Origin of the sequence: Paraburkholderia sp. SUR17 (assembly GCF_029536165.1) — a bacterium.
Classification (GTDB): Bacteria; Pseudomonadota; Gammaproteobacteria; order Burkholderiales; family Burkholderiaceae; genus Paraburkholderia; species Paraburkholderia kururiensis.
In genome coordinates this window covers 113,663-171,333 of the sequence record NZ_CP120509.1, presented here as the reverse complement: position 1 = coordinate 171,333, position 57,671 = coordinate 113,663, and the positions used below count along the sequence as shown (strand labels likewise).

The window sequence follows — 57,671 nt, the reverse complement described above, 5'->3', positions numbered from 1 at the left end:
GGGGAGCCCAACACGTGACATCTGCACGACGCACGAACGGTACGGCCGGCACCGTCACCACGATTGCGCAGCTCGCCGAAGCGGCGGGCTTCGAGGTGCAATGGTCCGACGCGCATGGTCATTCGCAACGCGTGCCCGAACCGACGCTGGCGGTGCTGCTCGAACGCATCGGCTTGCCGTGCTCGAACGCCGCGCAGATTCGCCAGAGTGCCGCCGCGCTCGAAGCGGAGAACGCGGGACGCAAGCTGCCGCCGCTCATCTCCGTGGACTGCGACCGCGCCGTCGCGCTGCCCGTGGCCGGCGTGAAGTCGGGCAGCCATTACCGCATCGAACTGGAAAGCGGCGCCGTGATCGACGGACGGTTCACGGCGCCGCGAGGCGAGGCGCCGTTGCTCGCGCCCATCGGCGAGCCGGGGTATCACAGCCTGCTGCTCAACGACACGCGCATCACGCTCGCCGTGGCGCCGCAGCGCTGCCACACGGTGGCCGACGCCTGGCGCGCGCTGCACGGCGAGGTCGCGCATGCGCCGCCGCTCTGGGGCATCGCGGCGCAGCTTTATGGCTTGCGCCGCGCGGACGATGGCGGCGTAGGCGACTACACGGCGCTCGCGACGCTTGCGATAGAGAGCGCGAAGCGCGGCGCGCAGGCGCTCGCCATCAGCCCCACTCACGCGATGTTCAGCGCCGAGCCGCAGCGCTTCAGCCCTTACGCGCCGTCGTCGCGGTTGTGGCTCAACGTGGCGCACATCGACCCCGCCGCGGTGTTCGGCACAGAGGCGGCGCAAGCGGCCATCGCCAGGGTGCATGCTGCGGACGAACGCGCCGCGCTCGAAGCGCTGCCGCTCATCGACTGGCCGCCCGCGGTACGCAACAAGCTGCGCGTGCTGCGCGCGCTGTTCGAGCGGTTCTGTACTGAAGAGCGCACGCACGGTTCGCCGCGCGCCCGCGAATTCGAGGACTTCTGCACGCAAGGCGGACGGGCGCTCGAAGATCACGCGCGGTTCGAAGCGCTGCACGCGGCGCAGCTTGCGGCCCATGAACGCAACGGCAACGGCAGCGGCAACCGCAGCAGCGGCCCGCACCACTGGCGCGACTGGCCCGAAGCGTTGCGCAATCCGCGTGCGCCCGAAGTGGACGCCTTCGCGAGCGAGCATCGCAGCGAAGTGGACTTCCATCTCTTCCTGCAATGGCTCGCGGCAAAGGGCCTCTCGCACGCGCAGCACGCGGCGCGCGACGCAGGCATGGCCATCGGTCTGATCGCGGACCTCGCCGTGGGATGCGACAGCGCCGGCAGCCACGCGTGGTCGTGGCCTGAGGACATGCTGCAAGGCGTCTCCGTGGGCGCGCCGCCCGACCTCTTCAACCAGGCCGGGCAGTCGTGGGGGCTCACCACGTTCTCGCCGCGCGCCATGCGCACGCAGGGCTTTCGCGCCTTCATCGACATGCTGCGCGCCGCGTTCGCTCACGCGGGTGGCGTGCGCATCGACCATATCCTCGGGTTGCGCAGGCTGTGGCTCGTGCCCGAGGGCGATAGCGCGCGCAACGGGGCCTACCTGCGCTATCCGCTCGGCGACCTGCTGCGGCTCATCGCGCTCGAATCGTGGCGGCATCGCGCCGTCGTGATCGGCGAAGACCTGGGCACGGTGCCGCCGGGCTTTCGCGAGCGGCTCGCCGAACGCGGGCTCTCCGGCATCCGCGTGCTGTGGTTCGAGCGCGACGGTTCTCGCTTCATGTCGCCCGCGCAGTGGGATGCCAACGGCGTGGCCACCACCACGACGCACGATCTGCCCACCGTGTGCGGCTGGTGGAGCGGAACGGACATCGACTGGCGGCACCGCATCGGACAAACCGCGCCGCGGCCCGATGGTCGCGACCCCGTGCAACTCGCGCGCGAGGAACGTGCGGCGGACCGCGACGCACTCTGGTCCGCGTTCCAGCACGCGGGCGTCGCCGCCCCGGACGTGCCCGCGCCGCCCGTGGGCGAGGCGCCGCTCGACGAAGCGCTCGCGTTCGTGGCCGCCACGCGCTGCCCGCTCGTCACGTATCCGCTTGAAGACCTGCTCGCGCTCGCGGACCAGCCCAACCTGCCCGGCTCCATCGACGAGCATCCAAACTGGCGCCGGCGCCTCGCCGTGCCCGTCGACGAAATGTTCGACGACGAGACGTTCTCCGACCGCCTGCTCGCCGTCGACCGCGCCCGTGCCGCGAGCCGCGAGGCGACGCCGGCATCGTCAGCCGTGTCAGCCACACCCGCACCACCCGCGCCGTCGGCGCCCTCCCCTGACCGATCATGACTGTCCCACGCGCCACCCTTCGCCTCCAGTTCCATGCCGGCTTCACCTTCGACGACGCCGGGAAGCACCTCGATTACTTCGCCGCGCTGGGCGTGAGCCACCTCTACGCGTCGCCCATCACGACCGCGCGGCCCGGCTCGCTGCACGGCTACGACACCGTGGACTACAGCCAGGTCAGCGAAGAGCTGGGCGGCGAAGCCGGGCTGAAGCGCCTCGTCGCGAAGCTGCGCGAGCGCGGCATGGGGCTCGTCATCGACATCGTGCCGAACCACATGGGCATTGGCGGCAGCCACAACGCGTGGTGGCTCGACGTGCTCGAGTGGGGGCGGCATAGCGCCTACGCGCGTTACTTCGACATCGACTGGCATTCGCCGGACCCGGCGCTGCGCGGCAAGGTGCTGATGCCGTGCCTGGGCGCGCCCTACGGCGTGGAGCTGGAGGCCGGACGCATTGCGTTGCGCTTCGATGCCGACAGCGGCCGGTTTCACGCGGTGTACGGGGACAACCTGTGCCCCATCTGCCCGGTGGACTACGCGTCGATCCTTCAAGCCGCTACGGACAACGCCGAACTGACCGCGCTCGCGCAAGCGTTCGATGGACTCACCACGCAGCCCGACGATCATCCGCGGGCCGCGGCCGGGCGCGAAGCGCTGCGCACGTTCGCGGCGCAACACGGTGCCGCTGCGTTCGAGCCTGCGCTCGAAGCGTTCGCGGCCACGGCGGTGGCGTCGCGCGAGCGGCTGCATCGATTGCTCGAACGCCAGTATTTCCGGCTCGCGTGGTGGCGCACGGCGTCTGACGAAGTGAACTGGCGGCGCTTCTTCGACATCAGCACGCTCGCCGCCGTGCGCGTGGAGCGGCCGGAAGTGTTCGAAGCCGTGCACGCGCTCGTGTTCCGGCTCTACGAACAGGGGCTGATAGACGGTGTGCGCATCGACCACGTGGACGGGCTCGCCGAGCCGCGCGAATACTGCCAGCGCCTGCGGCAGCGGCTGGTCGATCTGCGCGGCAACCATCCGTACATCGTGGTGGAAAAGATTCTCGGGCGCGGCGAGCGGCTGCGCGACGACTGGCCCGTGGACGGCACGACGGGCTACGACTTCATGAACGACGTCGGCTCGCTGCTCCACGATCCGGACGGCGCCGCGCCGCTCGCGGCGACCTGGGCGGAACTGACGGGCGCGTCGCCCTCGTTCGCCGACGAGGCCATCGCCGCGCGGCGGCAGATACTCGCCGAGCACCTCTCGGCTGAACTGGACCGCGCCACGCGCGCGCTGCACCGCATCGCACGCGACCATCCGACCACGCGCGACTTCACGTTCGCCGCGATTCGCCGCGTGGTCGCCGCGCTCGCGGTGCATTTCCCCGTCTATCGCATCTACCCCCAAAGCGGCCTGCGCACCAACGCCGACAACGAGTGGTTCGCGAAAGCGCGCGAAGGGGCGAAACGTATGCTCTCGCGCGGCGACCACGAGGTGCTGGCGCGTGTGGACGAGTGGCTCGGGGGGAATGCGCGGGAAGCGGAGCGCGATGGACGTGATGGACGCGATGGGCGCGGTCATCGGCCGGCTGCGGCTGCGGGCTCGTCCCAGTCTCACGTGCAGACGCAACCGCCGGCCCAGTCACCCGCTCCAGCGGTCGAGCAAAAACCGCGGCCCGCGGCGCCGCCCGTCCCCACGGTCGCGACGCTCAGTCATGCGCTCTCCTCGCAGCGCACCGCGCTCACGTTGTTCTCGCAACTCACCGCGCCGCTCGCCGCGAAGGCGATCGAAGACACAGCGGGTTATCGCTACGGCCGGCTGCTTTCGCGCAACGAAGTGGGCGCGGATGCGGGCGACTTCTCCATCACGGTCGAGCAGTTTCATGCCGCCAATCAGGAGCGACGCCGCCGTTTTCCGCACGCGATGCTGGCCACCTCCACGCACGATCACAAGCGCGGCGAAGACGTGCGTGCGCGGCTCGCGGTGCTGAGCGAACTCGCGCCCGAATGGGGCGCTGCGCTGCGCCGCTGGTCAACGGTCAACGCGCCGCTGCGACGGTTTGTCGAAAGCGGCGCGGTATCTGCGGCCCCGGCGCCCGATACAGCCGGCAACGTCCCCGATCCGCAGCATTGGGTGCCCGGACCCGCGGCGGAAGCCATGCTCTATCAAACGCTGGTGGGCTGCTGGCCGCCAGGGCTCGCAGCCGACGACGAAAACGGCATTCGCGAACTCGCCGAGCGCACGGCGCAGTGGCAATTGAAGGCGCTGCGCGAAGCGAAGCAGCGCACCAGCTGGTACGCGCCCGACGAAGCCTTCGAACGCGCCTGCCGCGACTTCCTGTTCGACATTCTTGCGCCCCAGCGGCGCGACGGCTTCCTGCGCGAGCTGTGCGATTTCGTGGAACGCATCGCGCCGGCCGGCGCCGTGAACAGCCTGCAACAGACCGTGCTGCAACTCACGTCGCCAGGCGTGCCTGACCTCTATCAGGGCACCGAACTGTGGGACTTCAGTCTCGTCGACCCCGACAATCGCCGCCCTGTGGACTTTGCGGCGCGCGCCGCCGCGCTCGCGACCACGCCACCCTCGGAACAACTGCACGCGTGGCGCAACGGACACGTGAAACTCGGCGTCGTGCAGCGGCTGCTCGCATTGCGCGCGCAGATGCCGGAGGTGCTCGGCACCGGCGTCTATCTGCCGCTCACGGTGCGCGGCACGCATGCGAAGCGCGCCATCGCGTTCGTGCGTCAGCACGGCAACGGCTATGTGGTGGTGATCTGCACGCGCCTCGCGGCGCCGCTGCTGGATGGCGGCGCGGGGCTGCCGCTGGTGGAGCCGGCGAAGTGGGAAGACACGGCCGTCGACATGCCCGCGGGGCTCGCGTCGCGCACGCTGATGGATCTGCTGAGCCCGGCTGCGCAGAAGGTGAACGGCGACGGCCTGCTCTATCTGCGCGATGCGCTGGCGGCCATGCCAGTAGCGGTGCTGCTGGAAGACGGTGTGCCGGGTGCCTGAGGCTGGGCGTTTGAGGCGGGGCGTTTGAGGCTGGAGGCTAGCGGCCCGGTAACGCGGCCGTGCCAAGCGCCGAGGCAACCGGACTCAGCCGCCCAGATCTTCGAGGTCTTTCGGGTACACGCGCACGAGCACGATGCGCGGACCCTTCATCTTCTTGACCACCACGTCGAAGCGATCGAACGACACGCGCTGACCTTCGGCAGGCAGATCGTTGAGCGCCTGGATCACGAGGCCGCCCACCGATTCGGCGCGACCTTCGTCGATGTCGATGCCGAGCGCGCGCTCCAGCGACACCACCGGCAAGCTGCCCTTGCCCATCAGCGTGCCGTCGTCCATGCGAGTCCAGTCGGCGTCGCTCTGGCGGAACTCGTCGTGAATCTGGCCCACGAGCGCGCCCAGCAGATTGTCTAGCGTGATGAAGCCCATCGGCCGGCCGCGCTTGTTGCCCACCAGCGCGAAGTGCGGCACGCCCTTGCGGAAGCGTCGGAACAGTTCGAGCGCGGGCATCTGCGGTTTAACGTACTGCACGGGGCGCGCGTAACGGCGCAGGCTTTCGTTTCCGTGCGCCGCGCCGCTTTCCTGGGCGAGCAACAGGTCCTTCAGATGCACGACACCGGCCACGTGCTCGCCGGACCCGTCTTCGAACAGCGGATAGCGGCTGAAACGATGCTGCGCGATCACCTGCAGGTTTTCCTGCCACGGTCGGTCCAGCCGCAGGCTCACCAGTTCGTGTGCGGGCCGCATGAGGTCCGACACGGTCATGGTGGAAAAGTCGAGCGAATGCGCGATGGTGTTCCACTCGTCGGCGCTGTAGGCATTCGTGGCCGCCGAGGCCAGCGCCGCTGCCGGTCCTCCTGGCTCCGCTGCCGCCTTCGCCGCGTGGCCCGCTGCGCGCGTGCGGCGGCTGCGCAGGATCAGCTTGAGTTCTTCGGTGGAGTACTGGGCGTCGGTGTTGTGCGTCTGCGCAAGGCCGGCCATGCGCAGCACACCGTTCGCGCTCGTATTGAGCAGCCAGATGGCCGGATACATGACCCAGTAGAAGCCGTAAAGCGGCGCGGCCACCCACAGCGCGATCTTTTCGGCCTCGCGAATGGCGAGCGACTTCGGCGCAAGCTCGCCCACCACGATGTGCAGGAACGAAATGCACGAGAAGGCGAAGAACAGCGAAATGCCGTGAATCAACTGCGCGGACGTCACGCCGGCCAGCTCGAAGACCGGCGTGAGCAGTTCCGCAAACGCGGGCTCGCCGATCCAGCCGAGACCCAGCGACGCGAGCGTGATACCAAGTTGGCAGGCGGACAGATAGGCATCGAGCCGGCCGTGCACGCGCGCGAGCAGCTTGCCGCGCATGCCGTAGCGCTTCTCCAGCGTCTGGACGCGCGTTTGTCTCAGCTTGACGAGTCCGAACTCGGCGGCCACGAAGAAACCATTGAGCGCCACGAGCAGCAGCGCACCAACAAGGGCGATAACCTGGATCAAGACAACGGGCTCCAACAACAAAAGTCGTCAGTATAGGGCCCGAAAGTGGGATGTAAGCGAGCGGACGGCATCGGGCGGCGACTGGGGTGCCGCCCGCGACGCGTTCATCCGGCCATGAGCGGCACGTGCAGCGCGAGCGTCGCGGTCTTGTCAACCTCCGGCATGGCCTGCTCGAAGGCGCCGCCATGCGCTTCGGCCACGCGTCGGCAGAGCGACAACACCCACGCAATGCGGCCGGCTTCGCGCGGCTCCTGCGCCTGACGGCGCGCGAACGCTTCGAGCAGATGCGGCAGCGATTCGTCGGTAAGCGTCTGCGGCGACGGCGAGTACGCCACGTTGAAATGCGCGGAACCCCCAATGGCCGCAGCCGCGAGCAGCACAGTGCCGCCGCGCGCGCTCGCTTCCGTGGCGAACGTGAGCATCAGCCACAACGCCTGCGCAATCCGCTCGCGGTCGCCGGTCACCTGTTCGGAGGTGAGCGGCGTATCGACCACGATCGTTACGCCACGTGCGTCGGCAAGACCGGCGCGCACTTCGTCCACGGCCGCATCCACCAGCGCGCGCAACCCGAACGGTTCGCGTTCGATGGCGAGCTTCCTGGTTTCGCTGCGCGTGGTGTCGACCACATCCTCCAGCAGCTTCACCTGCTGCTCGATGCCGGTGCGAATGCCGGTGAGCGCGCGTTGCGCAGTGGCGTCGGCGGCGTCGATCTTGCGCTCCAGCACATACGCCCAGCTGTGCACGGCATTCAACGGACTGCGCATGTCGTGCGACACCACCGAGAGCACGTGGTCGCGCATGAAAAGAGCGGTTTCGGCACACAGACGTGCCACGCGTTCGGCACGGGAGAGGGACGTTGCCACGATCGGAATTCCTTGAACGAAGCTCGTAGGAGTCTGGGAAAACAGGGATAAAGAGCGACTGAATTATAGGCGCCGCCAAAGGTGTTCCGGCGCCGCACGAAACGTGCCCGACCATCTTTCCCGGCGCCGCGCCAACCCGGGCTTCGCGAGGTGCGAAAAGCGTGAAGGCAAGGCAATACGCCTACAATGTCGACTTTTCCTTTATCGCGACCAGGAGTTACTCATGTCGAACGTCACGACCGCATCCGGCCTTCAATACGAGGACCTGACCGAAGGCACCGGCGCCGAGGCGCAGGCCGGCCAGACGGTCACCGTGCATTACACCGGCTGGCTCACCGACGGCCAGAAGTTCGACTCCAGCAAAGACCGCAACGACCCGTTCGCATTCGTGCTGGGCGGCGGCATGGTCATCAAGGGCTGGGACGAAGGCGTGCAGGGCATGAAGGTGGGCGGCGTGCGCAAGCTCACGATTCCGCCGCAACTCGGCTACGGCGTGCGCGGCGCGGGCGGCGTGATTCCGCCGAACGCGACGCTCGTGTTCGAAGTGGAACTGCTCGCTGTCTGAGTGAGCGAGAAACACCGATGACGTGAAGGCACGCTCCCACGCCCCTTCCGTCACCCGGTTTGCCGCGATGCCGCATCCTCATACGCCACTGCTCGCTCCCAGCGTCTCGCTGCGCCGTTACGGCGACATCGAGGCGTCGGACGTGCACGACTTTCATCAGGTCGTGCTCGGGCTAGACGGCACGATGGTGATGGCGGTGGACGGCGTGGCGCAGCAGATCGACGCGCACTCGGCATGGCTGGTTCCGGCCGGCGCGCGCCACGACTACGCGGGCATCGGCGAGAACCGGCAACTCGTGCTGGACCTGCCTGCGGCCTCCGTTGCGGTGCCCGAGCGGCTCTTCGCGCAGGCACGACCGCTCGCGCTGGATGGCGTGCTCGTGCGGCTTGTTCGGGACATTGCGGTGGGCACATCAGGCACGACGGGCACGGCAGGCGAAGCGCAATGGCCGGATTCGCCCGATTTGCCGACGCGCCGTTTCAGTTGGGATGCCGCCACGCGGCTGTGTGCGGGCATCGTTGCCCAGGCGGGCCTGGCGCGCGAGGCCACGGCGGTGCAATCGGCGGGCCTCGACTTTGCCCGCATCGACCGCTGGTTGCGGACGCACTTGTCCGAACCGCTGCGTATCGCCGACCTCGCCGCGCACTGCGGCTTCGGCATGCGCCGCTTTCATCAACTCTTCAACGAAGCGTTCGGCGAGACGCCGCATCGCTACCTTCAGCGGCTGCGGCTCGATACGGCGGTGACGCTGCTTGCCGATCCACGACGTGCCCTCACCGACATCGCGCTCGAAGTGGGTTTCGCAGACCAGAGCGCCTTCACGCACGCCTTCTCACGACGCTTCGGCGTAGCGCCCGGGCAGTGGCGCATGCAGCGCCACTGAGCAGGCAGTTCGGTTTGATGTGCTGCCGGCGCGTTGCCAACATGTAGCCATCGTATAGCGCCGGCTCATCGAGATCGAGCCGGCACCGTGCAGCCCGTTACTTCGAATCCAGACCGCGCGCCAGGTCGTGGCGAATATCGTCCGAATTTTCGAGGCCCACCGCGAGGCGGATCAGGCCTTCGGTGATGCCCGCCGCGGCGCGCGCTTCCGGCGTGACGCGGCCATGCGTGGTCGTGGCGGGATGCGTGATGGTGGTCCGCGTGTCGCCCAGGTTGCCGGTGATCGAGCAGATCTTCGTGTTGTCGATCACGCGCCAGGCGTTGGCCCGCTGCGCTTCGGGCGTGTCGCCCTTCAACTCGAACGAGACGATCGCGCCACCCGCCTTCTGCTGGCGCTTCGCGAGCGCATATTGCGGATGCGATTCGAGACCCGGATAGAACACGCGCTTCACCGCAGGATGCGACTCCAGCCAGCGCGCGATCTCCAGCGCGTTCGCCGACTGCTTCTCGACGCGCAGCGACAGCGTTTCCATGCCCTTGAGCAGCACCCACGCGTTGAAGGCCGAAAGCGTGGGCCCCGCGCTGCGCACGAACGGAAACACCTTTTCCATGATGAATTTGCGCGAACCCACGAGTGCACCGCCCAGCACGCGCCCCTGACCGTCCAGGAACTTGGTGGCCGAATGCATCACCACGTCCGCGCCCAGTTTCAGCGGCTGTTGCAGCGCGGGACTACAGAAACAGTTGTCCACCACGAAGAGCGCGTTGGCCGCTTTCGCGATCTTGCCGACTGCTTCGATGTCCGCAATTTCCGTGAGCGGGTTCGACGGCGTTTCGAGGAAGAACATCTTCGTTTCGGGGCGCACGGCGTTCTTCCAGGCGTCGAGATCTTTGGGATCCACGAAGGTGGTCGCAATGCCGAAGCGGCTGAAGATCTGCGAGAACATGCCGAGCGTGGAACCGAACAGGCTTTGCGAGCTGACGATATGGTCGCCCGCCTGCAGCGCCGACATCACTACCGAGAGAATCGCCGCCATGCCCGACGCCGTGGCGATGCACGCCTCGCCGCCCTCGAGCGCCGCGAGCCGGTCCTGGAACATCGAGACGGTGGGGTTGGTGAAGCGCGAGTACGTGTACGCGTCTTCGGCGTTCTTGAAGCGCTCGGCAGCCTCCGCGGCGCTCGAAAAACAGAAGCTCGACGTGAGGAAGATGGCTTCCGAATGCTCGTTGAAGTCGCTGCGCAGCGTGCCCGAACGCACGGCGAGCGTGTCGAAGTTGAGGGTATCGTCCATGCTGGTTCTGTTTCCGTTTCAAGGCCGATGCGCGGTCGTGCTTATGCGGTCTTCCATGCGGCGGCATGGAAACACGTGGCATCGGCGGACAACAAAAAAGCCCGCTTTGCGTCGGCATAAGCGGGCTTCATGCAATTGGCGAGGTGCCTGTGTGGCTGTGGCTTCAACCTTGAGCGGCTTCAAGCGTCGGGGCGATGGCGGCACCGGTCGCTTTAGCTGTTTCGGGTTGCCCCGCGTCCGCAAGCTGAGATCAAATCGACGCAAGCCGCCATGCTATCACGACTGACCGCGGTTCATCACCGCGGCCGTCGTCAGCGCTGCCGGGCGCTTATTCCACCGAAAGCTGCAGATGCAATTGCGAGCGCGCGACGCCGCCTTCGATAGCGTCGCTTGCCGCATCGCGGTCCGACTGCGCGTCCGGTGCCAGCCGTGCACGCTCGATACGGTCCAGGTACTCCGTGGTCACGTCGCCCGTGATGTAGTCGCCGTCGAAGCACGATGCCTCGAAGCCCTTCAGCGCCGGGTTGATGTCGCGCACGGCCTGCTTGAGGTCTTCCACGTCCTGATAGACGAGAACGTCCGCGCCGATCAAGCGCGCCACTTCTTCGTCCGAGCGGCCGTGGGCCACGAGTTCGCCGCGCGTCGGCATGTCGATGCCGTAGACGTTCGGGAACTTCACAGGCGGCGCAGCCGATGCGAACACCACCTTGTTGGCGCCCGCATCGCGCGCCATCTGCACGATTTCATGCGAGGTAGTGCCGCGCACGATGGAGTCGTCCACGATCAGCACGTTCCTGCCCTTGAACTCGATGCCCATGGCGTTGAGCTTCTGGCGCACCGACTTCTTGCGCACCGCCTGGCCCGGCATGATGAAGGTACGGCCCACGTAACGGTTCTTGAAGAAGCCTTCGCGATATTCGACGCCGAGCTTCGCCGCCACCTGCATGGCAGCGGGGCGCGACGAATCGGGAATCGGCATGACCACGTCGATCTTCACGTCGGACGGCAACACGCGCAGGATTTTCGCCGCGAGGTAGTCGCCCATGCGCAGGCGGGCGTTGTAGACTGGCACGCCGTCGAGCACCGAATCCGGCCGCGCCAGGTACACGAGTTCGAAAATGCAGGGGTTGAGGCTCGGGTTGGTGGCGCATTGCTGCGCGTGGAAGTTGCCTTCGATGTCGATGAAGATCGCTTCACCCGGCGCCACGTCACGCACGAATTCGAAGCCGATGCCTTCCAGCGCCACAGATTCCGAAGCCACCATCCATTCGGTACCCTCGGGCGTCTCCATCTTGCCGATGCACAGCGGGCGGATGCCGAACGGGTCGCGGAAGGCGAGCAAACCGTAGTCCGCGATCAGCGACACGATCGCATACGAGCCGCGCACGCGCCGGTGCACGCCGGCAACAGCCTTGAAAAGCGCCGCGGGGTCGAGTTGCAGACCGGAACTCGAAAGCTGCACCTCGTGCGCAAGCACGTTGAGCAGCACTTCCGTGTCCGAATTGGTGTTGATGTGGCGGCGATCGACGCGGAACATCTCGTCTTTCAACTGCTGCCAGTTCGTGAGGTTGCCGTTGTGCGCAAGGATGATGCCGAACGGCGCGTTCACGTAGAACGGTTGCGCCTCTTCCTCGCTCGATGCGGACCCCGCCGTGGGATAGCGCACCTGGCCGATGCCCCAGGTGCCGGGCAGGCTGCGCATGTTGCGGGTGCGGAACACGTCGCGCACCATGCCGTTGGCCTTGTGCATATGGAACGTGCTGCCGTTCGCGGTGGCGATGCCGGCTGCGTCCTGGCCGCGATGCTGCAAAAGCAGCAGGCTGTCATAGATGAGCTGGTTGACGGGAGATCGGGAAACTACGCCTACGATGCCGCACATGGCATGTCCTTCAAAAGATTCGAAATCGGTAGCGGCGCGGGCGTTGAGTACCCGGTGATACGCCGCGGCGTTGCACGCCTGTCGGGCCGCCCGCCTCGACTTGCCGCTCCGTCACACGCGGACGTAAGTGGCAAGCGCCTCGGGCAGCAGCGGTTTCAGTTCACGCACGCCCTGCTCGGCGTAGGGCCGCAGCAGCGCGTTGCGCCAGAAAGCTTGTTTGGGCAGTTCGGTCAAGCCTGCAAGGGCGACCAGAATCAGCACCAGCACGACCCCGCGTGCGAGGCCGAACAACAACCCGAGCGACCGGTCCACGCCGGAAAGGCCCGTGGCCTGCACGAGCCGGCTGAGCACTGCGCTCGCCACGCCCGCTACGAGGATGACGCCGACCACGATGACCGCGAATGCGATCAACCACTGGGTCAGCGCGCCACCCGGCCAGTTAGCCGGAATCCACGGCACCACCAGACCGACGAACCGGCACGCCACCAGGAACGCGACGATCCAGCCCACGAGCCCGAATACCTCGGACAAAAACCCGCGCCACGTGCCCCGCAGGGCTGACAGCACAATAACCGCCATTACAGCGTAGTCGAAGGCGGTGAACATCGGCGGCTTATCGGTGGCTTACTGCGCGGACTGGCCGCTACTGCCGTTCGCGCCCGAGCCGAGGCCCGCCTCGCGCACCTTCGCTATTGCCGCCGACGCCGCCGCGCGGTCCGCAAACGGACCGGCGCGCAAGAGCGTGCGCATCGAACCGTCTGCCTGCTTGCGACGCTCCGTATATGCGGGAACTCCGGCCGCTTTCAACTTCGCGGCCCAATTCCGGGCGCTGGCGTCGTCCGGGAACACGCCCAGTTGCACCGCAAACCGCGCGCCGGGCGGAGAAGCCGGGGAGCCGGTGTCTTTTCCTGCGTCTGTGCTGGGTTCGGCCTTGGCTGTGTGGGCGCTGCTGTTGGCCTGGCTGTTTGCCGCGTTATTGGCCGCGTTGTTCGTCGCGCTGTTTGCGACCTGTGCGGCGTTGCTGTGAGTCTTGGACTGGGTGGTTGCTGAAGGCGCGACCTGGGCGCTCGGCGCGTTGCTGGCTGTGCTGCTGGTCACCGCGGCCGGGGACTTCGTATTCGCAGCCGTTTTACCGCCTGCCGCCGGTGAAGAGGCCACCGCCACATTCGGGCTTGCCGACGTCAGCCCCGACGCACCGGGCGCAACATCAGGCGCTGGCGGGTTGTCAGGCGCGACGCCCGCCTGGGTGTCCTGCGCCGCCGTGCTGGCCTTGGCGACCGGACGGTTGGGGATGTCGATGGAGATGTCGTCGGTGACGGGCTTGGGGTGCGAGTCGAGCACCATGGGCAACACGACGATTGCCGCGACCACGAGCGCGATGGCGCCTACCAGGCGCCGGCGTGCCCGCTGCTTCTCCGGCAAGCTGGGGTCGAGCAGCATGGCATCGGCGTCCGCAGCCGGACGTTCGGTGCGGCGCGAGCGCCGCTCGACGCGCGCATTTCGGCCGCCCCGCGTCGCACTGGAGTCTGCGCCGCGCCGGCTCGGTGCGTCGTCTTTCTTGCCGAACGAGAAAATTCCCATGAATGGCTGGTCCGCTGGGCCCGGGAGCCGCCTGTCAGTGTTGCTGTGACTTGCGCCAGGCCATTACGCCGGCGACGGTCACGAAACTTCCGAAAACCAAGATTCTATCATTTTCGGTTGCCCGTTTTAGCGCGTCTTGAAACGCTGCCGCAGGCGATTCGAAGCGCGTGACGCTGCTGTCCGGGCCGTCCGTCACGCCGGCGTCCCGCAACACGTGCTCGAGCTCCTCGGCCTTCGCGGCGCGCGGCAGCGGCAAATCCGTCACGCACCAGTGGTCGATTTCGCCCTTCAGATGCCGCACCACGCCCGAGATGTCCTTGTCGCGCATCGATCCGAACACGGCGTAGGTGTACGGGAAGTAGCCCATGCTGCCGAGGTTCTGCGCCAGCACGGCCGCGGCGTGCGGGTTGTGTCCCACGTCGAAGATGATGGACGGCTTGCCCGGCAGCACCTGGAAGCGGCCCGGCAACTCGACGTTGGCAAGACCCAGGCGTATGTCCTGTGCCGAAACCGGCAAGCGGTCGCGCAGTGCTTCGAGACCCGCGAGCGCCGCAGACGTATTGATCAGCTGGTTTGCGCCGCGCAGCGCCGGGTACGCGAGTGCGGCGCGCCGCATGGCGCGGCCGGCGTAGGTCCATTGCTGACGCTCGCTGCCCGGCTGGCCTTCGTAGCGGAAATCGCGGCCGAAGAGCCACAGATCGGCGCCAATTTCTTCGGCATATTCGATGAGCGTCTGCGGCGGCACCGGGTCGGCACAAATGGCCGGCTTGCCCGCGCGGAAAATACCGGCCTTTTCGAGCGCGATCTTTTCGCGCGTGTCGCCGAGGTATTCGGTGTGGTCAAGGTCGATGCTCGTGATGATGGCGCAGTCGGTGTCCAGAATGTTCACCGCGTCGAGCCGGCCGCCCAGACCCACCTCGAAGATCACCGCATCGAGGTCACGCGCTGCGAACAGATGCATGATCGCGAGCGTCGTGAATTCGAAATAGGTGAGCGAAACGGGCTCCGGCAGCGAGCAGCGCGCGGCCTCGACGGCTTCGAAATGCGGGAGCAGTTCCTCGCCTGTCGCGATCTGGCCGTTGACGCGCGCGCGTTCGTTGAACGCAAGCAGATGCGGCGACGTGTGGCAGCCCACGCTATAGCCGGCCTTCAGCAGGATCGTTTCGAGGATCGCGCACGTCGAGCCTTTGCCGTTCGTGCCGCCAACCGTGATGATCGGACACGCGAACGAGAGCTGCAGTGCGTCTTTAACCTTGCCGATCCGCGTGAGTCCCATGTCGATGCCGACCGGGTGCGCGGATTCGAGATGCGTGAGCCACGCATCGAGAGTGGGGAATGTCGTCATATGCGCTGCGATTATCGCGGAAATGACAGCGCGCCGCTTGCTTTCGCTTGCGGCGCGCAGGGGCAAATCTTGTCGTTTCGAACGGCGACGACGCCGCAGACCGTGAGGTGGCGGCGCGGGCGCGCCGCCCGGTATCAGGCGACGGCGTCGGCCGGCTGGCGACTCAGCAGCGCAATCAGTCGCGCCAGTTCTTCGCGCAGCTTGCGACGGTCCACGATCATGTCGATGGCGCCCTTTTGCAGCAGGAACTCGGCGCGCTGGAAGCCTTCCGGCAGCTTTTCACGCACGGTCTGCTCGATCACGCGCGGCCCGGCGAAGCCGATCAGCGCCTTCGGCTCGGCAATCACGACGTCGCCGAGGAACGCGAAGCTCGCCGATACGCCGCCCATCGTCGGGTCCGTCAGCACGGAGATGAACGGCAGCTTGGCCTCAGCGAGCTTCGTGAGCATCGCGGTGGTCTTGGCCATCTGCATCAGCGAAAGCAGGCTTTCCTGCATACGCGCGCCGCCCGAAGCCGTGAAGCAGATGAACGGCACTTGCTGTTCGATGGCGTTCTGCGCGCCGCGCACGAAACGCTCGCCCACCACGGAGCCCATCGAGCCGCCCATGAACGAGAACTCGAAGCACGACACCACCACCGGCAGCGTATGGATGGCGCCGCCCATGACGACCATCGCGTCGGTCTCGTCGGTTTCGTCCATCGCCTCTTTCAGGCGGTCGGGGTACTTGCGGCTGTCTTTGAACTTCAGCGCATCGACCGGCACGATCTCCTGGCCGATCTCGTAGCGGCCTTCCGGATCGAGCAGGCCGTCGAGCCGCGCCCGCGCGCCGATGCGCATGTGGTGGTCGCACTTCGGGCAGACGTGCAGGTTGGCCTCCACGTCGTTGCGATACAGCACCGCCTCGCACGACGGACACTTGATCCAGAGGCCTTCCGGAATCCCCTTGCGGTTCTTCGGGTCGGTCTGCTTGATTTTGGGCGGCAGCAGTTTATCCAGCCAGCTCATACTGATTCCTTCGTAAGCCTTCTTCGGGCAGCGCCGCTGCCGGGCGAGCCGGCGGCAGCGTGTTGAAAGTAAAGGCGAATTTTACCGTGCAGCCGCGCTGACGCTGTCGATAGCCTCTCGCACTTCGGTAATGAAGCGCGTCAGGGCGCCGACAGCCGCCGAGGGCGCGGCCTGCTCCAGCAATTGCACGATACGGCTGCCGATCACGACGGCGTCCGCCACTTCAGCCACCGCGCGCGCCGTTTGGGCGTCCCGGATGCCGAAGCCGACGCCCACCGGCAGGGGTACGTGCGACTTGATGGCCGCGATTTTACCTTCGATGGTGGAAACGTCCAGATGCCCGGCGCCGGTCACGCCCTTCAACGACACGTAATAGACGTAGCCGCTTGCGATCTGGCCGACTTCGGCGATGCGCTCGTCGGTGGAAGTGGGTGCGATCAGGAAGATCGGATCGATACCCGAAGATTTCATCTTTTCGGCGAAATTAGCCGATTCTTCCGGAGGATAGTCGACGATCAGCACACCATCCACACCGGCTTCCTTCGCTGCGGCAGCAAACGTATCCACGCCCATGCGCTCCACCGGATTGGCATAGCCCATCAGAACGACCGGCGTGGTGCCGTTCTTTTCGCGAAAGCGCTTCACGTCGGCCAGCACGTGACGCAGCGTCACGCCCTTGGCGAGCGCGCGTTCCGACGACTGCTGGATCACCGGGCCATCGGCCATCGGGTCCGAAAACGGCACGCCGAGTTCAATCACGTCAGCGCCGCCTGCGGCGAGCGCGTGCATGAATTCCACGGTGCGGTTCGGATCAGGGTCACCGGCCGTGATAAACGGAATCAGCCCTTTGCGGCGCTGCGCGGTCAGTGCATCGAACGTCTTCTGGATACGGGACATGGAATTTTTCTCTGGAAAAGGGTTACGGCGCACTTCGCGAGTGGCGGCGCCCGGCTTCTTCAGACAGGCGACCGAACTGGTCGGCCCGCCCGCTTCTGCCGGCGCTCAGGCTCACGGTTCGGACTCCGCTTCGGTGGCCCGCGCAGCGTTTGCTGCGCCTTCGCTGTCGGCAGCGCGGTTCTCAGCAGCCGCCACAGCCGCAGTCACGCCGCGAACGGTTGCAGGCGTTGCCACGCTTACGCGCTCGCGCGCAATCGCGCAGTAACTTTCGTTGATTTCATAGCCGACGAACTCGCGGCCGTGGCGCGCGCAGGCCACGGCCGTCGTGCCGCTGCCCATGAACGGGTCCAGCACGCGGCCGCCGGGCGGGCAGCTGGCAAGCACCATGCGCTCGACAATTTCCAGAGGCTTCTGGGTGGGATGGTCCACGCGCTCGGCGTGCTGCCGATGCAGACGTGAAACCGACCAGACATCCTTTGGATTGTAGCCAAGCTCCAGCCACTTGCTGCCCTCGAACAGCTTGCGCGAGCGGGCCTTCTTGGTCGCGGCGTCGTAGGGAATGCGAACGGGATCGAGATCGAAGTAATAGTCCCGCGAAACCGCGAAATAACCGATGTTGTCGTGTACCGACGTGAAGCGGCGCGTCGTTCCGCCCATGCTCGGCACGCGCCGGTCCCAGATGATCTCGTTGACCATCGTGAGCTTCGTCTTCAGAAAGCAGAAGATTTCGGGCGCGTACTGCCACGTGCAGAAGATGTACAGCGAGCCCGTGGGCTTGAGCTTGGGCACGGCAAGCTCGAGCCACTGGCGCGTCCAGATGAGAAATTCCTCGCCGGAACGCATGTCGGAGTCGTTGCCGTAGTCTTTGCCGAGGCCGTAAGGCGGGTCGGCCACGATCAGGTCGATCGAGGCGTCCGGCAACGCCGCCGCTTCGGTCAGAAAATCGCGGTTCAGGAGACGAATGCCCGAAGGCACCTTACCGGCAGGTGCAGCCGCCACGTCCGCCCCGCCGCCTGCCGCCGAAGCGGAGGCCAGCACGGCATCATGCGGCGGCAAGCCGGCCGTGCCCGCCTGATCAGCAGGCGCGGCCGGCTCGAACTCCGGTTGCGGCGCTTCGAACTCGTCGCGCATCGCGGCGGCGCTCAGAACTTGATGCCCGATCGCTCAGCGACCGTGTGCATGTCCTTGTCGCCGCGGCCCGACAGGTTGACCAGCAGGATCTTGTCCTTCGGCAACGTCGGCGCCAGCTTGGCAGCGTAGGCCAGCGCATGGCTCGATTCGAGCGCCGGAATGATGCCCTCGATGCGGCAGCAGTCGTGGAAAGCCTTGAGCGCTTCTTCGTCCGTGATCGGCACGTATTGCGCGCGGCCGCTGTCCTTGAGCCATGCGTGCTCGGGACCCACGCCCGGATAGTCGAGACCCGCCGAGATCGAATGCGTCTCGATGATCTGGCCGTTCTCGTCCTGCAGCAGGTACGTGCGGTTGCCGTGCAGCACGCCGGGCGAGCCGCCCATCAGAGAAGCCGCGTGGCGGCCGGTTTCGATGCCGTCGCCGGCCGCTTCCACGCCGATCAGTTGCACGGTGTTGTCGTCGATGTACGGATAGAAAATGCCCATCGCGTTCGACCCGCCGCCCACACACGCGATCACCGTGTCCGGCTGCCGGCCCGTCATCTCGGGCATCTGCACCTTGCATTCGTCGCCGATCACGCGCTGGAAGTCGCGCACCATCATCGGATACGGATGCGGGCCCGCCACCGTGCCGATGATGTAGAACGTGTTCTCCACGTTCGTCACCCAGTCGCGCATGGCTTCGTTGAGCGCGTCCTTCAGCGTGCGCGAACCAGACTCCACGGGCACCACGGTCGCACCGAGCAGCTTCATGCGATAGACGTTGGCAGCCTGCCGGTGCACGTCTTCGGAGCCCATGTAGACCACGCACTCCATGCCGAAGCGCGCCGCGATGGTGGCCGTGGCCACGCCGTGCTGGCCGGCACCGGTTTCGGCGATCACGCGCGGTTTGCCCATGCGTCGCGCGAGCAGCGCCTGGCCGATCACGTTGTTCACCTTGTGGGCGCCGGTATGGTTCAGGTCCTCGCGCTTGAGGTACACCTGCGCGCCGCCGAGCAGTTCGCTCCAGCGCTGGGCGTGATAAATGGGAGACGGACGTCCGACGAAGTGCTTCAGTTCGCGGCGGTATTCGGCCACGAAGTCGGGGTCGTCCTTGTATTTCGCGTAGGCTTCGCGCAGCTCGGAAAGTGCGTGAATCAGCGTTTCGGCGACGAACACGCCGCCATATTGGCCGAAATGGCCTCGTTCATCGGGCAAGTTGTACATGAGTCACTCTGAAGTGAGGAGTGCGGCAGCCGGCGCTCGTTGGGCCGGACGGTGCCTCACCACCTGAAATCATCCCGCGTCCGCTTCGCGCACCGCGCGTACGAACGCCGCCATTCGGACGTGGTCTTTCACGCCCTTTGCGCCCGGCACTTCGATGCCACTGGAGACATCGACGGCATACGGACGCACCTGGCGGATCGCCTCACCGACGTTTTGCGCGTTCAACCCACCACTCAAAACGGCCCGACGCGCGAGCTCTGCTGGGATAAGTGACCAATCGAAAACCTTCCCGCCGCCACCGTAGCCCTCGACGAGCGCGTCGAACAGCAAACCGTTGGCTGATGAATAGTTAAGCGCCAATTTTAGCAAATCGGCCTGACGAGTATCGGCCGCGACCCGCAGAGCCCGCAACCAGGGCAAACCGGCAACGCCGGCCAGCGTCTCGCATTGCTCAGGCGTTTCGTCGCCGTGGAATTGCAGCAGGGTGAGCGGCACGTTGCTCGCCACCTCGCCGATCCATTCGGGCGTGGCATTGACGAAGAGCCCAACCACCGAGAGAAACGGCGGCACGTCGCGCATCATCTCCACCGCCTGCGCGATGCTGACGTAACGCGGGCTCTTCGGATAGAACACGAGGCCGATGGCGTCCGCGCCCAGTTCGACGGCCTGCTCCACATCTTCTGGCTTCGAGAGGCCGCACAGCTTCACCCGCGTGCGATGTCGCGGGGCGTGCTGGTCCTGGGGCTCGCGGCCTTCGGCGGAGGGGGCGGCTGGGTTCGTCATGATTGGTGACTCGTCTGCTGGTCGGGTTGAGCGTGAGACGCGAGAGCGGCAGGCGCCTCGTCGTGCGCCCACACGGCGCTCCAGGGCACGCTGCCGGTGTGCGCGCCGGGCACCTCGAATTGCTCGGGATAGCCCACACGCGCCAGATAAAGCCCTTCCGGCATGAACGTGGGCGCGGCGCGGTTGCGGTCGCGGCTATCGAGAACCTGGGCGAGCCACGCCACAGGATAACGTCCGCGTCCCACCGCGACGAGGCACCCCATCAGGTTGCGCACCATGTGATGCAGAAACGCGTTCGCGCGAAAGCGAAAGTGGATGAAGTCGCCCTGGGGACGAATGTCGATCTGATACAGATGCTTCACCGGCGTCTTCGCCTGGCACTCCGAAGACCGGAACGCCGAAAAATCGTGCTCGCCGATCAGGCACGCAGCGGCCTCGCGCATCGCATCGACGTCGAGCGGCGTATGGATCCATCCGGCCCGGCCCGCGAACATCGGCGAACGCACGGGGTGCACGTACAGCACGTAATAGTAGGTGCGCTCGAAGGCCGAAAAGCGCGCGTGAAATGCCTCTGGCATAGGCTTGGCCCACTGCACGGCGACCGTCGACGGCAAGAACGCGTTCGTGCCGCGCACCCACGAAAACGACGCGCGATCCAGCTCCGTATCGAAGTGCACGACCTGACCCAGGCCGTGGACGCCCGTATCCGTGCGTCCTGCCACCACGGTCTGCAACGGCGTCTGCGCGAACTCGCGCAAGGCGCGTTCGAGTTCGTCCTGCACCGTCCGTCCGTGCGGCTGCGATTGCCAGCCGCAAAACGCGGCGCCGTCGTACTGGATTCCCAGGGCAATGCGCATACGGCGAGCGTCAGGACAACGGTGCGAGGGTGGACAGCAACGCGCGCGCTTCGTCCCGCGTGCCGGCGTCGTTCGATTCGATCACCTCGTTGATGAGCGTACGTGCGCCCGAGAGGTCGCCCAGCTGGATGTACTCCGACGCAAGCTCCAGCTTGTTGCGCGCGATCTTCGCCAGTTGCTCCGGCGTGAAAGCGGGCAGCGGCTGCGCGGGGCTGGGCGGCAGTTCGAGGTCGAAATCGAGCTTCAGCGCACCGAATCGTGCCGCGCCGAGGCCGGCCACCGCCGCAGCGCCGGCCGTGCCTGCGGCGATTTCGCTCGCCACCGTTGCCGGAGCCGACACCGCTTCCGGAACGGCCTGCTGCGCCGTTGCCTCCGGCGACGCGACCGGCTGCAGCGAGAGCGATTCTGGTGCTGCGCCAGCGGGCGCGGACGGTTCCGCCGCCGGCATGGCGCCCGCGTTGGCGCCCCGAGTCAGCGCCTCGGCCAAACCTGCGTATGCGATTGGACGTGAAACGGGCGGCGGCACGAAAGGCGCAGCGGCCGGTTCTCCAACCGATGGCTGTTCGACGCGAGGCGGCAACGGCATATCGAGACTGCCCAGTGCCGCGACGGCTTCGTGCGGGAACTCGGATGTGGGGTGCGTGGTTTGAGTGGGCGCTTCGGGTTCGACTGACGCAGCGGGGATGCCCTCGGCTCGTGCGGCTGACGGCTCCTCGTGAAGCTCGGCTGCGGCGCTCTGATCCTGCTGCGATTCCGTCTGAATCAGGCTTGCGTCTTCGGGCTGCGCAAAGGGTGGGAGGCCGTCCGTCGCGCCATGCCGGGGTTCCAGATCCCGCAGCGGCAGCGCCTCGGCGCCCAGTTCGGCGGCAGCGGCCAGGCTGGCGGCGCGGGTCGCGTCGTCGGCCGTTTCGGGTTCGAATGCGTGGGACTGTGCAGCCGGTCCGCTCTCGCCCTCCGGCTCGTACGGCGCATGCTCGGGCGTCCCGACGGGCTCGAAATGCGTCGGCGGCAACGCGTCGGCGCCCAGTTCCGCGGCGGCGGCGAGGCTGGCCGCTCCCGTTACGTGGTCGAACGTCTCCGGGCCGTCAGGGCCGGTTCCCTGCGCTTCGGGCCCGGCGGCGGGTTCCTGCGATGCGGCAGGATCGAACGCGGCTTCGTGCGGGTGGGCTGTTACGTCTTCGTCGTGAGTGTCCCGGCTTTCGGCATGATCGCCATGCTCGCTCGCGGAAGACAGCGCCGAATCCGACGACGCCCCGCCCGGCATGAGCGTTGGCACGAGTTCCGGAACAATGTCGTCGCGCGCGGCTGCCGCAGCTTCCTCGTTCTGCCGGGCCATGTGCGCGGCGGCGTCGGCTGCGAGAAGGCCTGCGCCCGTCGCTGCTGTCTGCCGCGCCCGAGCCCGGTCGCCATCGTGCGGTTGCGGCGTGTCTTGCGCCGAAGCTGAAGTCGACGGCGCGCCTTCGGCGGCGCCCGCCGTGCTTGCCTTACGCTTGCGCCGGGTAACGGCAAAACCGACGATCAATGCCACCACAGCGGCGCCCAGACCGGCTGCCACGGCAGGCTCGACAGGCGGCAACTGGAACTGTCCGCCACCGGCCCGCGATCCCGTTGCTGGCGCCGATATAGCCGGCGCACTGCTGGAGGGCGCTTTCGCCGCCCCCTGCGACGCCCCACCGACTGGCGCTTGCGCCGTCGCACCCGACGCGGCTGCACCCGTGCTCGGTGCAGCGGACTTCCCGGCCCCGATGCCATGCTTCTGCAACTCCATCAGCACGCGATTCTTCAGCGCGAGCAATTGCTGGAGGCTGGAAAGCGGCACGCGAGGCTGCGAAGCCGGTTGCGCCGCAGCCGAAGTGGCCGGCTGAGCGGGCGTTGCGCTCGACGCGGAAGGAGTACTAGCCGGCGCGGCGCCCGCCGGTTCACTTGCCGGGGGCTGGATGGCACCGCTCCAGACGTGTGTGCCGCTCGCAGTGGCGGCCGGCAGGGCCTGGCTCGGCGTGGCCGCAGCGGACGTTGCAGGCGTGGACGAAGCAGAAGGGGAAGCCGAAGTCGTTGCGGGCACCGATGTCCCAGCCGCTGCGGTATTGGCGCTAGCAGCAGCGGCACTACCGCCCGTCGCTACGGCGGCCGATGCGGTTGCGGCCACCGCACTCGCCGACGCGGCCGTGCCCGCCATGGTGGCGTGCGGCAATGCATTGGGCGCTTGTCCTTGCGCATGGGACGCAGACGACGAAGCTGCCGCCGCGCTCGCCGCAGTCACCGTCGCCGCGGAAGCGGCCGGTGCAGCGGACGCCGCCACGCCACTGGCGGCCGGCGCGCCCGTCGCATCGAGCGTCGGCACATTGAGCACGGCGCCCAACTTCAGCCGGTTCGAATCGTGGCCCATGAACGCGCCCGGATTCGCGTCGAACAGGGCGCGTGTCGCACGGGCAAGCGTGGCGCGATCGTGCGATTGCGTGACGTCGATCGCCACGTCGTTGAGCGACTGCCCAGGGCGTACGGTGTACTGACTGGCGGTGCCGGCACCGGCCGCGCTCGCGACATTCGCGGTGCTGGGCGCGCTAGCGGCGGCGTTTGCGGCACCGGAAGCTCCAGCGGTCGCAGCAGGCGCGGCTTGCGAGAGGCCAGGCGCCAGGAACGCCACGGCGATTGCCGCAGCAAGGCTGCGCAACGGGCCGTAAGCCTTCCGGGACCGAACCGCACGAGCGGGTTCAACGGAATCGAATCGAACGATCATTGGAATCGTTTGCGCGTCGTCGCGCGGATTGTGTTGGGGATGGAGACAGGATTCGCGGCGCACAATAAAAAAGCGCCGCGACTGGCGCGACGCTTCTTGAAAGTTGGCTACGCGTCGTAAGCGCGTAGTTTACTTTACTTGTCGAGCAGGATGCGAAGCATGCGGCGCAGCGGTTCGGCCGCCCCCCACAGCAACTGGTCGCCCACCGTGAACGCCGACAGGTATTCGCCGCCCATCGCGAGCTTACGCAGGCGGCCCACCGGCACCGTCAGCGTGCCCGTCACCACCGCGGGCGACAGGTCGCGCATCGACGCTTCACGCTCGTTCGGCACCACCTTCACCCAGTCGTTGCCGGAAGCGAGGATGCTGTTGACCTCGTCGAGCGGCACGTCCTTACGCAGCTTGATGGTGAGCGCCTGCGAGTGGCAGCGCATGGCGCCGATGCGCACGCACAGTCCGTCCACGGGAATGGAGCCCGGCTGGCCCATGGCCGGCTTGCCCAGAATCTTGTTGGTCTCGGCGCCGCCCTTCCATTCTTCGCGCGACATGCCGTTGCCGAGGTCCTTGTCGATCCACGGAATCAGCGAGCCTGCGAGCGGCACGCCGAAGTGGTCCACCGGCATGCGGTCGCTGTTCATGGCAGCCAGCACACGGCGGTCGATATCGAGAATGGCCGACGACGGGTTCGCCAGATCTTCCTTCGCCGCGCCGTACAGCGTGCCCATTTGCTGGAGCAGCTCGCGCATGTTCTGCGCGCCCGCGCCGGAGGCCGCCTGGTACGTCATCGCGGTCATCCAGTCCACGAGGTTCTCGCGGAACAGGCCGCCCAACGCCATCAGCATGAGGCTCACCGTGCAGTTGCCGCCGATGAAGTTCTTCTGGCCCTTGACGAGCGCGTCTTTGATGACGTCGAGGTTGACCGGGTCGAGGATGATGACCGCATCGTCCTTCATGCGCAGCGACGAAGCCGCGTCGATCCAGTAGCCGTTCCAGCCCGCGGCGCGCAGCTTCGGGAACACGTCGTTCGTGTAGTCGCCGCCCTGGCAGGTGATGATGATGTCGCACTTCTTGAGGTCGTCGATGCTCGACGCGTCTTTGAGCTTCGTCTCGTTTTTCGCGAACGACGGCGCGTCGCCGCCTGCGTTGCTGGTGCTGAAAAACACCGGTTCGATGAGGTCGAAATCACGCTCTTCCTGCATGCGTTGCATGAGGACGCTGCCGACCATTCCGCGCCAACCTACGAGACCTACGTTCATGACTTACCCTTGAAATGGACACTTCCCCGCTATCTTGCCCGGCGTGACCGCGCGGGGAAGACGGGCGGGCACGACGGACGATCAGCGCTTCGTGATCGTTTTCGGGGTAATCGTTTTGATGGTGGTGATGGAGAACGACATGGCGAACGAAACTGCACGGGCCGTTTTGCCGTGGAGCTTCGAAATCGAAATGATCTGGGGGATCGTCGCCATCGCAACAGTCTACACGAAAACCAGAAAATTCAAGCGGATACGGTCCACTTTGCCGCACTTAAAACAAGTTGTGGCACCGATAGACACGGGCGCACAAGACGGGGCCAAAGCGGCCCCACCTTGCGAGCAACGTTGCCTTCGCGGCGCCGTCGGATTAAAGCGCCGCCAGCACAGCGTCACCCATCGCCGCCGTGCCGACCTGGGTGCAACCCGGCGTGACGATATCTGCCGTGCGATAACCCTGCTCCAGCACCTTCTTGACCGCGCTTTCGATACGGTCAGCCTGCTCCGCGCGATTCAGCGAGTAGCGCAGCATCATGGCGGCCGAAAGAATCGTGGCGAGCGGATTGGCCACGCCCTTGCCGGCGATGTCAGGTGCCGAGCCGTGCGACGGTTCGTACAACCCCTTGTTCTTCGCATCGAGCGACGCCGAAGGCAGCATGCCGATGGAGCCCGTCAGCATGGCGGCTTCGTCCGAGAGAATGTCGCCGAACATGTTGCCGGTGACGATCACGTCGAACGCCTTCGGACCCTTCACGAGCTGCATGGCCGCGTTGTCCACGTACATGTGCGAAAGCTCCACGTCCGGATATTCCTTCGCGACGTCGATCATCACGTCCTTCCACAGCTGCGAGGTCTCCAGCACGTTCGCCTTGTCGACCGACGTAAGCTTTTTCGCCCGCTTTTGCGCCGCCTGGAACGCGACGTGCGCGATGCGGCGCACTTCGGGTTCCGAATAACGCATCGTGTCGAAGCCTTCGCGCGCGCCGGCAAACGGACCGTCCGGCGCCTCGCGCACGCCGCGCGGCGAGCCGAAGTAAATGTCGCCGTTGAGTTCACGCACGATCAGGATGTCGAGGCCCGAGACGATTTCCGGCTTCAGCGACGACGCGCCCGTCAACTGCGGATAGCAGATGGCCGGACGGAAGTTGGCAAACAGCTGCAAATGCTTGCGCAGCCCGAGAATGGCCTGCTCGGGGCGCAGCGCGCGCTCCAGCGAGTCGTACTTCCAGTCACCCACCGCGCCGAACAGGATCGCATCGGCTTGCTTCGCCAGCGCGAGCGTCGAGTCGGGCAGCGGGTGGCCCTTGGCCTCGTAGCCCGCGCCGCCCACGGGCGCTTCTTCCAGTTCGAACTTTTCGCCAAGGGCGTTCAGTACCTTGACGGCTTCCTTGACGATCTCGGGGCCAATGCCGTCGCCGGGCAACACTGCGATCTTCATCCGATGTTTCCTTGCTGTTCTCTGTTTTGACTCTTGCGCTTCGGCGGCTGGTCTCAGCCGACGATCCGATGATTCAGCCACGGCTGCTTCGCAAGACGCTCCGCTTCGAACTGGCGAATCTCGTCCGAGTGGCGCAGCGTAAGACCGATGTCGTCGAAGCCGTTCAGCAGACAGTACTTGCGGAACGCGGCCACTTCGAACGGATATTCGCGGGCATCCGGCGTGCGCACGATCTGCTTGTCCAGATCGACGGTGAGCTGGTAGCCGTTGAACGCATACGTGTCGTTGAACAGATGATCGACCTGCTGCTCGGTCAGCACGATGGGCAGCAGACCGTTCTTGAAGCAGTTGTTGTAGAAGATGTCCGCGAAGCTGGGCGCGATGATGGCGCGAAAGCCGTACTGCTGAAGCGCCCACGGCGCGTGTTCGCGCGAGCTGCCGCAGCCGAAGTTCTTGCGCGCGAGCAGGATGGACGCGCCCTGGTAGCGCGGCTGGTTCAGCACGAAGTCCGGGTTCAGCGGACGCTTCGAGTTGTCCTGGCCCGGCTCGCCGTGATCCAGGTAGCGCCATTCGTCGAACGCGTTCGGACCGAACCCCGTGCGCTTGATCGACTTGAGAAACTGCTTCGGGATGATCGCGTCCGTATCCACGTTCTCGCGATCGAGCGGCGCCACGACGCCGGTGTGCACAACGAATTTATCCATGATCCGTCACCCTGAATGAGTCGAGGGTTTTAACCCAGCTTGCGAATGTCGACGAAGTGCCCTTCGATCGCGGCGGCAGCAGCCATCGCGGGGCTCACGAGGTGCGTGCGTCCGCCCGCGCCCTGACGGCCTTCGAAGTTGCGATTCGAGGTGGACGCGCAACGCTCGCCCGGCTCCAGCCGGTCCGCGTTCATCGCGAGACACATCGAGCAGCCCGGCTCGCGCCATTCGAAGCCGGCATCGGTGAACACCTTGTCGAGACCTTCGCGCTCGGCCTGCGCCTTCACGAGACCCGAGCCCGGCACGACCATCGCGAGCCGGATGTTCGGCGCCACGCGGCGACCCAGCTTCTTCACCACGTACGCCGCAGCGCGCAGGTCTTCGATGCGCGCGTTCGTGCACGAGCCGATGAAAATCTTGTCCGGCTTGATCGCATCGATGGGCGTATTGGGTTCGAGCGCCATGTACTGCAGCGCGCGCTCCATGGCGTCGCGCTTCACCGGATCTTTTTCGCGCTCGGGGTCCGGCACGCGGCTGTCGATGGACGTCACCATTTCCGGCGACGTGCCCCACGTAACCTGCGGCACGATTTCGGCAGCGCCCAGCTCGACCACGCGGTCGAACTGCGCGCCTTCGTCCGAGCGGAAATTGCGCCAGTACGCCACGGCCTGATCCCACTCGACGCCTTGCGGCGAAAACGGACGGTCCTTCAGATATTCGATCGTGGTGTCGTCCACGGCGACCATGCCGGCGCGTGCGCCCGCTTCGATCGCCATGTTGCAGACCGTCATACGGCCTTCCATGCTGAGCGAACGGATGGTGGACCCGCCGAACTCGATCGCGTAGCCGGTGCCGCCGGCCGTGCCGATCTTGCCGATGATCGCGAGCACGATGTCTTTCGCGGTGCAGCCGCGCGGCAGCGGGCCTTCCACCTTCACGAGCATGTTCTTGCTCTTCTTTTGCAGGAGCGTTTGCGTGGCGAGCACGTGCTCCACTTCCGACGTGCCGATGCCGTGCGCCAGCGCGCCGAACGCGCCGTGCGTGGACGTGTGCGAGTCGCCGCAGACGATCGTCATGCCCGGCAGCGTCGCGCCCTGCTCGGGACCGACGATGTGCACGATGCCCTGGCGCTTGTCCGTCATCTTGAATTGCGTGATGCCGAAGGCGTCGCAATTGCTGTCGAGCGTGTCGACCTGGAGCTTCGAGACCGGATCTGCGATGCCGTGGCTGCGGTCCGTGGTGGGCACGTTGTGGTCCGAGACGGCCAGGTTGGCGCTGATGCGCCAAACCGGACGGGTAGCGATCTTGAGACCTTCGAACGCCTGCGGACTCGTCACTTCGTGCAGCAGGTGACGGTCGATGTAGAGGAGCGTCGTGCCGTCTTCTTCCGTGCGGACGACATGGGAGTCCCACAATTTGTCGTAGAGAGTCTTGGCCATGATATGCGGGGGAAAAGTGACTGCGGGCAATGCGATACGTGTCGAGCGATTATGCCACGCAGTCACCCGCGCTGCCGGCTTGGCGCAGAAAAAACCGATAAAAAACAGTGAGTTGGCTGGTAGTTTCAATACCTGTATCGATGTTACCCGGAACGCTGAAGGTCCGCGTTCAGTCCGCTGCGTCGCCGGGCGAGCCGGGTTCGTCGGGACGGTACTGGAACAGATCGCCGGGCTGGCATTTCAGGATTTCGCAGATGCGCTCCAGCGTATCGAAGCGGATGCCCTTCACCTTGCCCGATTTCAGCAGCGACAGATTGGGTTCCGGAATGCCGATCAACTGGGCCAACTCGCGAGACTTCATCTTGCGTTCCGCAAGCAGCACGTCGAGTCTTACAACGATAGTCATGGCGCCTCAGACAAAGCTTTGGTTTTCTTCCGCGATGCGGGTGGCTTCCACCAACGTCCACGCAACGAACACTGACCCATCCCGCCCGGGCCGAGGAGACCCGTCCCTCCGAAAACTACTGGTACGTCGGAGGCGACCTGGGCATGAGCTGCGAGAAGCTCACGACCAACCGGGCGGGCTGGTCGGGCAAGTCGTCCGGCAACGCCGCGCGCGGCAGCTATCAGTTCTCGCGCTATTTCGCGGTGGAAGGGGGGTGTCCAGTCTCGGGCAAGTCGAAGCGACCTCGGGCGGCCGGAAGGACAAGTTCACACTAGGCGCGGTGTCGGCCAACCGGGTCGGCTATCTGCCGGTGACCGATCGCTTCTCGGTTCTCGACATCATCGGCGCAGGCTGGGAAGTGGGCCGGCGACGCGGCGACGTGGAGTCGCGCAACGCGTCGGCGGGTTTTCTCAATGCGGGGTTGGGCGCCGCCTACGACGTTTCGCCGAACTGGCGCGTGCGCGTGCAGTACGTGAACTACAGCAAGCTGAGCTGGAAGGGCAGCGATGAAGCGTCCGTCAGGAGCGACATGATCACCACCGGCGTGGACTATCGCTTCCGCTGATCGAATGCGGGCATGCCGGGCATGGGGCGCCTTTTGAAGGCGCGCTGCACTGCATCGGCATGTCCGCGACTGACTGCCCTGGTGCCGCTAGATATGCGAGACACCGTCCGGCCACTGGTCGAATACGAGCGCTACAGAACGCATGCGAATTGCCGGCTCGGCAAGCCCCTGCTGTGGGCCCGCAGTGCCACCTCGTGCCATGCGCCCAAATGAAAACGCCCCGAGGGCGCAAACCCATCGAGGCGTCTATTGGAGGCTCCTGCTGGAGCACGGTGTGTTCAGTGCGTGCGATGCGACTTGCTACGCCTCGCACGCCAGCGCTATCAACGCTGCGCGATCGGCTTCGCCTCACGCGGCGTGTCGCCGATGAACAGCTGGCGCGGACGGCCGATCTTCTGCTCAGGGTCGGCGATCATTTCGTTCCACTGCGCAATCCAGCCCACCGTGCGTGCCATCGCGAAGATGCAGGTGAACATCGAGGTCGGAATGCCCAGCGCGCGCTGCACGATGCCCGAGTAGAAGTCCACGTTCGGGTACAGCTTGCGCGACACGAAGTATTCGTCTTCCAGCGCGATCTTTTCCAGCTGCATCGCGAGCTTGAAAAGCGGATCGTCGTGCAGGCCCAGTTCTTCCAGCACTTCGTGGCACGTCTCGCGCATCAGCTTCGCGCGCGGGTCGTAGTTCTTGTAGACGCGGTGGCCAAAGCCCATCAGCTTCACGCCCGAGTTCTTGTCCTTCACCTGGCGGATGAATTCGGGAATGTTGTCCGGCGAGCCGATCTCTTCGAGCATGTTGAGCGCCGCTTCGTTGGCGCCGCCGTGTGCCGGGCCCCACAGACAGGCGATACCGGCCGCGATACACGCAAACGGGTTCGCGCCCGACGAACCGGCCAGACGCACCGTCGAGGTCGAGGCGTTCTGCTCGTGGTCCGCGTGCAGGATCAGGATGCGGTCGAGCGCGCGCACCAGCACGTCGTTGACCTTGTACTCCTCGCACGGGTTCGAGAACATCATGCGCATGAAGTTGGCGCTGTACGACAGTTCGTTGCGCGGATACACGAACGGCTGGCCGATGCTGTACTTGTAGGCCATCGCGACGAGCGTGGGCAGTTTCGCGATCATGCGGATCGCCGACACTTCGCGGTGATGCGGGTTATTGATGTCGAGCGAGTCGTGGTAGAAGGCCGAGAGTGCGCCCACCGCAGCCACGAGAATCGACATCGGGTGCGCGTCGCGACGGAAGCCACGGAAGAAGAACTGCATCTGCTCGTGGACCATCGTGTGGTTCGTGACGGTCTTCACGAACTCGTCCTTCTGGGCCTGGTTGGGCAGTTCGCCCTTCAGCAGCAGGTAGCAGGTTTCGAGGAAGTCGGCGTTTTGCGCGAGGTTGTCGATCGGGTAGCCGCGGTACAGCAGTTCGCCCTTGTCCCCGTCGATGTACGTGATCGCCGAATTGCATGCCGCCGTCGACATGAAGCCCGGGTCGTACGTGAACTTGCCGGTCTGACCGTACAGTTTGCGGATGTCGATTACGTCCGGGCCCATCGTGCCCTTGTAAATCGGCATTTCGACGCTCGGCGAGTTATCGCTGAACGATAGCGTGGCTTTAACATCTGACGGGGTCATAGCTCATCCTCAATCGAAGTGTAGAAACTGGATTTCGATATATGTTGCACGCCTGGAGCAAGCCCGTGAGGCCCGGCTCGCCTGCGGTTCAGACCGCGCGCAGCCGCTCCAGCACCCGTTTAACGTCCGGGTCGGCAAGGTCGCCTTCCGGTTCCTTGCGTGCAAGCAGCAAGTCCATCAGGTCGTTATCGCTCAGCTCGAAAAGGCGCGTGAGCGCGCCGACATCGGCATCGCTGAGGTCATGCTCGTAGCGGCCGAAAAAGCGCTCGAAAATCAGGTCGTTTTCGAGCAGGCCGCGCCGCGCGCGCCAGCGAAGGCGCGCGCGGCGAAGAGGATCGGACTGGTGAGAAGGTCCTTCCATCACGACGTGTCCTGTCAAACGGTGCGGCGAACCATCAGTTCCTTGATCTTGCCGATCGCCTTCGTCGGGTTCAGCCCCTTCGGGCAAACGTCGACGCAGTTCATGATCGTGTGGCAACGGAACAGACGGTACGGATCTTCGAGGTTGTCGAGGCGCTCGCCGGTCGCCTCGTCGCGGCTGTCCGCGATGAAGCGATAGGCTTGCAGCAGCCCGGCCGGACCCACGAACTTGTCGGGGTTCCACCAGAAGCTCGGGCACGACGTGGAGCAGCTCGCGCACAGAATGCACTCATACAGGCCGTCCAGCTCGTCACGCTCTTCCGGCGACTGCAGACGCTCTTTCTCGGGCGGCGGCGTGTCGTTGATGAGGTACGGCTTGATCGAGTGGTACTGGTTGAAGAACTGCGTGAAGTCGCAGATCAGGTCGCGCACCACGGGCAGGCCCGGCAGCGGACGCAGCACGATCTTCTGCGGCAGGTCGTTCAGGTTCGTGAGGCACGCCAGACCGTTCTTGCCGTTGATGTTCATGGCGTCCGACCCGCACACGCCTTCACGGCACGAGCGGCGGAACGACAGCGTCTCGTCCAGCGCCTTCAGTTTCACCAGCGCGTCGAGCAGCATGCGCTCGTGCTCGATTTCGAGCTCGTACGTCTGCATGCGCGGGGCGGCGTCCTTGTCCGGATCGTAGCGGTAGACTTCAAAAATTCGTTTGGCCATTTCCGATTCCTTTTGATCTGGCTTTGGCTTAGAACGTACGCGCCTTCGGCGGTACCGACTCGACGCTAAGCGGGTTCATGTGAACCGGCTTGTATTCGAGGCGGTCGCCTTCGCTGTACCACAGCGAGTGGCGCAGCCAGTTCTCGTCGTCGCGATGCTCGTAGTCGCTGTGCGCGTGCGCGCCGCGGCTTTCCTTGCGGGCTTCAGCGGACACCATCGTCGCGCGTGCCACTTCGATCAGGTTCGCAAGTTCCAGCGCTTCGATGCGCGCCGTGTTGAACACCTTCGACTTGTCCTTGAGATGCACGTGCTCCACGCGCTTCGCGAGTTCGGCCACTTCGCCTACGCCTTCCGAGAGCAGCGCCGAAGTCCGGAACACGCCGGCATGCTTCTGCATGGTCGAGCGGATGTCGTTGGCGATGGCTTGCGTGTATTCGCCGGAGCTGGACTTTTCGAGCTTGTCGAGACGCGCGAGCGAGAAATCGGCAGCATCGGCCGGCAGCGGCTTGTGCTCCTTGATTTCCTTCACGTGCTTCACGATGTGGTTGCCCGCTGCGCGGCCAAACACCACGAGGTCGAGCAGCGAGTTCGTGCCCAGCCGGTTCGCGCCGTGCACCGAGACGCACGAGCATTCGCCCACGGCGTAGAAGCCGTTGATCGGGTCTTCGTGGCCCTTCTGCGTGCCCACCACCTGACCGTGGATGTTCGTCGGAATGCCGCCCATCTGGTAGTGAATGGTCGGCACAACGGGGATGGGTTCCTTGATGCAGTCGACGTTCGCGAACTTCAGCGCGATTTCGCGGATCGACGGCAGACGCTTCATGATCGTCTCGGCGCCGATGTGCGAGAGGTCGAGCAGCACGTGGTCCTTGTTCGGACCCACGCCGCGGCCTTCCTTGATTTCCTGGTCCATCGAGCGCGACACAAAGTCGCGCGGCGCCAGATCCTTCAGCGTGGGCGCGTAGCGCTCCATGAAGCGCTCGCCGTTCGCATTACGCAGAATGCCGCCTTCGCCGCGCACGCCTTCGGTAATCAGCACGCCCGCACCGGCCACGCCGGTGGGGTGGAACTGCCAGAACTCCATGTCTTCGAGCGGAATGCCCGAACGCGCCGCCATGCCAAGGCCGTCGCCGGTGTTGATGAACGCGTTGGTGGACGCCGCGAAGATGCGGCCCGCGCCACCCGTGGCGAACAGCGTGCACTTGCCTTCGAGAATGTAGACGTCGCCCGTTTCCATTTCGAGCGCCGTCACGCCGAGCACGTCGCCGTCCGCGTCGCGGATCAGGTCGAGCGCCATCCATTCGACGAAGAACTGCGTCTTCGCTGCGACGTTCTGCTGGTACAGCGTATGCAGCAGCGCGTGGCCGGTACGGTCGGCAGCCGCGCAGGCGCGCTGCACCGGCTTTTCACCGTAGTTCGCGGTGTGGCCGCCGAACGGACGCTGGTAGATCGTGCCGTCCGCGTTACGGTCGAACGGCATGCCGAAGTGTTCAAGTTCGTAGACGGCGTTCGGTGCTTCACGGCACATGAACTCGATGGCGTCCTGGTCGCCCAGCCAGTCGGAGCCCTTGATGGTGTCGTAGAAGTGGTAGTGCCAGTTGTCTTCGCTCATGTTGCCGAGCGAGGCACCAATGCCGCCTTGCGCCGCGACCGTGTGCGAACGCGTGGGGAACACCTTCGAGAGCACACAGACCGAGAGGCCGGCACGTGCGAGTTGCAGCGATGCGCGCATCCCCGAGCCGCCTGCGCCGACGATCACCACGTCGAAGCGGCGACGCGGCAGAGAACTTTTGATTGCAGCCATTCTTTTACACTCTCCAGAGAATCTGCGCAGCGTAGCCCGCACATGCGAGCAGCCAGAGGATCGTCAGGGCCTGCAGCACCAGCCGCACGCCAACCGGCTTGACGTAGTCCATCCAGATGTCGCGCACGCCGACCCAGGCGTGATAAAAGAGCGAGAGCAGCGTGACGAAGGTGGCGAGCTTCATCCATTGCGTGGCGAAGATCGAGGCCCAGCCGTCGTAGGAAAAATCCTGCGCAGCGAAGAACCAGACGAGCAGGATGATGGTGTAGACCGCCATGACGGTGGCGGTAATACGTTGCGCGAGCCAGTCGCGCAGACCGTAGTGCGCGCCGACGACAAGACGCTTCGGGCCGATGCGGTTATTGGTTGCCATTTTTCAGAACACCCCGAAGAGTTTTGCCGCAACGGCAAGAGTAAGGAGCGAGGAAACAATCAGGACGACGACCGAGGTCTGCTTGCCCTTTTCCTTGGACACCGCGCCGTGGTTGGTATCCATCAGAAGGTGACGGACGCCGGCGCAGAAGTGGAAGAGGAAGGCCCAGGAGAGGACCAGCACGATGAGCTTGACGATGACGCTGGACAGGAAGCCTTTGAACACTTCGAAGCTGAGTTCGGAGGTGAGGCTCTGATCGAACAGATACAGCAGGAAGGGCAGGAAGATGAACAGCAATGCACCGCTTACGCGATGAAGGATCGATACGCGCCCTGCGAGAGGCAGACGGTACGCGAACAATATCTGCCCGAGCCCGATGTTCCGGAATTCCGGCCTCGGTTTTTTTACGGCTTCAGCCATGCTAGACCCCTACTTTTGTAGTCACACCAATCCGCAATTTTAGCGCCTTTTCTTTGCGCGCTGCAGCGAAAGTCCTGCAATGACCGTTGCTGTTTGCGCTATAAAGAGGCGCGTCTTTCCGCTTCTGTCCTGCTTCGGCCCGCTTCTCTTCCACTGATCCGCCGCACGCGCGCAAAGCTGCACACATGCGGCCGTTCAGCTCAGATCGTTCTGATAGTAGTACCCGTTCGTGACATACCAACCACGCCGCACCTCGACCGGCTTGTCGCCGTACGTGTACGACACACGCTCCACGGAAAGCAGCGGAAAGCCCGGCGGCACGTGCAACTGCTCAGCCACGGACGGGTCGGCAGCGACGGCCCGGATTTTCTCGGACGCACGAATCATGCGCGTACCGAACTCGGATTCGAACATCGCGTAAAGCGGGCCCTTGTACTCGGAAAGGCGCTCGAGCGTGAGGCCGCGGAACAACCCTCCGGGCAGCCAGATTTCGTCGAGGACGGTGGTTTCGCCGTCGAATTGCAGCAGCCGCCGGATCAGCACCACAGGGTCAGCGGGCTTCAGCTCCAGCTGGCGGGCAATGTCGGCCGTGGCGCGCAGGCGGCGGCACTCGAGCAGCCTGCTGACGTGCGGATGCTCCGCGCCGTCATCCGCAAGCAATCTGAGGAAGCGAAACTGGGCGCGGTCCTCGCTGTGGGTTGCAACAAATGTGCCCTTTCCCTGGCGCCGCACGAGCAGGTTTTCCGCCGCAAGTTCGTCGATCGCCTTGCGCACGGTGCCCTGGCTTACCTTGTAGCGGGCGGCGAGTTCCATCTCGCTGGGAATGATTTCACCGGGCTTCCATTCGCCGGATTCGAGGCTCTGCGTAATGAGACCCTTGATCTGCTGGTACAGCGGGCTGAACGTAGGCGAGCCGGACGAGGACGTGCCGGTGCCGGCGCCATCCTGGCCAGGGGGGTTAGCAGTGCTCGCCGGGTTCGCATTCATGCGCGCATTTCAACATAAAGCGCATATCGGCGTCCAGCTTTTCCAGCTCAATACATATGTCTTATATAAGACATAAGATACTGTTGACTTTGGCCTGCCCCGCTCCTACACTCCAGGTCGAGCCAGGGTTCGCGGGTTGCCGGCGAACGTTGTCCAGCAAGGCTTTCGAGCACGCAGGGCAGCGCACCGGCGCTACCCTGCACAAGGTGTCGCATTCACGCAGTAGAAGTTTCGATCCGCCCCGCCGCGGCCTCCTCCAGATGCCGCCGGACGTGCCGAAAGCGCTGTCGCGAAGACCGGCAACGATGCATGGATGGCGCTGCGCGCGCCCGCCGCCTGCGCTCTGCCGCGCTGTTCGTCCGTTTCATGAACGCCAGGCGTAACGCCCATATAGAATGGCGTTTTACTCTGGCGTCTAACGCATCCTCCTGGAGATTTCTCAATGGCTAAGCCCGCAAAGCGCGTTGCCGTCACCGGCGCCGCAGGTCAGATCGGTTACTCGCTGCTCTTTCGCATCGCCAACGGCGACCTGCTCGGCAAAGACCAGCCCGTCATCCTGCAACTGCTCGACCTTCCGCAGGCGCAAGCTGCCGTCAAGGGCGTCGTGATGGAACTGGAAGACTGCGCGTTCCCGCTGCTCGCGGGCGTCGTGGTCACGGACGATCCGAAGGTCGCGTTCAAGGACGCCGACGTCGCGCTGCTCGTGGGCGCCCGTCCGCGCTCGAAGGGCATGGAGCGCAAAGACCTGCTTTCGGCAAACGCTGAAATCTTCACGGTGCAAGGCCGCGCGCTGAACGAAGTCGCCAGCCGCGACATCAAGGTGCTGGTGGTCGGCAACCCGGCCAACACGAACGCCTACATCGCGATGAAGTCGGCTCCGGATCTGCCGAAGAAGAACTTCACGGCCATGCTGCGCCTCGACCACAACCGCGCGCTCTCGCAACTCGCCGCGAAGTCGGGCAAGCCGGTGGCCTCCATCGAAAAGCTGGCCGTGTGGGGCAACCACTCGCCCACCATGTACCCCGATTTCCGTTTCGCGACGGTCGAAGGCCAGTCGCTGCTGAAGCTGATCAACGACGACGAATGGAACCGCAACGTCTTCATCCCGACCGTCGGCAAGCGCGGCGCGGCCATCATCGAAGCGCGCGGCCTGTCGTCGGCAGCGTCGGCGGCCAATGCGGCAATCGACCACGTGCGTGACTGGATGCTCGGCACGAACGGCAAGTGGGTCACGATGGGCATTCCGTCGGACGGCTCGTATGGCATTCCCGAAGACATCATCTACGGCGTGCCGGTGACCTGCGAAAACGGCGAGTACAAGCGCATTGAAGGCCTCGAAATCGACGCCTTCTCGCGCGAGAAGATGGACGGCACGCTCGCCGAGCTGCTCGAAGAGCGCGACGGCGTGCAGCACCTGCTCGGCTAAGCCAGGCATGCAGATCAACCGGAACTCCGTTGCTGTGCCGCGGGTTCCGGTTTTTTTGCACATAGCTGTCAAGCATCCGGGCACGTGAGCTGAAGCGCGCTGCTTCACGTTGCTGTGCCCGTGTACCCGATCCGGACGCGCTCTATCCGACCTTGCACGCAGGCGCCGCGGCGCACTACCGGTGCGCCCCGCCAGTAGCCTCGGCGCTGCGACCAAACGCCGCGCAGCTTCGCGAGTGGCGAAGCAGGCCAGCCGGACCAGAGCGCATCCGAATCAGGTTCGTCCACCCCCCATTCAGACCCGACGCCGAAGATGCGCGCCCTGACTCCAGCCGAAGTGCTGTTTGACGGCGAAGCGCCGCCCACCCTCCTGCCCGTGTGCGATCACTACGCCGGCAGCGAAAAGCTGATGCTCAAATCGCTGGCGCTACAGCAGGAACTGGGCCCCGTGTTCGACATCACGCTCGACTGCGAAGACGGCGCCCAGGTAGGCCGCGAGGCCGAACACGCCGAACTCGTCGCCTCATTTGTGGGCAGCGAGCACGACCGTTTTGGCCGCGTCGGCGTACGGATTCACGACTTCCACCATCCCCACTGGCGCGACGACGTCCGCCTGATCCTGCGTGCAGCCCGGCGCGCGCCGGCGTACATCACGCTGCCGAAGATCCGCAGCGTCGCCGATGCCGCCGAAATGTGCGCGTTCATCGAAGCCACGCGCGTCGAATTCGGCATCGCCCAGCCCGTACCCGTCGACCTGCTGATCGAAACGCACGGCGCGCTCGCGCGCGTGTTCGACCTCGCCGCGCTGCCCGGCGTGCAGGCGCTCAGCTTCGGACTGATGGATTTCGTCTCGGCGCACGACGGCGCCATTCCCGACACCGCGATGCGCTCGCCCGGCCAGTTCGACCACCCGCTCGTGCGCCGGGCCAAGCTCGAGATCGCCGCGGCGTGCCATACGCGCGGCAAAGTGCCGTCGCACAACGTGACGACCGAAGTGCGCGACATGAGCGTCGTGGCCGGCGACGCCGCGCGCGCCCGCAGCGAGTTCGGCTATACGCGCATGTGGAGCATCCATCCGGCGCAGATTCCCGCCATCGTCGCGGCGTTCGCGCCCCGCGACGAAGAAATCGTGACGGCCGCCGAGATCCTGCTGGCCGCGCAGGCCGCGCAATGGGGCCCGACGCGCCATCGCGACACGCTGCACGACCGCGCGAGCTACCGCTACTACTGGTCGGTGCTGCGCCGCGCGCACGCCACCGGCCGCACCGTGCCGCCGGAAGCGGCGCCGCTGTTCGGGCCGGGCCGTCCCGGCGAGGAGCACGCACCATGATCGAGACCACAGACTACCGTTCCGCCGGCGCCGCGTTTCGCGCAGCCGTGGAGGCCGAGCGTCCGCTACAGGTGGTGGGCGCAATCAACGCGAACCACGCGCTGCTCGCCAAACGTGCTGGCTTCAAGGCCATCTACGTGTCGGGCGGCGGCGTGGCGGCCGGCTCGCTCGGCTTGCCCGACCTCGGCATCTCGACACTCGACGACGTGCTCACGGACGTGCGCCGCATCACCGACGTCTGCGACCTGCCGCTGCTCGTGGATGTCGATACGGGCTTTGGCCCGTCCGCATTCAACATCGCACGAACCGTGAAGGCGCTGACGAAGGCCGGCGCAGGCGCCATGCACATCGAGGACCAGGTGGGCGCCAAGCGCTGCGGGCATCGCCCCGGCAAGGCGATCGTCGCGCAGGCTGAAATGGTGGACCGCATCAAGGCCGCCGTGGACGCGCGCATCGACCCCGACTTCGTCATCATGGCCCGCACGGACGCGCTGGCGGTGGAAGGGCTCGATGCCGCCATCGAGCGCGCCGTAGCCTGCGTGGAAGCCGGCGCCGACATGATCTTCCCCGAGGCGATGACCGAACTCGGCATGTACCGGCAGTTCGCGCAGGCGGTAAAGGTGCCGGTGCTCGCGAACATCACCGAATTCGGCTCCACGCCGCTTTTCACCGTCGATGAACTGCGCGGCGCGGACGTGTCGCTCGTGCTGTACCCGCTCTCGGCATTCCGCGCCATGAACAAGGCCGCGGAAAACGTGTACCACGCGATTCGCCGCGACGGCACGCAGCAAGCCGTGCTCGACACGATGCAAACGCGCACCGAACTCTACGAGAGCATCGGCTACTACGCGTACGAACAGAAACTGGACGCGCTGTTCGGCCAGAAGAAGTAAGCCGGCCGACCGAAAACCACCCGCGCAGGCCGCACCGCAAGGAGCAAGGCAGATGAGCGAGACCAGGCATTCGAACGGCGCCAATGGCGCGGCCAAGCCAGCGGCGGCATCAACCGCGGGGCCAAACACCGCCAGCGGCTTCAAGCCCAAGAAATCCGTCGCACTTTCGGGCGTGACCGCCGGCAACACCGCCCTGTGCACCGTGGGCCGCACCGGCAACGACCTGCACTACCGCGGCTACGACATCCTCGACATCGCCGGCGCCTGCGAATTCGAGGAAGTCGCCCACCTGCTCGTGCACGGCAAGCTGCCCAACGCCGCCGAACTGGCCGCCTACAAGACGAAGCTCAAGGCCCTGCGCGGCCTGCCCGCCAACCTGAAGGCCGCGCTCGAGTGGATTCCCGCCTCCGCGCACCCGATGGACGTCATGCGCACCGGCGTCTCCGTGCTCGGCACCGTGCTGCCCGAGAAGGACGACCACAACGTGCCCGGCGCACGCGACATCGCCGACCGCCTGATGGCCTCGCTCGGCTCCATGCTGCTGTACTGGTACCACTACTCGCACAACGGCCGGCGCATCGAGGTGGAAACCGACGACGACTCCATCGGCGGCCACTTCCTGCACCTGCTGCACGGCACCGAGCCGCGCAAGTCGTGGGTCGACGCGATGCACGTCTCGCTCAACCTCTACGCCGAGCACGAGTTCAACGCCTCCACGTTCACGGGCCGCGTGATCGCGGGCACGGGCTCGGACCTGTATTCGGCCATCACGGGCGCCATCGGCGCGCTGCGCGGGCCGAAGCACGGCGGCGCCAACGAGGTCGCCTACGAAATCCAGTCGCGCTACCAGACGCCCGACGAGGCCGAAGCCGACATCCGCCAGCGCGTGGCGAACCGCGAAGTGGTGATCGGCTTCGGTCACCCGGTCTACACGATCTCGGACCCGCGCAACAAGGTCATCAAGGACGTCGCGAAAAAGCTCTCGAAGGAAGCCGGCGACATGAAGCTGTTCAACATCGCCGAGCGGCTCGAAAGCGTGATGTGGGACGCCAAGAAGATGTTCCCGAACCTCGACTGGTTCAGCGCGGTCTCGTATCACATGATGGGCGTGCCCACGGCCATGTTCACGCCGCTCTTCGTGATCTCGCGCACCTCGGGCTGGAGCGCCCACATCATCGAGCAGCGCATCGACAACAAGATCATCCGCCCCAGCGCGAATTACACGGGGCCGGAGAATTTGAAATTTGTGGCGCTAAATAGGAGAAAATAGCGTCCGCTGTGCGCTCTCGGGGCGCGTGCAGTTCAACCCAATGGCCGCACACAAGCATTGAAACCTCGGTCGTTCACGTTTAACTGATTAGATAGAAAGGCTCACTCTCATGAAGAAACTGCTGATCGCCACCGTTGTCGGCGTCCTTTCCTCGACGTTGCTGCTGACCGGCACCGATGCGCTCGCCCAGGGCGGCACGTCGACGGCCAAGCCGGCCGCCAAGCCGAAGGCACCTGCGCCGAAGCGCCGCCTGATCAAGCGCAAGCCGAATCCCGCCAAGGAAGCGAAGGTCGATCCGATTCCGGACGGCTCGGAAAAGTGGTCCTGTAACGAAGGCCTGTCGTTCATGCTTCAGGGCGACATGAAGCGCGACCAGATCGTGACGGTTCACTGGGGCAACAAGAATTACCGACTGCCGCGCGAAGTGACCACCACGGGCGCAGACCGTTTCCACGACGCCGCCAGCGGTCTGGACCTCGTCGTGATCCCGGCCAAGGCCATGCTGTTCTCGGACAAGGACAGCTCGCGTCTCGCCGACGAATGCAAGACGCTGGCCATGGAACAAGGCTCGCCGGCGCCGACGCAGGCCAACGCGCTGAACCGCGCAGGCACCGGCGCTGCTGCACCGGTGGGCGCAAGCCAGTAAGCGGAGCGCCTCGAGCGACTCAACGGAAAGCCACGATGTCCGCGCCGATTTCCAACGTCCGGCCCCAGCCGGACCACGTACTGACCGACATGGTCGATTACGTGCTGGATTACCGTCTCGACAGCGCGCTCGCGCTGGAGACGGCGCGTCATTGCCTCATCGACACGCTCGGCTGCGGACTCGAAGCGCTCTCCTACCCCGCGTGCACCAAGCTGCTGGGGCCGCTCGTGCCCGGCACGATCGTGCCCCACGGCGCGAAGGTGCCCGGCACGCCATTCCAGTTGGACCCCGTTCAGGCCGCCTTCAACATCGGCGCGATGATCCGCTGGCTCGACTTCAACGACACGTGGCTCGCCGCCGAGTGGGGCCATCCGTCGGACAACCTGGGCGGCATCCTCGCCACGGCCGACTGGCTTTCGCGCACCGCCGTAGCCGCGGGCAAGCCGCCGCTCGTCATGCGCGACGTGCTGGTCGCCATGGTGAAGGCGCACGAGATCCAGGGCTGCATTGCGCTGGAAAACTCGTTCAACAAGGTCGGCCTCGACCACGTGCTGCTCGTGAAGGTGGCTTCCACCGCCGTGGTCGGCCAACTGCTCGGCCTCACGCGCGACGAGCTGATCAACGCCGTTTCGCTCGCCTTCGTCGACGGCCAGGCGCTGCGCACCTATCGGCATGCGCCGAACACCGGTTCGCGCAAGTCGTGGGCCGCAGGCGACGCCACTTCGCGCGCCGTGCGTCTCGCGCTGATCGCGAAGACCGGCGAGATGGGCTACCCGTCGGTGCTCACCGCGAAAACGTGGGGCTTCTACGACGTGCTCTTCAAGAGCAATCCGTTCCGCTTTCAGCGTCCGTACGGCTCGTACGTGATGGAGAACGTGCTCTTCAAGATCTCGTTTCCCGCCGAATTCCACGCCCAGACCGCAGCCGAAGCGGCCATGGCGCTGCACGGCCAGTTGCAGTCGCTGGGCCGTTCCGTCGACGACATCGCGAAGATCACGATCCGCACCCACGAGGCCGCGATCCGCATCATCGACAAGCAAGGGCCGCTCGCCAACCCGGCGGACCGCGACCACTGCATCCAGTACATGGTCGCCGTGCCGCTCATCTTCGGCCGGCTCACGGCGGCGGATTACGAAGACAGCGTGGCCGCCGACCCGCGCATCGACGCCCTGCGCGCGAAGATGCAGTGCGTGGAAGACCCGCAGTTCACGAAGGATTATCACGACCCGGACAAGCGCTCCATCGCCAATGCGTTGACCATCGAGTTCACTGACGGCACGACGCTCCCCGAAGTCGTGGTCGAATACCCCATCGGCCACAAGCGCCGCCGCGCCGAAGGCATCCCGCTGCTCGTCGAGAAGTTCAGGACGAATCTGGCGCGCCGCTTCCCGGGCAAACAGCAGCAGGCAATTCTCGACGCGTCGCTCGATCAGGTCCGGCTCGAAGCCATGCCGGTCAACGAGTACGTCGATCTGTACGTCATTTGAGTTCGCATTTGAACGTGTACCAGGCAAACGTGTAGCAATGTCATTTCCGCGATTAAACGAAGGAAAACACCATGGCCCATAACCTCCACAAAACGCTCAAGGAATTCGACAGCGGTTCCGGCAAAGGGAAGTTCTACTCCCTGCCGCAACTCGGCAAGGCGCTCGGCGTGAAGATCGAGCGGCTGCCGGTCTCCATCCGCATCGTGCTCGAGTCGGTGCTGCGCAACTACGACGGCAAGAAGATCGCGGAAGAACACATCGAACAGCTCGCGAAGTGGAAGCCGAACGCCGCGCGCGTGGACGAAATTCCGTTCGTCGTCGCACGCGTCGTGCTGCAGGACTTCACCGGCGTGCCGCTGCTCGCCGACATCGCGGCCATGCGCGGCGTCGCGAACCGCGCCGGCAAAGACCCGAAGGCGATCGAGCCGCTCGTGCCGGTGGATCTCGTGGTCGACCACTCGGTGCAGATCGACTACTTCCGCCAGAAAGACGCGCTCGATCTCAACATGAAGCTGGAATTCCAGCGCAATAACGAGCGCTACCAGTTCATGAAGTGGGGCATGCAGGCATTCGACACGTTCAAGGTCGTGCCGCCGGGCGTGGGCATCGTCCACCAGGTGAACCTCGAATACCTCGCGCGCGGCGTGCACAAGAAGGCCGATAACGGCGACACCGTCTACTACCCGGACACGCTCGTCGGCACGGACAGCCACACGACGATGATCAACGGCATCGGCGTGGTGGGCTGGGGCGTGGGCGGCATCGAAGCCGAAGCCGGCATGCTCGGCCAGCCGGTGTACTTCCTCACGCCGGACGTGGTGGGCGTGGAACTGAAGGGCAAGCTGATCGAAGGCGTAACGGCTACCGACCTCGTGCTCACCATCACCGAAATGCTGCGCAAGGAGAAGGTGGTCGGCAAGTTCGTCGAATTCTTCGGCGAAGGCACGAAGTCGCTCTCGCTGCCGGACCGCGCGACCATCGGCAACATGGCGCCCGAGTACGGCGCCACGATGGGCTTCTTCCCGGTGGACGAAAAGACCATCGACTACTTCAAGGGCACGGGCCGCACCGAAGCCGAAATTGCCGCCTTCGAGAACTACTTCAAGGCGCAGCAGCTCTTCGGCATTCCGAAGGCCGGCCAGATCGACTACACGAAGACGCTCACGCTCGACCTGGCCACGGTGGCGCCCTCGCTGGCAGGTCCGAAGCGTCCGCAGGACCGCATCGAGATTGGCCACGTGAAGTCGACCTTCACCGACCTGTTCTCGAAGCCCGTCGCTGAAAACGGCTTCGCGAAGAAGGCCGACGACCTGAACACGGAATACACCACCTCGGACGGCGTCAAGGTGAAGAACGGCGACGTGCTGATTGCCGCCATTACGTCGTGCACGAACACGTCGAACCCGAGCGTGCTGCTCGCCGCCGGTCTGCTAGCGAAGAAGGCCGTGGAAGCCGGCCTCACGGTGGCCCCGCACATCAAGACGTCGCTGGCGCCGGGGTCGCGCATCGTCACCGAATACCTGACGAAGACGGGCCTCCTGCCGTACCTCTCGAAGCTCGGCTTCGAAGTGGCGGCCTACGGCTGCACGACCTGTATCGGCAACGCGGGCGACCTCACCCCGGCGCTCAACGAAGCCATCACGAAGAACGACATCGTCGCGGCTGCGGTGCTGTCGGGCAACCGCAACTTCGAAGCGCGCATTCACCCGAACATCCGCGCGAACTTCCTCGCTTCGCCGCCGCTCGTCGTGGCCTACGCGATTGCGGGCAACATCACGCGCGACCTCATGACCGAGCCGGTCGGCAAGGGCAAGGGCGGCCGCGACATCTACCTCGGCGACATCTGGCCGTCGAGCGACGAAGTCAACGCGCTCCTCAAGTTCGCGCTGGACGCCGACGCGTTCCAGAAGAACTACGCGCAGCTCACGAAGAAGGGCGACCTGTGGAGCAAGATCGAGGGCGAGGCAGGCCAGGTCTACGATTGGCCGAAGTCCACCTACATCGCGGAGCCGCCGTTCTTCGGCAAAGACTTCTCGATGCAGCCGGCCGCTTCGATTCCGACCGTCAAAGGCGCACGCGCGCTCGGCATCTTCGGCGACTCGGTGACGACCGACCACATCAGCCCCGCAGGCTCGATCAAGGAAGACTCGCCCGCAGGCAAGTGGCTGAAGGAAAACGGCGTGCAGAAGGCCGACTTCAACAGCTACGGCTCGCGCCGCGGCAACCATGACGTGATGATGCGCGGCACCTTCGCGAACGTGCGCATCAAGAACCTCATGATCCCGGCCAAGGCGGACGGCACGCGCGTGGAAGGCGGCCTGACGATCCACCAGCCGAGCGGCGAACAGATGTCGATCTACGACGCCGCCATGAAGTACATCGCCGAAGACACGCCCACCGTGGTGCTGGCAGGCGAGGAATACGGCACGGGTTCGTCGCGCGACTGGGCCGCGAAGGGCACGCAGCTGCTGGGCGTGAAGGCCGTGGTGGCGCGCAGCTTCGAGCGCATCCATCGCTCCAACCTGGTGGGCATGGGCGTGCTGCCGCTGCAGTTCAAGGGTGCGGACAGCATCCAGTCGCTCGGCATCACCGGCGATGAAACGTTCGACGTCGAAGGTCTGGGCGACAACTTCAAGCCGCAACAGGAAGTGACGCTCGTGATCAATCGCAAGGACGGCACGCAACAACGCGTGGCGGTGCTGCTGCGTATCGACACGCCGATCGAGGTGGACTACTACAAGCACGGCGGCATTCTGCCGTTCGTGCTGCGCCAGCTGCTCGCCGCGTAAGCGTTTTGCAGGTGCTGCGCCCCGCACGGGGTGCAGCCAGTTCTTGAAGCCCGACTCTGTCGGGCTTTTTTTTCGTGCGTTTTTAGTGGGTCGACTGGCGGTGAATCCCGCCGCAGCGACCTCGGCGCGCTCAACTGCCGGGAAAATCCCCGAACGGATTGCCGGCGTCCTTCTTTTCCGTCGCGAGGTTGTATTCGGCGCGCACCGCCTTCAACACGGCTTCGATGTCGCGCTCGAAACCGGCTGCGTTGCCGAAATGCTTCATGGTCCAGTTGCAGCCCGTCGCGTCGGGCTCCTGCAACTGCGGGCGCGGCACGCTGATCTTCACGCCCTCCTCGGCGATGTTGTGGATGCGGCCGAGGCGCCGGGTCACTTCTTCCTGCAAGCGCGAAGCGTTGAGCATTTTGCGTTGCATCGGGCTCTCCTCCTTACTTGGGCAACGGGAAGTCTAGCTTGAGCCCGCAACGCCAGGCGCATCGACGTAGGGCGATCCACCCGCTGCTCCTTTATGCCACGCGCCCTTCGGACCACGCCGCTTCGAGCTTCGCCGCGACGCGGTCCACGATCGCCTTGCGCTGCGCGAACAGCGCGGCCCCGCGCTCGCGCGCCTCAGCCACCACCGCGGCGGGTGCCGTGTCCGGCCGCCCTGCGTTGAAAGGCGGCGCCGGCGCGTATTCGAGCTGCAGCTGCACGGCTTGGGCGGTGTCCTCGTCCACGAGTTCGCTCGCCAGCGTCAGCGCGAAATCGATGCCGGCCGTCACGCCGCCGCCCGTGAAAAGGTTGCCGTCGCGCACCACGCGCTCGCGCACGGGAATCGCGCCCAGCGGCTCCAGCAGTTCGTGGAAGGCCCAGTGCGTGGTGGCGCGCCGCCCGCGCAGCAAACCCGCCGCACCGAGCACCAGTGCGCCCGTGCAGACCGAGGTCACGAAGCGAGCGGCGCTCGCTTGCCGGCGCAGAAAGTCCAGCACCTCGGCATCTTCCATCAGCGCGCCCACGCCCGCGCCGCCGGGCACGCAGATGACGTCGAGCGGCGGACACGCATCGAACGTGGTATCCGGCACGAGCACAAGACCGCTGCTGGACGTGAGCGGCGCGCGGTCCTTCCAGACGAGATGGACGGCGGCGTCGGGCAGCGACGCGAACACGTCGTACGGACCTGTCAGGTCAAGCTGCTGCACGCGGGGAAACACCAAAAGACCGATCTGTAGCGACATGGCGAACCTCTTTTTCAAGCGATGGATGGACAGAACCGACTCTACGCCGCGACCGTATGGCAGTATTGCCATATAACCCTCGGTTCTCGCCAACCTGCTTTTTCGACCACGGCGTGCGCCGCGCCGCCGCCAAGAGGCCGCCAAGAAACCGCCACAAAGCCGCCGCCATCACACCGCCATCACACCGCCATCGCCATGCCGACCCAACCACCACCCGCCGAAGCCGCCTCACCTTCGCCCCCGCGCACCATCGACCTGCTCGCCTTCCCCGACGTGCAGTTGCTCGACGTCACCGGTCCGTTCCAGGTGTTCGCCTCCGCGAACGAACTCTCGCGTGCAGCCGGGTTGCCGCTGCCGTACGCGCCTCGCGTGATCGCGGCGCAGCCGGGCACGGTGGTGTCGTCGGCGGGGCTTGGGCTTGGCGCGTTGCCGCTGCCCGCACCAAGCGCGCCGTGCGACACGCTGATCGTCGCCGGCGGCAACGGCGTCTACGCCGCCTCGCGGGACACGGCGCTCGCCAACTGGGTTCGCGAACGCGCGGGGCACGCACGCCGCGTCGCATCGGTCTGCACAGGCGCGTTCCTGCTCGCGGCAGCCGGCCTGCTCGACGGACGCCGCGTGGCCACGCACTGGACCCGCTGCACGGAACTCGCGGACCGCTTTCCCGCCGTGCGCGTGGAGCCTGATCCCATCTTCGTGCGCGACGGCGCCGTCTGGACGTCGGCCGGCGTCACGGCCGGCATCGACCTCGCGCTGGCGTTAGTGGAAGACGACCTCGGCGGACAGCTCGCGCTCGACGTGGCCCGGCATCTCGTGGTGTTTCTCAAGCGCCCGGGCGGCCAGGCGCAGTTCAGCACGGCGCTCTCGCTGCAAAAAGAGAAAGGCGAGCGCTTCGCCGAGTTGCACGCGTGGATGGCCGAGCACCTCGCTTCGGACCTCACGGTCGCGGTGCTTGCCGCCCGCGCCGGCATGAGCGAGCGCAGCTTCATGCGGCATTACCGCGAGCAAACCGGACTCACGCCGGCCCGAGCCGTGGAGCAGATGCGCGTGGAGGCGGCACGCCGCTTGCTGAGCGCAACACAGCTGCCGGTCAAGCGCATTGCGGCGCGCTGCGGATTCGGCAGCGAAGAAACCCTGCGGCGCAGCCTGATGCGCGCCATCGCCGTGACGCCGCAGGCCTACCGCGAACGGTTCGCCGCAGAACAGCCGCCGACCGTATCCCGATCCCGGCCAGCGCCTGCTGCCGCTGCCCACACCGCTGCCCACACCACCGCGCAGACCGACCAACCGACACAAACGACGTGACAAGACACCGCACAATCTCCCGACGTGCCCTCGCCAACCTATCTCCCCTGCATTACGCGGTAAGATGGCGTGCCGATTGCTCGCACGTTCTGCCTCCGTCCGCCCGGCGCCCATCGCGAACCGCATGAAGATTCATATTGGCGTCGCAGTACGGATGGCTGAATACCGCCTCGCCCTGCGTCCCGCGTTGCCGCCCATTGCTTTCTCGTGGCGTGCCGGGACATGGGATTTACCCAACCCTCTCCTTGGGAACAGCGGATGGAACTAGAGCCCGCCCAGAAACGCCAACCGGTATGGCCGTTTTCGCCGAGCCTGCTCTGGCTACTCGGCCCGGCGGGGTTGATCGCCGTGAGCGCGCTCATTGCGACGGAAGGCGCCGCGCACGCGCTTTCCAGCACGTTGACGTGGATCGGCTACGCCTGCGGCCTGTGCGCCGCCTTTGCCGTCTGCTACACGATTGCGGCCACGGTGCTGATGCCGCGTTTCTTCGCGAGACCCCGGGCCGCGCCCACGCATTACCCGCCTGTCACGGTGGTGAAGCCGCTGCACGGGCATGAATATGCGTTGCTCGAAAATCTGGAAGGCTTCTGCGCGCAGGACTATCCCGCGCCGGTGCAATTCCTGTTCGGCGTGCATGACCGCAACGACCCGGCGCTCAAAACGGTGGAAGCGTTGCGCGCGCTGCATCCGCAGGCCGACATTGGCGTCGTGATCGATTCGCGGCTCTACGGGCCGAATCGCAAGATCAGCAACACGGTGAACATGCTCCCGCACGCGCGGCACGACGTGCTGGTGTTCGCGGACAGCGACGTCGGCGTGAACACCCATTACCTGCGCGACGTGGTGGGCGAGTTGCAGCGGCCCGGCGTCGGGCTCGTGACGTGCGCCTATCGCGGCGAGCCGGACCCCGGCTTCTGGCCACGTCTGTCGGCGAACGCCACCAACTACCAGTTCCTGCCGGGCGTAGTGGTGGGGCTCGCGCTGGGTCTCGCGAAGCCCTGTTTCGGCCAGACCATTGCGATGCGGCGCGACACGCTCGAGGCGATCGGCGGCTACCTGCCGTTCGCGCACCATCTGGCCGAAGACCACGCCATCGGCGAAGCGGTACGCGCCACGGGCCAGACCGTAGCGATTCCGCCCGTTGCCGTCACGCATGCCTGCGCCGAAACCACGTTCGGGCGGCTCGTCTCGCACGAACTGCGCTGGAGTCGCACGATCCGCGCCGTGGATCCCGCGGGACACCTCGGCTCGGCGCTCACGCATCCGCTGCCGTTCGCGCTTGTTGCACTCGCACTGGCGGGCGGGGCGGCGTGGTCGTGGGCACTCGTGGCGGCGGCGCTCGTGGCGCGTTTCGCGCTGAAGCTCCAGGCGGACCGCACCTTGCGGCAACCCTGCCGCGATCTCTGGCTGCTGCCGCTGTGGGATATCCTCTCGTTTGCCATTTTTGTGGCGAGTTTCGGCTCGACACGCGTGATATGGCGGGGCGTCAGCTTCGAGGTGGACGGCAAAGGCCTGCTCTACCCGGTTCAGGACAAATGAGCCCGCAGTGAACCGAATGAGCCCCGCCCGACAGGCCGGCGCAACGCCCGGCTGATGGAAACACCGAATGACTGAATTACTGCCCACGGATGCGGCATGAAGAAACACCTCGGCCGCATCGCGGCATTTGCCGGACTCGTTATTTCCCTGTGGCTTTTCTGGCGTGACAACCCCGGCGCCGTACTGGCGCTAATGCGCGCGGCAGGCCCAGGCCTCGTGCTCGCCGCGATCGTGCACGTGCTGCCGATGCTCGCCAACGCACGCGACTGGCAAACGCTGATCCGCGGCGCCAACCGCCCCAGCTTCGCGCGCATGCTGCAACTCGTCTGGATTCGCGAATCGGTGAACGGCATGTTGCCGGTGGCGCGCATTGGCGGCGAGATCACCTCGTTCCGGCTGCTGCGCCAGCGCGGTCTGCGCGCATCCACGGCGATGGCGAGCCTCGTGGTCGACATGCAGCTCACGCTCATCAGCCAGTTGCTGTTCACGATCGCCGCCATCGGCTATCTGGTGGCGCACACCGTGGGCGACTCGCTCCATCTGGCCACGAACCTGTTCTGGGGCACGCTTGCGCTCGCCCCGGTGCTCCTGCTGTTCGCGCTCGTGCAGCACGCGAATCCCTTCGAGCGTCTTTCGCAGCTGCTCAACCGCGTGGCAAGCGGACAGCTCACGGCGCTCGCCGGAAGTTCGGCGCATATCGACCGCGCCATCAAGCTCGTCTGGCGGCGGCACGGCGTGGTGCTGCGCTACGTGTTCTTCTGGCAGACGCTGCAATGCCTCGGCACCGCGCTCGAAATCTGGATTGCGGTGCACTTCCTCGGCGCGAACATCAGCTTCCTTGAAGCGGTAGTGATCGAATCGCTGATTCAGGCCGTGAGCAGCGCCGCGTTCTTCGTGCCGGGCGCTCTGGGCGTGCAGGAAGGGGGATTCGTGCTGATCGGCTCGGCCTTCGGGCTGGACCCCGCCACCTCGCTCGCGCTGGCCGGCGCGCGGCGCGTGCGCGACCTGCTCATCTACGTGCCGGGGCTCTTCGCCTGGCAGTTCGCCGAATCGTCGGGCGGCCGGCGCTCGTATCGCACCCCGGCCGCCGCGATGGACGGGCGGCGCTGATCGCTACGTCGCGTCGCCTCGCGGCAGACGAGCCGGGCCCGTCCGCCGCCTCGCCGCAATCCTCTTACTCTTCGCGACCCAGCCCAAGCCCCGGCAGCGCCCGCGTGCCTTCCGCAGCCACCGCGTGCAGCAGATCCGGATCGACGTCGAGCGCGCGCAGAATCGTCGGCGCGACCTGCGTGGTCAGCACGTAGTCCGGATTCGTGCGGCCGGCGTGGTGCAGACCCGGGAACGACACGACGAGGCCCAGGTGGCTGTCGTCGGGCGCGTTGCCGCCGTGCTCTTCGTCCTTCTTCTTGCTCGACGTGTAGATCACGCCCGGATTCGGCTGCACGACGATGTCCGGCGTGCGGCCCAGCGACGGGTCGCCGAACTTAGCCTTCACGCTCTGGCCGTACAGGATGTACGCCTGCGGACCGTCCGCGCAGATGCCGGGCGCGTTGCAGCTCAGGTTGTCCTTGAGCGTTTTCACCACGGCATTCAACTGGCTCGGGTCGCGCAGCCAGACGAGGCCCACGTCGTCGGTCTGCACAAAGCCCGTGCCCACCAGACCGCTGCCGTCATTGAGGTTGCCCGTCTTCGTGTTGGCCTGGCCGAAGTTGCCGTTCGGGTCCAGATAGTTGTTGGCTTCGAGCAGCGCCGTCAGCGTGTCGCCGTTCTTCACGAGCTTCGTGTGATCCGTAGGCGACTGGCCGTGCTTGGCCGTCACGATGACGAGCGTCGACGAATAGAGGTTGCGCTGCTTCAGTTCATCGACAATGCGGCCCAGCGACTTGTCGAGGTACGCCACGGCGTCCGCCACCTGCGGGCCCGGCGTGAAGCTCGCGTCCAGATACCCGCCGCCCTTGGCGACTACCGCCTTCTGCGCAACGCTGAGCGTCTGGAAGTTCGTGCCGAACAGCGTGGGGACGGACGCATTCGTCTTGCCCGTGGAGTCCTTGCCGTCGATCTCGTTGATGAGCGCGGCCACGTGGAAGTCGTCGAACTGCTCGGTGTGCTTGTAGGTGTCGGTGTAATCGGAACCGGTGGCGGGGTCGATGGAATTGATCTCCGTGCGCGCGAGATCGTCCACGCCGCGTCCAGACGGACCATTCAGCCAGTCGTAGCCCCACGCGTGCTTGTCCGCCCATGCGGTTCGCGCGCCGCGAACGTGCTGCTTCACCACCTCGAACACGGTGTTCGTCTTGACGTAGTTGTGCGGATACACGGGCGTGCACACACCGTTGATCTTCGCGTTCGGAATAGCCTGCGGATTGAAGGCGCCGCCGCCATCGAGGTGAACGAGCGCGCCGCCATTCTCGGCATCGATGCCCGTCGTTTCATCGAACACGACGTTCCAGCCTTGCTTGCCCTGGCATTGCGTGTCCGAGGGCGCGTAGAGCGTGCGGTCGTAGGAGACGTCGTAGAAGAGGCCCGCGGTCTTCGGCGAACCACCGGTCACAAGCGCGGCGAGGCCAGGAAACGAATCGGAAAGGCCCGGCGTGTGAGCGTTAGTGTACGTCACGCCTGACTGAGCGAGCAACGCGAGGTTCGGGCAGGTATTGCCGGCAACGCAGCGGGCCACGTCCTGCTGGTGTAGACCGTCGAAGCTGATGAGAAGCACATGCTTCACCTGCCTCGCTTCGTGGTGCTCATGCTGCTCGTCCTGAGCAGCCTGCGCGGATTGCATGCCCGCGAGCCCAAGGGCTATCGCGCTGGCCGCGGCTACCGCAGAGCGCTTCCATGTCCGTTCCATTCGTCACCTCGTTCGTTATTGGTAGAACTATTGGGAACATCTCCGACCGAGGTGCCAATCTGCATGGCCATTACGTCCCGTGGATGAAGCGGGACTTTCAATTACATTCTCTTACAAGTTATTTCGTGATCCGTATTGCCTCTGCGTTGGCAGAAGCTCTGCACACAAAAAAGCCAGTGCAGGCGCTAACCTGCACTGGCTTGCTTGACTTCGACGATCGAGCGGCGCGCTCAGATCATGAGTCGCGACACCTTCGTCCCTTCGAGCGAGATGCCCGCCATCAAACCCGCATTGGTGAGCACAAACGCTTCAACGGGGCTCATGGCCGTCGATGTGTCCAGATTGCCGTTGGCTCCGATCTTCGCGAGCGCAACCGTTGCATCCGCACCCGCCGACCAGCCCTGGCTCTTCAGGAAGCTGTCCAGCGCTTCCTGCGTCATGAACGCGAAGACGAGTGCCTTCGACTGCGCGCCGATCTGCAATCCGAACGAACCGCCCAGCGTGCTGTAGTAGCCCGTGGTCTGGTCGCCCACGCGCAGCGCGCCTTCGCCGTACTGTGCGCCGAACCAGAAGCCGGCCGCGATGACCGAGGGAAACACCAGCACGCCGCGCGACTTCGCGACCAACTCCTGCGAACCGTGGACCGTGCTGTAGAGGCGTGCCAATGTGGCGTCCACGCCTGCGTTGATGTTGGCACGCTTCTCGGTGTTGTCGGCCTGCGTGTTGCCGGTGCCTGGCGGCGTGGTGGTGCAGCCGGCCAGTGCAAGGGCGCCTGTTGCCAGCATGGCGCTGGAACCCGTGATGAACTGACGTCGACGCATGGGCATGGGTGCTTTCCTCCGACGAGTAATTGTTGATTGAATGTTCGCGAACGTTGCCGCGTGTCCAGTTGGACAGCTACGACGCGGAAAGTTGCCGCCAGAGCCGCTCGCTCTCTTCGTCTGCGGGCATGTAGACGAGCAGGCGCACGCCGTTCTGCGCCGCGGACCACCAGTTGGTCTGCTGCATGCTATACACGCCCACCGAGGCATGACGGAACCGCTTCACGTGGTTCTCGATGCCGACCACCTGATGGCGCGGCCACAACTCGCGAAACTCCGCGGACACATTCATGTAGCGCTGCAACTGCCTTTCCCAAGCCGGGTCTTGCATGTGCTCGGCCATCGCGGCGCGAAAGAGCGCCACCATGCGGTCGAGTGCTTCGTCGCAGTCACCGAGGCACGCGCGCCACGTCGGGTGCGTCAACGCGAGGTAAAGGCAGTTGCGATCTTCAGGCGGGATGGTCGCGAGATCGATGCCGACGAGCCTGCAATATCCCGCGTTGAAACCGATAATGTCGAACCGCGCGCTTTGAATCACCGCCGGAAACGGGTTCATCTGATCGAGCACGCGCTGCCACGCCTCCGAAAGCCTTTCGCAGGACGGCTTCGTGGTCACCGAGGCCGGCCGCGTCACGCCAGCAAGCGTGAAGAGATGGCGCGTTTCGGTCTCGCTGCACTGCAGGGCGGCCGCTACAGCGTCCAGCACCTTCGCGGATACACGAATCGGGCGCCCCTGCTCGAGCTTCGTGTACCAGGTAATGCCGATGCCCGCGAGCTGCGCCACCTCCTCGCGGCGCAAACCCGGCGTGCGGCGCCGGCCGATGCGGGGCAGCCCGAGCCGCGCGGGGTCCAGACTCTCGCGCCGGGCCCGCAGGAAGCCGGCCAGCTGCAGCAGGCGGTTCGTATCGACGATATCGCCCTCGTCCGGCGAGTCGGCGAGGAACAGTTCCGGCGTGGCATTCATTCGAGGTCGCTCCATCATAGCCTGACACAACTTATACCAGTCTAAACAAACTCTGGTACCAGTCTAAAACGCTCTCCATACTAGCTTTCCAAACGCATTGAAGGAAGGCTTTCGATGACCGCGCAGAATCCTCACCCCAAGCTCAGTCAGCTTGGACTATTCGTGCTGCTGGCTGGCCAGCTGCTTCCGCAAATCGATTTTTCGATCGTCAACGTGGCGCTCGACGCCGTTGCCCATTCGCTGCATGCCACCGAAACCGGGCTCGAACTCATGGTGGCCGCCTACGGCGTGGCGTTCGCCGTGTGCCTCGCGATGGGCGGCAGGCTGGGCGACAACTTCGGCCGGCGACGCATTTTTAACATCGGCGTGCTGCTGTTCGGCATTTCGTCGCTGCTGTGCGGGCTCGCCAATTCGATGGCGCTGCTGCTCGCGGCGCGCGCGTTGCAAGGCGTGGCAGCAGCGCTGCTCGTGCCGCAGATTCTCGCCACCATCCACGTGAGCCTCAAAGGCCACGCCCATTCGCGCGCCATCGGGTTTTATGGCGCCATCGGCGGGCTCGCGTTCATCGTGGGGCAGGTGCTGGGCGGCTTTCTCGTGTCGGCCAACATTGCGGGCAGCGGCTGGCGCAGCGTGTTTCTCATCAACCTGCCGGTGTGTGCGGCCATCCTCGCGTGCTCGCGGTGGATTCCGGAAACACGCCGCGATCACGCCGCAGGTATCGACCGTCCCGCCACGCTGCTGCTCGCGCTCGTGATTCTCGCCATCCTGCTGCCGCTTTCGATGGGCCCTTCGCTGCACTGGTCAGCGCCGTGCATCGCGCTGCTCGTCGCGGCGGTGCCGCTCATCGTGCTGCTGTGGAAGACGGAGCTGGTCCAGGAACGCCGCGGAATATCGCCGCTGCTGCCGCCCACGCTGTTGCGCCTGCCTAGCGTGCGCTTTGGCCTTGTCGTCGCGATCCTGTTCTTCTCGTGCTGGAGCGGCTTCATGTTCGTGCTCGCGCTCACGCTCCAGGCGGGCGCGGGGCTCTCGCCGGTTCACTCGGGCAATACGCTGATCATGCTGGGCGGCTCGTACTTCGTCGCGTCGCTCTTCACCGCACGGGCCGTCGCAAAGTTCGGACGCACTCAGACGTTGATGCTGGGCTGCGCGATCCAGATGCCGGGCCTGCTCGCACTGATCGCGACACTGCATGAGGTGTGGCCTCACCCGGGCATTCTGAATCTCGCACCGGCCACGATGCTGATCGGTGCCGGCCAGGCGTTCATCGTGAGCAGCTATTACCGCATCTCGCTCACGGACGTGCCGCACGAACAGGCGGGCGCCGGCAGCGCCATGCTGGCCACGGTGCAACAGGCATCGTTCGGGCTGGGCTCTGCGGCCCTGGGTGCTGTGTTCGCGCAGACGCTCCACCATTCCGGCCTGTATCTCGATGCCGCAACGGCGAGTCTCGTCGCGGAGTTCTGCGTGATGCTCGTGCTGGTGGCCTGCGCCGCGGTGTATCGCAACCACGATCGAAACGCGGGCATCAGCGTGGCCGTGAACGTGGCGCAGGTGCCCGTGGACTGACGACGTGCGTGCCTCGGTCTGGCGCTGGGTCTGGCAGTGCGTCTGCGAGCATGCGATAGCATCGCTCAGCCCGCGCACAACGGCCGTTCAAAGCTGCTTGTGATAGAACGTCGTCGCGCAGAACGTACCGTCGGGCATGAGCGCGTAGTTCGGCACCGTTCCCACGCGCTCCCATCCGGCGCGCTGATAGAGGCGCTCGGCATCGCCGCCGGTCACGGTGTCGAGCACAAGCACCGTCTTGCCCGCTTCGCGCGCCGCATGGTCCACGGCGGCCATCAACTGTTGCGCAACGCCGCAGCGGCGCGCCTTGCGATGCACGAGCATCTTCGCCACGTCGGCACGATGCGGCTGATTCTCGGGCTGCGCGAGAATCAACTGCACCGTACCGACGATCTCGCCGTCCTCGCCTTGCGCCACGAGCAACACGCGCTCGTTGCGCGCCACGCCTTCGGCCACGTCGCGCCAGAACGCGATGGCCTTGTCGCGAGACAGCGGCCACATGAAACTCACCGACGCCCCGCCTGCCACGCAGTCGATCAACACATCGGCCAGTGCCTCGACGCATGCCGCGCTTTCGTTGGCCCCGACTCGCATCACCGTTACGTTCGCGCTCATCCGTTTCTCCGTGTGGGCATGGAGGCAAGCGTGGTCAGCGCCACGAGGTAGCGTGCGGGCTTGCGCGTAGGGTTGCGAAACACCGTGGGCCGATCCACCCGCATCGCGAGGCAGTCACCTGCTTCAAGACGCCAGCGCTCTTCGCCCAGCGTGATTTCCATCGCCCCTTCGATAACCCACACCTGCTGATTGATCTCGACTTCGCGTGCCCCCGTGTCGTACGCCACGCGTTTGCCGGCCGGAAAGTGCACCTCGACGAGTTGAATGGGCGAACGCACCGCCGGCGACAAATGGCGGCGCACGTAGCCGGAGCCGGGATCGGTCCATACCGTCTGCGCGCGTGCGCGTGAGACGGGCGACGGTTCGTCCTGCGTAGCCGCGCTTTCTTCGAACAACGACGCAAGCGTGACGCCGAACGCCGTGGCCAGCTTGTCGAGCACCACCGCCGTGGGGCTGCTTTCGCCGCGCTCGATCAGCGATATGTTCGAGCGGCTGACGCCGCTGAGTTCCGCGAGCGCGTCGAGTGAAAGGCCGTGCGCCGCGCGAAGTTCGCGCACGCGGGCCGCAATGAGTTCGGTGACGTCCATGCGTTCCAGTTTAATGGAAAATAAATCCACTATGAAGGAACCATAATTTGCGCGTTCGTGAGCGGCATGGGCGTGCCGCTGCGCAAACGTCTAAGGAAAGCCGTTGACGGCGGTAGGCGATGAACGCGCACACGTCATACGAATAAGGTTTGGCGAACGTGCGCAGTAGGTGCTTAAACCAGTTCGCCGTCGCGAGGAAAGGCTGTCTGCCTTGCCGCTGCGTAAATTTTCCCAGGAGGGGTAAATCATTCGCCATTGCTGCCGATAACGCAGGTCCAAAGCGTGGGGGACAACCGTGAAATTGCTTGCCAGTCTCGTCGTCGTGGCCGTCCTTGCGGGATGTGCCCAGCTCCAGGGACCGAATCAGGACGCCAGTGCGCGTACCGACATCCACACGCCTGCCGCGCCGCCAAAGCTCGTCGATTTCGTCATACCACCGGATGCGCTCGGCGCCC

General features: G+C 65.5%; 51 protein-coding genes (2 of these 51 running past the window's edge). 18 read left to right on the top strand and 33 right to left on the bottom strand.

What is annotated here, in order from left to right; genetic code table 11:
• The 3 genes in view from treZ to treY are tightly spaced (each overlapping or abutting the next) and all read left to right on the top strand, a layout consistent with a single transcriptional unit that may run on beyond the window.
• Nucleotides 1–18 carry the 3' portion of a malto-oligosyltrehalose trehalohydrolase gene (gene treZ / locus P2869_RS18325; protein WP_277599088.1) on the top strand. Its footprint begins 1,905 nt before the window's first position, so 18 of the gene's 1,923 nt are visible here — the last part of the coding sequence; its start codon lies off the left edge, out of view; the stop codon is at nt 16–18.
• Complete coding sequence (malQ, locus tag P2869_RS18320; RefSeq protein ID WP_277599087.1) at nt 15–2,294, top strand: 4-alpha-glucanotransferase; 2,280 nt, start codon at nt 15–17, stop codon at nt 2,292–2,294. Before treZ ends, malQ begins: the two co-directional genes overlap by 4 nt.
• Entirely contained in the window at nt 2,291–5,287 is a 2,997-nt protein-coding gene (treY, locus tag P2869_RS18315; RefSeq protein ID WP_277599086.1) for a malto-oligosyltrehalose synthase, read from the top strand. Before malQ ends, treY begins: the two co-directional genes overlap by 4 nt.
• Nucleotides 5,288–5,371: 84 nt before the next feature.
• On the opposite strand, the gene P2869_RS18310 is transcribed toward treY, so the two are convergent.
• Complete coding sequence (locus P2869_RS18310; RefSeq protein WP_126879290.1) at nt 5,372–6,766, bottom strand: hemolysin family protein; 1,395 nt, start codon at nt 6,764–6,766, stop codon at nt 5,372–5,374.
• Between the two features lie 104 nt (nt 6,767–6,870).
• Complete coding sequence (locus P2869_RS18305) at nt 6,871–7,629, bottom strand: HAMP domain-containing sensor histidine kinase (RefSeq protein WP_277599085.1); 759 nt, start codon at nt 7,627–7,629, stop codon at nt 6,871–6,873.
• Between the two features lie 223 nt (nt 7,630–7,852).
• On the opposite strand from P2869_RS18305, the gene P2869_RS18300 reads away from it, so the two are divergent.
• Together P2869_RS18300 and P2869_RS18295 are read left to right on the top strand one after the other, a co-directional pair.
• On the top strand, nt 7,853–8,194 hold the full coding sequence (locus P2869_RS18300; protein WP_017773268.1) for an FKBP-type peptidyl-prolyl cis-trans isomerase: 342 nt from the start codon (nt 7,853–7,855) through the stop codon (nt 8,192–8,194).
• 67 nt (nt 8,195–8,261) lie between these two features.
• Nucleotides 8,262–9,077 carry an AraC family transcriptional regulator gene (locus P2869_RS18295; protein ID WP_277599084.1) on the top strand — a complete coding sequence of 272 codons (816 nt, stop codon included), beginning with the start codon at nt 8,262–8,264 and terminating at the stop codon, nt 9,075–9,077.
• Between the two features lie 97 nt (nt 9,078–9,174).
• Here the strand turns inward: P2869_RS18295 and P2869_RS18290 are convergent, their stop codons facing one another.
• From P2869_RS18290 to P2869_RS18210, 17 genes are all read right to left on the bottom strand, one after another.
• Complete coding sequence (locus tag P2869_RS18290; RefSeq protein WP_017773266.1) at nt 9,175–10,368, bottom strand: O-succinylhomoserine sulfhydrylase; 1,194 nt, start codon at nt 10,366–10,368, stop codon at nt 9,175–9,177.
• Between the two features lie 328 nt (nt 10,369–10,696).
• Nucleotides 10,697–12,247 (bottom strand): amidophosphoribosyltransferase, encoded by a 1,551-nt coding sequence (purF, locus tag P2869_RS18285; RefSeq protein ID WP_017773265.1) that lies wholly within the window; start codon nt 12,245–12,247, stop codon nt 10,697–10,699.
• A 111-nt stretch (nt 12,248–12,358) separates the two neighbouring features.
• Nucleotides 12,359–12,853 carry a CvpA family protein gene (locus P2869_RS18280; RefSeq protein WP_277599083.1) on the bottom strand — a complete coding sequence of 165 codons (495 nt, stop codon included), beginning with the start codon at nt 12,851–12,853 and terminating at the stop codon, nt 12,359–12,361.
• 18 nt (nt 12,854–12,871) lie between these two features.
• Entirely contained in the window at nt 12,872–13,828 is a 957-nt protein-coding gene (locus tag P2869_RS18275; RefSeq protein WP_277599082.1) for an SPOR domain-containing protein, read from the bottom strand.
• 34 nt (nt 13,829–13,862) lie between these two features.
• On the bottom strand, nt 13,863–15,173 hold the full coding sequence (gene folC, locus P2869_RS18270) for a bifunctional tetrahydrofolate synthase/dihydrofolate synthase (RefSeq protein ID WP_277599081.1): 1,311 nt from the start codon (nt 15,171–15,173) through the stop codon (nt 13,863–13,865).
• A 134-nt stretch (nt 15,174–15,307) separates the two neighbouring features.
• On the bottom strand, nt 15,308–16,180 hold the full coding sequence (gene accD / locus P2869_RS18265; protein ID WP_017773261.1) for an acetyl-CoA carboxylase, carboxyltransferase subunit beta: 873 nt from the start codon (nt 16,178–16,180) through the stop codon (nt 15,308–15,310).
• A gap of 81 nt (nt 16,181–16,261) precedes the next feature.
• Nucleotides 16,262–17,077, bottom strand: coding sequence for a tryptophan synthase subunit alpha (trpA, locus tag P2869_RS18260; protein ID WP_017773260.1), 816 nt, complete (start codon nt 17,075–17,077; stop codon nt 16,262–16,264).
• A gap of 111 nt (nt 17,078–17,188) precedes the next feature.
• Entirely contained in the window at nt 17,189–18,208 is a 1,020-nt protein-coding gene (locus P2869_RS18255) for a site-specific DNA-methyltransferase (RefSeq protein ID WP_277599080.1), read from the bottom strand.
• 11 nt (nt 18,209–18,219) lie between these two features.
• Entirely contained in the window at nt 18,220–19,413 is a 1,194-nt protein-coding gene (trpB, locus tag P2869_RS18250) for a tryptophan synthase subunit beta (RefSeq protein ID WP_199544816.1), read from the bottom strand.
• Between the two features lie 69 nt (nt 19,414–19,482).
• On the bottom strand, nt 19,483–20,196 hold the full coding sequence (locus P2869_RS18245) for a phosphoribosylanthranilate isomerase (RefSeq protein WP_277599079.1): 714 nt from the start codon (nt 20,194–20,196) through the stop codon (nt 19,483–19,485).
• Complete coding sequence (gene truA, locus P2869_RS18240; RefSeq protein WP_277599078.1) at nt 20,193–21,053, bottom strand: tRNA pseudouridine(38-40) synthase TruA; 861 nt, start codon at nt 21,051–21,053, stop codon at nt 20,193–20,195. Before truA ends, P2869_RS18245 begins: the two co-directional genes overlap by 4 nt.
• 10 nt (nt 21,054–21,063) lie before the next feature.
• The gene (locus P2869_RS18235) at nt 21,064–23,724 is read right to left on the bottom strand and encodes a FimV/HubP family polar landmark protein (protein WP_277599077.1); all 2,661 of its coding nucleotides are present in this window, start codon (nt 23,722–23,724) and stop codon (nt 21,064–21,066) included.
• Between the two features lie 200 nt (nt 23,725–23,924).
• Nucleotides 23,925–25,046, bottom strand: coding sequence for an aspartate-semialdehyde dehydrogenase (gene asd / locus P2869_RS18230; protein ID WP_114812819.1), 1,122 nt, complete (start codon nt 25,044–25,046; stop codon nt 23,925–23,927).
• A gap of 367 nt (nt 25,047–25,413) precedes the next feature.
• Complete coding sequence (gene leuB, locus P2869_RS18225; RefSeq protein ID WP_126879300.1) at nt 25,414–26,481, bottom strand: 3-isopropylmalate dehydrogenase; 1,068 nt, start codon at nt 26,479–26,481, stop codon at nt 25,414–25,416.
• A gap of 53 nt (nt 26,482–26,534) precedes the next feature.
• Nucleotides 26,535–27,185: a 3-isopropylmalate dehydratase small subunit gene (gene leuD / locus P2869_RS18220; protein ID WP_017773250.1), complete on the bottom strand. Its 651-nt coding sequence runs from the start codon at nt 27,183–27,185 to the stop codon at nt 26,535–26,537.
• A gap of 29 nt (nt 27,186–27,214) precedes the next feature.
• Nucleotides 27,215–28,624 (bottom strand): 3-isopropylmalate dehydratase large subunit, encoded by a 1,410-nt coding sequence (leuC, locus tag P2869_RS18215; RefSeq protein WP_277599076.1) that lies wholly within the window; start codon nt 28,622–28,624, stop codon nt 27,215–27,217.
• Between the two features lie 169 nt (nt 28,625–28,793).
• Nucleotides 28,794–29,030, bottom strand: a complete 237-nt coding sequence (locus P2869_RS18210; RefSeq protein WP_199544827.1) for a helix-turn-helix transcriptional regulator — start codon at nt 29,028–29,030, stop codon at nt 28,794–28,796.
• A 253-nt stretch (nt 29,031–29,283) separates the two neighbouring features.
• Here P2869_RS18210 and P2869_RS18205 point away from each other — a divergent pair, with 253 nt between their 5' ends.
• Entirely contained in the window at nt 29,284–29,634 is a 351-nt protein-coding gene (locus tag P2869_RS18205; RefSeq protein WP_277599075.1) for an outer membrane beta-barrel protein, read from the top strand.
• Nucleotides 29,635–29,957: 323 nt separating this feature from the next.
• Here P2869_RS18205 and gltA read toward each other — a convergent pair whose 3' ends face one another.
• The 7 genes from gltA to P2869_RS18170 form a co-directional block, all read right to left on the bottom strand.
• The gene (gltA, locus tag P2869_RS18200; protein WP_126879302.1) at nt 29,958–31,259 is read right to left on the bottom strand and encodes a citrate synthase; all 1,302 of its coding nucleotides are present in this window, start codon (nt 31,257–31,259) and stop codon (nt 29,958–29,960) included.
• 88 nt (nt 31,260–31,347) lie between these two features.
• Nucleotides 31,348–31,620 carry a succinate dehydrogenase assembly factor 2 gene (locus P2869_RS18195; protein WP_017773245.1) on the bottom strand — a complete coding sequence of 91 codons (273 nt, stop codon included), beginning with the start codon at nt 31,618–31,620 and terminating at the stop codon, nt 31,348–31,350.
• 14 nt (nt 31,621–31,634) lie between these two features.
• Nucleotides 31,635–32,336 carry a succinate dehydrogenase iron-sulfur subunit gene (locus tag P2869_RS18190; protein ID WP_017773244.1) on the bottom strand — a complete coding sequence of 234 codons (702 nt, stop codon included), beginning with the start codon at nt 32,334–32,336 and terminating at the stop codon, nt 31,635–31,637.
• Nucleotides 32,337–32,364: 28 nt separating this feature from the next.
• Nucleotides 32,365–34,140: a succinate dehydrogenase flavoprotein subunit gene (sdhA, locus tag P2869_RS18185; protein WP_017773243.1), complete on the bottom strand. Its 1,776-nt coding sequence runs from the start codon at nt 34,138–34,140 to the stop codon at nt 32,365–32,367.
• A gap of 4 nt (nt 34,141–34,144) precedes the next feature.
• Entirely contained in the window at nt 34,145–34,513 is a 369-nt protein-coding gene (sdhD, locus tag P2869_RS18180) for a succinate dehydrogenase, hydrophobic membrane anchor protein (RefSeq protein ID WP_017773242.1), read from the bottom strand.
• A 3-nt stretch (nt 34,514–34,516) separates the two neighbouring features.
• Nucleotides 34,517–34,933, bottom strand: a complete 417-nt coding sequence (gene sdhC, locus P2869_RS18175; RefSeq protein ID WP_017773241.1) for a succinate dehydrogenase, cytochrome b556 subunit — start codon at nt 34,931–34,933, stop codon at nt 34,517–34,519.
• Nucleotides 34,934–35,128: 195 nt separating this feature from the next.
• Nucleotides 35,129–35,920, bottom strand: coding sequence for a GntR family transcriptional regulator (locus P2869_RS18170; RefSeq protein WP_277599074.1), 792 nt, complete (start codon nt 35,918–35,920; stop codon nt 35,129–35,131).
• 442 nt (nt 35,921–36,362) lie between these two features.
• On the opposite strand from P2869_RS18170, the gene P2869_RS18165 reads away from it, so the two are divergent.
• The 7 genes from P2869_RS18165 to acnA all read left to right on the top strand — a co-directional run bounded on the left by P2869_RS18165 (nt 36,363) and on the right by acnA (nt 45,760).
• A complete protein-coding gene (locus P2869_RS18165) occupies nt 36,363–37,346 on the top strand; it encodes a malate dehydrogenase (RefSeq protein ID WP_277599073.1) in 984 nt (327 codons plus the stop codon).
• Nucleotides 37,347–37,658: 312 nt separating this feature from the next.
• Entirely contained in the window at nt 37,659–38,675 is a 1,017-nt protein-coding gene (locus P2869_RS18160) for an aldolase/citrate lyase family protein (RefSeq protein WP_277599072.1), read from the top strand.
• The gene (gene prpB, locus P2869_RS18155; RefSeq protein WP_042304164.1) at nt 38,672–39,568 is read left to right on the top strand and encodes a methylisocitrate lyase; all 897 of its coding nucleotides are present in this window, start codon (nt 38,672–38,674) and stop codon (nt 39,566–39,568) included. The genes P2869_RS18160 and prpB overlap by 4 nt, the downstream gene beginning before the upstream one ends.
• 52 nt (nt 39,569–39,620) lie before the next feature.
• Nucleotides 39,621–40,838: a 2-methylcitrate synthase gene (gene prpC / locus P2869_RS18150; RefSeq protein WP_277599071.1), complete on the top strand. Its 1,218-nt coding sequence runs from the start codon at nt 39,621–39,623 to the stop codon at nt 40,836–40,838.
• Between the two features lie 109 nt (nt 40,839–40,947).
• A complete protein-coding gene (locus P2869_RS18145; RefSeq protein WP_017773235.1) occupies nt 40,948–41,484 on the top strand; it encodes a hypothetical protein in 537 nt (178 codons plus the stop codon).
• Between the two features lie 35 nt (nt 41,485–41,519).
• Nucleotides 41,520–42,971, top strand: a complete 1,452-nt coding sequence (locus P2869_RS18140) for a bifunctional 2-methylcitrate dehydratase/aconitate hydratase (RefSeq protein WP_017773234.1) — start codon at nt 41,520–41,522, stop codon at nt 42,969–42,971.
• 71 nt (nt 42,972–43,042) lie between these two features.
• Nucleotides 43,043–45,760, top strand: coding sequence for an aconitate hydratase AcnA (gene acnA / locus P2869_RS18135; protein WP_017773233.1), 2,718 nt, complete (start codon nt 43,043–43,045; stop codon nt 45,758–45,760).
• 130 nt (nt 45,761–45,890) lie between these two features.
• Here the strand turns inward: acnA and P2869_RS18130 are convergent, their stop codons facing one another.
• Together P2869_RS18130 and P2869_RS18125 are read right to left on the bottom strand one after the other, a co-directional pair.
• A complete protein-coding gene (locus P2869_RS18130; protein WP_277599070.1) occupies nt 45,891–46,175 on the bottom strand; it encodes a hypothetical protein in 285 nt (94 codons plus the stop codon).
• 91 nt (nt 46,176–46,266) lie between these two features.
• Nucleotides 46,267–46,974: a DJ-1/PfpI family protein gene (locus P2869_RS18125; RefSeq protein ID WP_277599069.1), complete on the bottom strand. Its 708-nt coding sequence runs from the start codon at nt 46,972–46,974 to the stop codon at nt 46,267–46,269.
• Between the two features lie 195 nt (nt 46,975–47,169).
• On the opposite strand from P2869_RS18125, the gene P2869_RS18120 reads away from it, so the two are divergent.
• The 3 genes from P2869_RS18120 (at nt 47,170) to P2869_RS18110 (ending at nt 50,928) form a co-directional block, all read left to right on the top strand.
• Complete coding sequence (locus P2869_RS18120) at nt 47,170–48,279, top strand: helix-turn-helix domain-containing protein (protein ID WP_277599068.1); 1,110 nt, start codon at nt 47,170–47,172, stop codon at nt 48,277–48,279.
• A gap of 258 nt (nt 48,280–48,537) precedes the next feature.
• Nucleotides 48,538–49,818, top strand: a complete 1,281-nt coding sequence (gene hpnI / locus P2869_RS18115; protein WP_277599067.1) for a bacteriohopanetetrol glucosamine biosynthesis glycosyltransferase HpnI — start codon at nt 48,538–48,540, stop codon at nt 49,816–49,818.
• Between the two features lie 96 nt (nt 49,819–49,914).
• The gene (locus tag P2869_RS18110) at nt 49,915–50,928 is read left to right on the top strand and encodes a lysylphosphatidylglycerol synthase domain-containing protein (RefSeq protein ID WP_017773228.1); all 1,014 of its coding nucleotides are present in this window, start codon (nt 49,915–49,917) and stop codon (nt 50,926–50,928) included.
• 64 nt (nt 50,929–50,992) lie between these two features.
• On the opposite strand, the gene P2869_RS18105 is transcribed toward P2869_RS18110, so the two are convergent.
• From P2869_RS18105 to P2869_RS18095, 3 genes are all read right to left on the bottom strand, one after another.
• Complete coding sequence (locus tag P2869_RS18105) at nt 50,993–52,663, bottom strand: alkaline phosphatase family protein (protein ID WP_277599066.1); 1,671 nt, start codon at nt 52,661–52,663, stop codon at nt 50,993–50,995.
• A gap of 230 nt (nt 52,664–52,893) precedes the next feature.
• Nucleotides 52,894–53,484, bottom strand: a complete 591-nt coding sequence (locus tag P2869_RS18100) for a YSC84-related protein (RefSeq protein ID WP_126879322.1) — start codon at nt 53,482–53,484, stop codon at nt 52,894–52,896.
• Between the two features lie 76 nt (nt 53,485–53,560).
• The gene (locus P2869_RS18095; protein WP_277599065.1) at nt 53,561–54,448 is read right to left on the bottom strand and encodes a helix-turn-helix transcriptional regulator; all 888 of its coding nucleotides are present in this window, start codon (nt 54,446–54,448) and stop codon (nt 53,561–53,563) included.
• A 114-nt stretch (nt 54,449–54,562) separates the two neighbouring features.
• On the opposite strand from P2869_RS18095, the gene P2869_RS18090 reads away from it, so the two are divergent.
• The gene (locus P2869_RS18090; RefSeq protein WP_277599064.1) at nt 54,563–56,014 is read left to right on the top strand and encodes an MFS transporter; all 1,452 of its coding nucleotides are present in this window, start codon (nt 54,563–54,565) and stop codon (nt 56,012–56,014) included.
• 87 nt (nt 56,015–56,101) lie between these two features.
• On the opposite strand, the gene P2869_RS18085 is transcribed toward P2869_RS18090, so the two are convergent.
• The gene (locus tag P2869_RS18085; RefSeq protein WP_277599063.1) at nt 56,102–56,629 is read right to left on the bottom strand and encodes a GNAT family N-acetyltransferase; all 528 of its coding nucleotides are present in this window, start codon (nt 56,627–56,629) and stop codon (nt 56,102–56,104) included.
• Nucleotides 56,626–57,216 carry an XRE family transcriptional regulator gene (locus P2869_RS18080; RefSeq protein ID WP_277599062.1) on the bottom strand — a complete coding sequence of 197 codons (591 nt, stop codon included), beginning with the start codon at nt 57,214–57,216 and terminating at the stop codon, nt 56,626–56,628. The genes P2869_RS18085 and P2869_RS18080 overlap by 4 nt, the downstream gene beginning before the upstream one ends.
• 295 nt (nt 57,217–57,511) lie before the next feature.
• Here P2869_RS18080 and P2869_RS18075 point away from each other — a divergent pair, with 295 nt between their 5' ends.
• Nucleotides 57,512–57,671, top strand: partial view of a hypothetical protein gene (locus tag P2869_RS18075; RefSeq protein ID WP_051061909.1) — the 5' end (the start) only. It continues 224 nt past the right edge of the window; the window shows 160 of its 384 coding nt (coding positions 1–160); the start codon lies at nt 57,512–57,514; its stop codon lies off the right edge, out of view.

Coding starts and splice junctions, on each gene's coding strand:
- treY (WP_277599086.1), top strand. CDS start 2,291: ATGACTGTCCCACGCGCCACCCTTCGCCTCCAGTTCCATGCCGGCTTC.
- P2869_RS18300 (WP_017773268.1), top strand. CDS start 7,853: ATGTCGAACGTCACGACCGCATCCGGCCTTCAATACGAGGACCTGACC.
- P2869_RS18295 (WP_277599084.1), top strand. CDS start 8,262: ATGCCGCATCCTCATACGCCACTGCTCGCTCCCAGCGTCTCGCTGCGC.
- P2869_RS18290 (WP_017773266.1), bottom strand. CDS start 10,368: ATGGACGATACCCTCAACTTCGACACGCTCGCCGTGCGTTCGGGCACG.
- purF (WP_017773265.1), bottom strand. CDS start 12,247: ATGTGCGGCATCGTAGGCGTAGTTTCCCGATCTCCCGTCAACCAGCTC.
- P2869_RS18280 (WP_277599083.1), bottom strand. CDS start 12,853: ATGTTCACCGCCTTCGACTACGCTGTAATGGCGGTTATTGTGCTGTCA.
- P2869_RS18275 (WP_277599082.1), bottom strand. CDS start 13,828: ATGGGAATTTTCTCGTTCGGCAAGAAAGACGACGCACCGAGCCGGCGC.
- folC (WP_277599081.1), bottom strand. CDS start 15,173: ATGACGACATTCCCCACTCTCGATGCGTGGCTCACGCATCTCGAATCC.
- accD (WP_017773261.1), bottom strand. CDS start 16,180: ATGAGCTGGCTGGATAAACTGCTGCCGCCCAAAATCAAGCAGACCGAC.
- trpA (WP_017773260.1), bottom strand. CDS start 17,077: ATGTCCCGTATCCAGAAGACGTTCGATGCACTGACCGCGCAGCGCCGC.
- P2869_RS18255 (WP_277599080.1), bottom strand. CDS start 18,208: ATGCGCGACGAGTTCGAAGCGCCGCAACCGGAGTTCGAGCCGGCCGCG.
- trpB (WP_199544816.1), bottom strand. CDS start 19,413: ATGTACAACTTGCCCGATGAACGAGGCCATTTCGGCCAATATGGCGGC.
- P2869_RS18245 (WP_277599079.1), bottom strand. CDS start 20,196: ATGACGAACCCAGCCGCCCCCTCCGCCGAAGGCCGCGAGCCCCAGGAC.
- truA (WP_277599078.1), bottom strand. CDS start 21,053: ATGCGCATTGCCCTGGGAATCCAGTACGACGGCGCCGCGTTTTGCGGC.
- asd (WP_114812819.1), bottom strand. CDS start 25,046: ATGAACGTAGGTCTCGTAGGTTGGCGCGGAATGGTCGGCAGCGTCCTC.
- leuB (WP_126879300.1), bottom strand. CDS start 26,481: ATGAAGATCGCAGTGTTGCCCGGCGACGGCATTGGCCCCGAGATCGTC.
- leuD (WP_017773250.1), bottom strand. CDS start 27,185: ATGGATAAATTCGTTGTGCACACCGGCGTCGTGGCGCCGCTCGATCGC.
- leuC (WP_277599076.1), bottom strand. CDS start 28,624: ATGGCCAAGACTCTCTACGACAAATTGTGGGACTCCCATGTCGTCCGC.
- P2869_RS18210 (WP_199544827.1), bottom strand. CDS start 29,030: ATGACTATCGTTGTAAGACTCGACGTGCTGCTTGCGGAACGCAAGATG.
- gltA (WP_126879302.1), bottom strand. CDS start 31,259: ATGACCCCGTCAGATGTTAAAGCCACGCTATCGTTCAGCGATAACTCG.
- P2869_RS18195 (WP_017773245.1), bottom strand. CDS start 31,620: ATGGAAGGACCTTCTCACCAGTCCGATCCTCTTCGCCGCGCGCGCCTT.
- P2869_RS18190 (WP_017773244.1), bottom strand. CDS start 32,336: ATGGCCAAACGAATTTTTGAAGTCTACCGCTACGATCCGGACAAGGAC.
- sdhA (WP_017773243.1), bottom strand. CDS start 34,140: ATGGCTGCAATCAAAAGTTCTCTGCCGCGTCGCCGCTTCGACGTGGTG.
- sdhD (WP_017773242.1), bottom strand. CDS start 34,513: ATGGCAACCAATAACCGCATCGGCCCGAAGCGTCTTGTCGTCGGCGCG.
- sdhC (WP_017773241.1), bottom strand. CDS start 34,933: ATGGCTGAAGCCGTAAAAAAACCGAGGCCGGAATTCCGGAACATCGGG.
- P2869_RS18170 (WP_277599074.1), bottom strand. CDS start 35,920: ATGAATGCGAACCCGGCGAGCACTGCTAACCCCCCTGGCCAGGATGGC.
- P2869_RS18165 (WP_277599073.1), top strand. CDS start 36,363: ATGGCTAAGCCCGCAAAGCGCGTTGCCGTCACCGGCGCCGCAGGTCAG.
- P2869_RS18160 (WP_277599072.1), top strand. CDS start 37,659: ATGCGCGCCCTGACTCCAGCCGAAGTGCTGTTTGACGGCGAAGCGCCG.
- prpB (WP_042304164.1), top strand. CDS start 38,672: ATGATCGAGACCACAGACTACCGTTCCGCCGGCGCCGCGTTTCGCGCA.
- prpC (WP_277599071.1), top strand. CDS start 39,621: ATGAGCGAGACCAGGCATTCGAACGGCGCCAATGGCGCGGCCAAGCCA.
- P2869_RS18145 (WP_017773235.1), top strand. CDS start 40,948: ATGAAGAAACTGCTGATCGCCACCGTTGTCGGCGTCCTTTCCTCGACG.
- P2869_RS18140 (WP_017773234.1), top strand. CDS start 41,520: ATGTCCGCGCCGATTTCCAACGTCCGGCCCCAGCCGGACCACGTACTG.
- acnA (WP_017773233.1), top strand. CDS start 43,043: ATGGCCCATAACCTCCACAAAACGCTCAAGGAATTCGACAGCGGTTCC.
- P2869_RS18130 (WP_277599070.1), bottom strand. CDS start 46,175: ATGCAACGCAAAATGCTCAACGCTTCGCGCTTGCAGGAAGAAGTGACC.
- P2869_RS18125 (WP_277599069.1), bottom strand. CDS start 46,974: ATGTCGCTACAGATCGGTCTTTTGGTGTTTCCCCGCGTGCAGCAGCTT.
- P2869_RS18120 (WP_277599068.1), top strand. CDS start 47,170: ATGCCGACCCAACCACCACCCGCCGAAGCCGCCTCACCTTCGCCCCCG.
- hpnI (WP_277599067.1), top strand. CDS start 48,538: ATGGAACTAGAGCCCGCCCAGAAACGCCAACCGGTATGGCCGTTTTCG.
- P2869_RS18110 (WP_017773228.1), top strand. CDS start 49,915: ATGAAGAAACACCTCGGCCGCATCGCGGCATTTGCCGGACTCGTTATT.
- P2869_RS18105 (WP_277599066.1), bottom strand. CDS start 52,663: ATGGAACGGACATGGAAGCGCTCTGCGGTAGCCGCGGCCAGCGCGATA.
- P2869_RS18100 (WP_126879322.1), bottom strand. CDS start 53,484: ATGCGTCGACGTCAGTTCATCACGGGTTCCAGCGCCATGCTGGCAACA.
- P2869_RS18095 (WP_277599065.1), bottom strand. CDS start 54,448: ATGAATGCCACGCCGGAACTGTTCCTCGCCGACTCGCCGGACGAGGGC.
- P2869_RS18090 (WP_277599064.1), top strand. CDS start 54,563: ATGACCGCGCAGAATCCTCACCCCAAGCTCAGTCAGCTTGGACTATTC.
- P2869_RS18085 (WP_277599063.1), bottom strand. CDS start 56,629: ATGAGCGCGAACGTAACGGTGATGCGAGTCGGGGCCAACGAAAGCGCG.
- P2869_RS18080 (WP_277599062.1), bottom strand. CDS start 57,216: ATGGACGTCACCGAACTCATTGCGGCCCGCGTGCGCGAACTTCGCGCG.